This is a genomic window from Jatrophihabitans sp., assembly GCA_036399055.1.
Lineage (GTDB): Bacteria > Actinomycetota > Actinomycetes > Mycobacteriales > Jatrophihabitantaceae > Jatrophihabitans_A.
The window spans coordinates 1-57,240 of record DASWNX010000020.1; the positions used below are offsets into that span (position 1 = coordinate 1).

Consider the following 57,240-nt stretch of genomic DNA (forward strand, 5'->3'; position numbering starts at 1 on the left):
GGCTAGTTGGTCGGCCGTCATGCTGATGATCACCTGGGCAGGCGCCCCAGAGTCGACCAGCTCGGTGCGACGCACCGCCAGAGCGGCCAAGTCTTCCAGCGCGTCGTGCATCCGTTGGCCGTGGCTGCGCGGGTCCGGGCCGGCGTCGTCGGTGGGTCGCGGCGCTGATCGAGGAGTGAGCCAGGCGAGCAGTTGAGCGCCGCAGGTCGGGGTGAGCCGGCCGGTCGCGCGGTAGCTGCCATCGGCCTCGGGAATCAGCGCGAACGACCGGCGCCGAGCGTGTTCCTCATCGGAGGCGAGCACGCCGTCCGGATTCAAGTGGGCCAGGATTCGCTGCCCGACCACCCCGACCTGGCGGGGCCGCAGCTGGGTCGCCGCCTTGACCAGCTGTTGCTCGGCGGCAGCGACGTCGGCCGGATCGACCGAGCTGGGTAGCTCATCAAGGGTCGCGGCGATCACCCGAGCGTGCTCAGAAGACACCACCCCCGCAGCCTGGGCAGCCGCCACGTCGGGCAACAGCGTCTCGAGCTGCTCACCGGTCAGCCCCCACCGCGGCCCGCAGACCTGCGACGCGGCCACTCGCTGGCGCGCCTCGTGCGGCGACAGCCGCAATGCGGCCTGCAGCAGCGCCGACGTGGACCCCAGCACCAACCGACCGGCCAGCGCGCGCCGTCCTAGCTCGGCGACCAAGGCATGATCGACCACCGCGAGCCGGCGCCGCAGCACTTCGAACTCCCGCAACTCAGCCAGCACGTCGGCATCGGTCAGCTTGCCGAACAAGCCGGCCGAGACGTCGCCAAGGTAGGAGGACAGCTCATCGACAAGGCCGGCAAGGGGTGCCGAAGTGACGCCGTCGGTAAGTTTGTCCACGCATCAGACACTACGGGTGGGGTCTGACAAAACGCCGGCCGCAAGAGAACAGGCCAATAAAACAAGGGTAAACAGCCGGGAACCGAGCCGAACCGACCAGCCGAGCCGCACCCGCCCCCGCGGCGGGCTGAGTCAAGTCACGCCGAACCTCAGCGCTCCAGCAGGCCGAACCGCACCGCGTCGGCCAGCGCCAGCCAGGACGCCTCGACGATGTTGGGGTGCACCCCCACCGTCGTCCACTCCTCGGTCTTGTCCGAGGTCTCGATGAGCACCCGGGTGGTCGCGTCGGTGCCGTGCTTGCCCGGCAGGATACGGACCTTGTAGTCCGACAGCTCCAGGTCGGCCAGCTTGGGAAAGACCTCTTCCAGAGCCGAGCGAAGCGCCAGGTCCAATGCGTTGACCGGGCCGTTGCCCTCCGCGGTGGTGATCATCCGGCGATCACCTGCACGCACCTTCACCGTCGCCTCGGTCATCACGCTGCCGTCCTGCCTGCGGTCGATGATCACCCGGTAGGACTCCACGGTGAACTGGACGGGCGCGGTGCGCAGCTCCTCACGAACCAGCAACTCGAAGGAGGCGTCGGCGGCCTCGTAGGACCAACCGGCGGACTCACGTTCCTTGACCCGGTCCACCACCCTGCTGACCACGTCCGGGCGGCTGGTCACGTCCACACCCAGCTCCCTGGACTTCAACTCGACCGAAGCCCGGCCGGCCATCTCGGTGATCAGGATCCGCTGACGGTTACCGACCAGCCCCGGGTCCAGGTGGTTGTAGAGCTCCGGGCCGGATTTGATCGCCGAGGCGTGAAGCCCGGCCTTGTGCGCGAAGGCGGAACCGCCGACGTAGGGCGCGTGGGTGTCCGGCGCCAGGTTGGCGATCTCGGCGATCGCGTGCGACACCCGGACGCTCTCGGCGATCGTGCCGGGCGGCAGCACGTCCAAGCCCATCTTGAACACCAGGCCGCCGATCACCGAGAAGATGTCGGCGTTGCCGGCCCGCTCGCCGTAGCCGTTGGCTGTGCCCTGCACGTGGGTCACTCCGGCGGCCACCGCCGCGAGGGTGTTGGCGACCGCGCAGCCGGTGTCGTCCTGGGTGTGGATGCCCAGCCGGATGCCGGCGCGGGCCGACACCGCCGACACCACCTCAGCGATGCCCATCGGCAGCATGCCGCCGTTGGTGTCGCACAGCACTCCGACGTCGGCGCCCGCCCCCGCCGCCGCGTCGAGCACCCGCAACCCGTAGTCGCGGTCATGGCGGTAGCCGTCGAAGAAGTGCTCGCAGTCCACGAACACCCGGCGGCCGGCCGCCGTCAGGTAGCCGACGGTGTCTGACACCATCGCCAGGTTCTCGGCCCTGCTGGTGCGCAGGGCACGTTCGACGTGCCAGACGTCGGACTTGGCCACCAGCGTGATGACGGGGGCGCCGCTGTCGAGCAGCGCCCGCACCTGAGAGTCCTCGGCCACCGCGGCGCCGGCCTTGCGAGTGGCGCCGAAGGCGACCAGCGTCGCGTGCCGCAGCGCCAGCTCACCCCTGGTGGCCCGGGCGAAGAACTCGGTGTCCTTGGGAACCGCGCCTGGCCAGCCGCCTTCGAGGAAGCCCACTCCCAGCGAGTCCAGCAACCGGGCCACCGCCAGCTTGTCAGCCACCGAGTAGCTGATGCCCTCACGCTGGGCGCCGTCGCGCAGGGTGGTGTCGAAGACATGAAAGTCGTCATTGAGCATGGGAGGTCTCCGAACGGTGTGACGGCAGGTCAGTGGGCGGCAGCGGACGCGATCCGCTCGCCGATCTCGCCGGTGCTGCCCGGGCGGGCAGGATCACGTGTGCTCAGATCGGCGGCCACCGCCGCCTCGATCCTGGCCGCAGCCCCGTCGTGACCGAGGTGGCTGAGCAACATCGCGACCGACAGGATCGCCGCGGTCGGATCAGCCTTGGCCTGACCGGCGATGTCAGGGGCCGAGCCGTGCACCGGCTCGAACATCGACGGGGTGCTTCGGCTGGGATTGAGGTTTCCACTCGCAGCCAAACCGATTCCGCCTGCGATGGCCGCGGCCAGGTCGGTGAGGATGTCACCGAACAGGTTGTCGGTGACGATCACGTCGTACCGACCGGGGTCGGTGACCAGGTAGATCGTCGCCGCGTCCGCATGGTGATACGCCACGGTCACATCGGGATACTCCTCGGCTACCCGGTGAACCGTGCGAAGCCACAGGTCGCCGGCGTGCACGAGCACATTGCTCTTGTGCACCAGGGTCAGGTGCTTGCGTGGCCGCCGGGCCGCGCCGTCGAACGCCGCCCGGACGACGCGCTCCACACCGAAAGCGGTGTTCACACTCACCTCGGTGGCGATCTCGTGGGGGCTGTGCTTGCGCAGCGTGCCGCCGTTGCCGGCATAGGGCCCCTCGGTCCCTTCGCGGTAGATCACGAAGTCGATGTCGGGCCGGCCTGCCAACGGGGTGCTGACACCCGGATGCAGCTTGGCCGGGCGCAGGTTGACGTAGTGATCCAGTTCGAACCGCAACCGCAACAGCAACCCGCGCTCGAGCACCCCCGACGGCACGGACGGATCGCCGACCGCGCCGAGCAGGATGGCGTCGTGCTGGCGCAACTCGGCGAGCACCGAGTCCGGCAGCGTCTCGCCGGTGCGACGCCACCGTGCCGCGCCCAGGTCATACCCGGTCCTCTCGACACCGGGCAGCACCGAGTCCAGCACTGCCAACGCCTGCTCGACGACCTCGCCGCCGATCCCGTCACCGGGAATCACCGCCAACTTCATGGCTGATCAGTGCTCCTGTTCAACGGGAGGCGGTGCCCTCGTAGTAGTCGGCGTCGGCGTCGCTGTTCACCCAGCTCATCAGGCCGCGCAGTGTGCGTCCGGTCTCCTCGATCGGATGCTGCTCGCCCTTGGCACGCAACGCCTTGAACTCAGGAGCGCCGGCGTCCTGGTCGGCGATGAAACGGGCGGCGAAGGAGCCGTCCTGGATGTCTCTGAGCACCGCCCTCATGTTCTCCTTGACGTGCGGGTCGATGACCCGCGGGCCCGAGACGTAGTCGCCGTACTCGGCGGTGTCTGAGATCGACCAGCGCTGCTTGGCGATTCCGCCCTCATACATCAGGTCGACGATCAGCTTGAGCTCGTGCAGGCATTCGAAGTACGCGATCTCCGGCTCGTAGCCGGCCTCGGTGAGCACCTCGAAGCCGTACTGCACCAGCTGGGAGGCGCCCCCGCACAGCACCGCCTGCTCACCGAACAGATCCGTCTCGGTCTCCTCGGTGAAGGTGGTCCTGATCGCGCCGGCCCGGGTGCCGCCGATCGCCTTGGCGTAGGACAGCGCGAGCTCGAAGGCCTTGCCGGTGGCGTCCTGCTCCACGGCGACCAGCACCGGCACGCCCTTGCCGTCGACGAACTGCCGCCGTACCAGGTGCCCGGGGCCCTTCGGGGCCACCATCGCGACGTCGACGTTCAGCGGCGGCTTGATGTAGCCGAACCGGATGTTGAAGCCGTGGCCGAAGAAGACCGCGTCGCCGTCCTGAAGATGCGGCTCGACCGACTCGGTGTACAGCGCCCGCTGCTTGTGGTCCGGCGCCAGGATCATGATCAGATCGGCCTCGGCGGCGGCCTCGGCCGGCGTCAGAACCCGCAGCCCGGCGTCTTCGGCCTTGCCCCAGCTCTTGGAGCCCTCAGGCAGCCCCACCCGGACGTCGACCCCGGAATCGCGCAGGCTCAGCGCGTGGGCGTGGCCCTGGCTGCCGTATCCGAGCACGGCGACCGTGCGTCCCTGCACGATCGAAAGGTCGGCGGTGTCGTCGTAGTACATCTCCACGGCCATGGAATGGCGTCCCTCTCCTCGAGGCGAGCCGTCCCGGCGACGGCCGCTGTGGTGCTGCGTTCTTCGGTGCTCTGCTGTTCGGTGCTCTGCTGTTCGACCTCACGCTGTGTCCGACTGCGCTGATTGTCCTCGATGTCGCCGGTCACCCGGTCAACCGGCTCGCTCCACCGCACGTAGCGCCGTCTGCGTCATCGAACGCGGGCCACGGCCGATGGCCACCATGCCCGACTGGACCATCTCACGGATCCCGTAAGGCTCCATCATCTTCAACGTGGCCTCCAGCTTGGCCGGCGGGCCGATCACCTCCACCGTGAGCACCTCCGGGCTGACGTCGACGACCTTGGCGTTGAACAGCTCCACGATGTCGAGCACCGCGCCGCGGTTGCCCTCGTCCGCCCGCACCTTGACCAGCAGCAACTCGCGCTGCACCGCCTGTCCGGGTTCCAGTTCGACGATCTTCAACACGTTGATCAGCTTGTTGAGCTGCTTGGTGATCTGCTCCAGGGCGTTGCCCTCGGCCGACACCAGGATCGTCATCCTGGAGACCTCCGGATGCTCGGTGGGTCCGACCGCCAGCGACTCGATGTTGAAGCCGCGGCGGCTGAACAGCCCTGACACCCGGGCCAGCACGCCGGGCTTGTTCTCGACCAGCACCGACAGCGTGTGGACGCTCATGATCTCCGCCCGCTCTGCTCATTGATCATCGGCCCGCTCTTCGCGCGAGCGCTCATCGCAGCACTCGCTCCGCTCCGCGCTCGTGCCTCGCCGCGATGCTCACTCATCGTTGACCCGCTCTTCGCGCGAGCGCTCATCGCAGCACTCGCTCCGCTCCGCGCTCGTGCCTCGCCGCGATGCTCACTCATGGGTTCACACTCCGGAGTCGAAGTCGGGCCGGACGCCGCGGGCGGCGATGATCTCGTCATTGGATGTGCCGGCGGCGACCATCGGCCACACCATCGCGTCCTTGCCCACGGTGAAGTCCACCACCACCGGCTGGTCATCGATGGACATCGCCTTCTCGATCGTCGCGTCGACCTCGGAGGCCGTCTCACACCGCAGGCCGACGCAACCGAGCGCGTCTGCCAGCTTCACAAAATCCGGGATGCGCGTGCGCGACTCGGCGCCGTGCGCGGCCCGGTGCGTTCCCAGCTCGGTGTTGGAGTAGCGCTCGTCGTAGAACAGCGTCTGCCACTGCCGCACCATCCCCAGGTTGCCGTTGTTGATCACCGCGACCTTGATCGGGATGCCCTCGATCGCGCAGGTCGCAAGCTCCTGATTGGTCATCTGAAAGCAGCCGTCGCCGTCGATCGCCCAGACCATGGCGTCCGGGGCTCCGACCTTGGCGCCCATCGCGGCCGGCACCGAGTAGCCCATCGTTCCGGCGCCTCCGGAGTTCAACCAGGTGTAGGGGTTCTCATAGGAGATGAACTGCGCCGCCCACATCTGGTGCTGGCCCACCCCCGCGGTGAACACCGTGTCCGGACCGGCGATCTTTCCTAGCCGCTCGATCACGTACTGGGGCGCCAGGCTGCCGTCGGCGGGCTCGTCATAACCGAGGGGGTAGGTGCGCCGCCAGCCGTCGACCTCCTTCCACCAACCGGTCAGGTCGCAACGGTTGCCGGCGGCGTACTCCGAACGCACCGCGGCGACCAGGTCGCCGATCACCTCACGGGCGTCCCCCACGATCGGAACGTCGGCGACCCGGTTCTTGCCGATCTCGGCGGGATCGATGTCGGCGTGGATCACCGTCGCGTGCGGAGCGAACGAGTCGAGCCGGCCGGTCACCCGGTCATCGAAACGGGTGCCCAGCGCGATCAGCAGATCCGCCTTCTGCAGCGCCGTCACGGCGGCCACCGTGCCATGCATTCCGGGCATTCCCAGGTGCTGGCGGTGCGAGTCGGGAAACGCCCCGCGCGCCATCAGCGTCGTGACCACCGGAATCCCACTCAGCTCGGCCAGCTGCGCCAATTCGGCGGTGGCACGCGCCTTGAGCACGCCCCCACCGACATAGAGCACCGGGCGCCGGGCGCCGGCGATCAGCTTGGCTGCCTCGCGGATCTGCTTGCCATGCGGCTTGATCACCGATCGGTAGCCGGGCAGGTCCAGGGTCGGCGGCCAGTCGAACACCGTCTGGCTCTGCAGGACGTCCTTCGGGATGTCGACCAGCACCGGGCCAGGACGCCCTGTGTTAGCCAGGTGAAAAGCCTCCGCGATGGTCTGCGGGATCTGCTCGGCGTGCTGCACGAGGAAGTTGTGCTTGGTGATCGGCAACGTTATCCCGCAAATGTCGGCTTCCTGAAAGGCATCGGTGCCGATCGCGGGAAACGGCACTTGCCCGGTGATGGCGACGATCGGAACCGAATCGAGGAAGGCGTCCGCGATCGGAGTGACCAGGTTGGTGGCGCCCGGGCCGGAGGTCGCCATGCAGACGCCGACCTTCCCGGTGACCTGGGCGTAACCCTCTGCCGCGTGTCCAGCGCCCTGCTCGTGGCGAACGAGGATGTGGCGGACTCTTGTGGAGTCATACAGCGGGTCATAAGCAGGCAGGATCGCCCCACCGGGAATGCCGAAAACCACCTCGGCGCCCACCTCCTCCAGCGACCGGACCAGCGACTGCGCTCCGGTGACCTGTTCGTAGGCCGGCGTCGGTGTCATTGCTCGATTCCTTCCTGGCGGGCGGTTCTGCTTGCCCTGCTTGGCGATCCTGGGGTCAGGGACTGCTAGGACGTCCGACTTCCCGTTCCGGCAACAAAAAACCCCTCGTGCTGTTGCACGAAGGGTCTGCGCGTCTCCTTGCGGCTATGGCCGACGGGGACGCGCTAGTCAATGAGTACGAGGCGCTGCACAGCATCGACCCTACACCGGGTTTTTCCAGGGTTTCAAAATTTTCGGGACGGTCGTCTCGCCTAATGGGACACAGGCTTTGTGAACCCCGCTCGCACGGCTGTGCCGACGATTGGCCGCATTGGCGCGGCACGTAACGGTTTAACTCGATTCGTTGCCGCCTTTCGGCAGTTCGGCATGGCACTATGCCGGGCATGCCAGCGGTTCAGCCTCCAGCGCTGTGGCTGTCGATTGCCGCGACCGCGGTCAGCGTCGTCACCGTCGCCGCCATGGCAAGTTCGGGCGGCCCTCGCCGACCACTGACCTTCGCCGGCGCGGTGCTGCTGCCGGGCGACCAGCGCAGCGTCACCTCCCCCGCGGCCAGTGACACCACCCGGCCGAGCCGGCAGCTCAGCCTGCCCAGCCCAGCCCGAACCCGGACGCGGACCTCGGCCGCCCCTTCGGCCGCCGACAGCACCGCCGGATACGCGTCCTCGGCGCCGGTGATCGTTCCGATCCACAACGCCTCGAGCACCCCCGCGCCCGCCGCTGGCCCGTCATCACCGGCCGGAGCGCCAGCGGCGCCGGCCGCGAGACCCACCGCTCAGCCCCACGCGCCGCGCACCACAGCTCCGGACCCGCCGGACACCCGATCGAGCGAGGCCGCACTGGCGGCAGCGCTGTTCAGCGCCCTCAACCAGGCCCGCCGGCAGATCGGACTACCCGCCCTGAGCTGGAGCGACAGGCTGCAGCGCAGCGCCGCCGATCACAACCACCAGATGGCCGAGGCCGACGAGCTCGCGTCGCGAGTCGGCGACGAGCCGGCGCTGGGGGTCCGTCAGGCCAACCAGGGCGTGCTCGGCGATTACGCCGCCGAGAATGTCGCCAGCACGCAGGCACTCAGCCTGGCCGGCGCCCTGGCTGCCCAGCAGTCGATGCTTGCCGAGCCTCCCCTCGACGGCGCCCGCCGGCAGAACCTGCTTTCCCCTGCCTTGAACGCAGTCGGCATCGACGTGCTGCTCGACCCGGCGCAGGGCCGGATGTGGATCACGCAGGACTTCGCGCAGCTGCCTTGACTCCTGAACGGGATCTCAGGCGCCAGCGCAGGCGCACCGCGTCCAGACGCCAGGCCGTGATCAGCCGGCTTGATCAGCAGATGGCGCCCTGAGCCGCGGAGCCGACGAGCCGGGCGTACTTGCGCAACACGCCGGTGTCAAACCGCGGCGGCAGCGGCTGCCAGTCGGCCTGGCGCCGTCGCAGCTCTGCCTCATCCACGTGCAACTCGATGCTCCGGTCAGCGATGTCGACCACGATCCGGTCACCGTCGGCCACCAGGGCGATCGGGCCGCCGACCGCGGCCTCGGGTGCGACATGACCCACGCACAGCCCGGTCGTGCCGCCGGAGAACCGCCCATCGGTCAGCAGCAGCACGTCCTTGCCCAGGCCGGCGCCCTTGATCGCCCCGGTGATCGCCAGCATCTCGCGCATGCCCGGTCCGCCCTTGGGGCCTTCCCACCGGATCACCACGACGTCCCCGGCCTTCAGGCTGCCGGTCGCCACGGCCTCCATCGCAGCCTGCTCGCGGTCAAACACCCGGGCGACGCCGTCGAAGACGTCGGTGTCGAAGCCGGCGGTCTTGACCACCGCGCCCTCAGGAGCCAGCGAGCCGTGCAGGATCGTGATGCCGCCGGTGCGGTGGATCGGCCTGGACATCGACCGGATGACCTCGCCGTCGGGCGCCGGGGGCGCCAGCAGCTCCAGGTTCTCGGCCAGCGTTCGTCCCGTCACGGTAAGGGCATCACCGTGCAGCAGGCCGGCGTCGAGCAGCGCTCGCATGACGACCGGGACCCCGCCGATCCGGTCGACGTCGGTCATCACGAACCGGCCGAACGGCTTCATGTCGGCAAGGTGCGGCACCTTGTCGCCGATCCGGTTGAAGTCGGCGAGGCTCAGCTCGACCTCGGCCTCGCTGGCGATCGCCAGCAGGTGCAGCACCGCGTTGGTCGAGCCGCCAAGCGCCATCACGACCGTGATGGCGTTCTCGAAGGCCTGCTTGGTGAGGATCTGGCGCGCGGTGACGCCGGCGTCCACCAGCCGCACGACGGCTTCGCCCGAGCGCTCGGCGTAGGCGTCGCGCCGGGAGTCCGGCGCCGGCGGCGCTGCCGAGCCGGTCAATGACATGCCCAGGGCTTCGGCCGCCGAGGCCATCGTGTTGGCGGTGTACATCCCGCCGCAGGCGCCTTCGCCCGGGCAGATGGCCCGCTCGATCTCGTCCAGCTCGTCACGGGTGATCTTTCCGGCCAGACAGGCGCCAACCCCCTCGAAGGCGTCGATGATGGTCACGTCGTTGCCGTGCAGCTTGCCCGGCAACGTCGAGCCTGCGTAGAGGAACACCGCCGCGACATCGAGCCGGGCAGCGGCCATCAGCATGCCCGGCAGCGACTTGTCACAGCCGGCCAGCAACACCGCGCCATCCAGCCGCTCGGCGCGGAAGACCGTCTCGACCGAGTCCGCGATGACCTCACGCGAGACCAGCGAGTAGTGCATGCCCTCATGGCCCATCGAGATGCCGTCGGACACCGAGATGGTGCCGAATTCCAGCGGAAAGCCGTCAGCGCCCCGCACTCCGACCTTGGCCTGCTTGGCCAACCGGTTCAGCGACAGGTTGCAGGGGGTGATCTCGTTCCAGGACGAGGCGACCCCGATCTGCGGCTTGTCCCAGTCGTCGTCTCCCATGCCCACCGCGCGCAGCATGCCTCGCGAGGCGGCTCGCTCGATGCCGTCGGTGACCGCGCCGGAATGCGGTTTGCGGTGTCGTGGCTTACTGCTGGGCTGCTCCGTCGTCACGATCACGAGCCTACGACCTAGGCTGGTGAACCATGACGACAGCGATGCCGCGCACTGTGATCAAGCATTCGGCCCTGGCCTATCTGATCGTGGCATTCACCGCGCTGTGCTGCACGGCGGTGGTGCAATCCCCGCCACTGGCCCTGGTCTACCTGCTGCCGCTGGCGGGAGCGCTGTACATCGCCCGAACCGCCACCGTGGTCGATGACCAGGGCCTGCACGCCCGGGCCGTGCTGGGTTCTCAGACGGTCGGCTGGCACGAGCTGGCCGGATTGCGCCTGGACCGCTCCGGAGCGGTGTACGCGGTCGACTCGGGCGGCGGCCAGCTGAAGCTGCCGTGCGTGCGCAGCACCAGGCTCGACCCCCTGATAGCGGCCGGCGCCGGCCGGATCCCCGATCCGGCGGCGGCCACCGGCTGACCAGCCGCCTCAGTACTGGCCGCTCACCGTGTTCTGCAGCGGCTCCTGGCGCAGGTAGCGGTGCAACTGGCGCACCAGCAGCCCCGCGAACCGGTCGCCGAAACCGAGCACGGAGCCGGCGACGTGCGGAGTCAGCAGCAGGTTCGGCGCCGTCCACAGCGGATGGTCTGAAGGCAACGGCTCGGGGTCGACGACGTCGATGGCGGCCCGCAGCCGGCCTGAGGTCAACTCCGCCAGCAAAGCGGCGGTGTCCACGACCGGCCCGCGGGCGGCGTTGACCAGGATCGCGCCGTCGGGCATCGCGGCCAGGAACTCGGCGTCGACCATGCCGACCGTCTCGGTGGTCTTGGGCACGATCAGCACCACCGCGTCGGCCTCGGGCAGCAGATCGGGCAACTCGGCGACCGAGTGCACCCCCTCGCGCGCCGTCCGGGCGACGAACACCGGGCTTGCGTCGCAGGCGGTGATCCGGCGGGCAAGTTGCTGGCCGACATCGCCCGCGCCGATGATCAGCACCCGCTTGCCGGCCAGCTCGTCGGTCATCGAGTAGTCCCAGCGGCGTTGCTGGCGAGCCCGCTCGAACCGGGGGAATTCCCGCAACAGCGACAGCAACGCCGTCAGCGCCCATTCAGCGGTGGACGAACCGTGCACACCGCGGGCGTCACAGAGCTCGACGCCGTCGGGCACGACCTGCAGCAGGACATCGACCCCCGCCGTCTGAGCCTGGATCACCTGCAGCTCAGGCATCGCCTGCACAGCTGTCCGGTAGACAGCCGGGTCCCCCCTCAGGAAGTCCGGAACCCAGAATCGAACGCCGGACAGCTGCTCCGACGGCGTGCTGGCCGGGTCATGGATCACCGCGCCGGCGAGCATCTCGATCAGCTCAGGCTCGGGCTCTTCTTGCCGCCGGGCCAGAGCCATGGCGCGATCCCGGACAGCGGTGGAGGGCAAGCACATTCGTCTCACGCCACCAAACTAGCCTGCGTCCGCTCCGAGCTGAGCGCCCAATGCCCGCAGTCGCCGCCGGAGCAGGCAGACTGGACCGGTGTCGCCCACAGTCCCCACCCGTTCAGCGGTGCTGACCCGTTCAGCGGTCGCCGCCGCTGTTCTCGCGCTGACCCTCACCACCGGCTGCGGCCGCAGTGCGGCCAGCAGCGAACCGACGTGGGTGCCACAGCTGAATTACTCGGGCGGCAACGACCCGAGACCGCAATTGCCCGCGCCGCCCGCGCTGCCCGCCCCGTCGCAGTCCGACAGCCAATCCGGTCCCAGCCCAACGCCAGGGGCGCCACGGCCGTCGCCCTCGACCACTGCGCCGGCGACCGACCCCAGCGTGGTGGCGAGCAAGCTGAATCAGCCGACCGGCCTGGTGGTGCTGCCCGACGGCACCGCGCTGGTGGCCGAACGCACCACCGGGCGGATCTATCGGGTCCAGCCGGTGGCCGGCCGGCCGGTCACCCTGATCCAGCGGTTGGCCGGGGTGGACGGCAGCGGCGACGGCGGGCTGCTGGACCTGGCGATCTCGCCGACCTTTGAACAGGACGGCCTGATCTATGCCTACCTGAGCACCGCCACCGACAACCGGGTCGTGCACTTCTCCCCCGGATCGCAACCCTCGGTGATCCTGGCCGGCATCCCGAAGGGCCGGACCGGCAACGCCGGCCGGATCGCCTTCGACGCCACCGGCGCCCTGCTCACCGGAACAGGCGACGCAGGCCGGCCCGCGCTGGCGGCCTCGGCCACCAGCTTGGCCGGAAAGATCCTGCGCACCAGCGACATCGGCCGGCCGCTGCCCGACAACCCCGCACCCGGCTCGCCGATCTTCGCTCGGGGGCTGCGCAGCGTCGACGGCCTGTGCGTCGACCCGCGATCGGGCCTGCGGATCGCGATCTCGGCCGCGACGCCCGCCGCATCCGGCGCCGCGGCCTCACCTGACGAGGTGAACGTCATCAAGGCCGGCGCCGATTACGGCTGGCCTCGGAACGGGCCCGCCTCGGTGGCCCCGATCAAGACGCTGCCAGCGGCCAGCGCCGGTGGCGGCGGCTGCGCGCTGGCGGCCAACCGGCTGGTGGTGGCCACCTCGACCGGCAAGTCCCTCGCGATCAGCGAGGTGAGCCGGAGCGGCAGCGCGGGGGCCTTCAACAGCAGCCTGCGGGACAAGTACGGCCGGCTGGCCGGGGTGGTGGCCGGATCTGACGGGGCGCTGTGGCTGACCACCCGTAACCGAGACGGCCGCGGCAAGCCGATCGCCGAGGATGACCGGGTCATCCGGATCTCGCCGGCGGACGGCGAGGCCAGCCCGATCATCTGAGACTCAGTCGAGGCTGACACCAGGATGATCGGCGTCCAGGGTGCACGCCGAGACCGAGTCGGCGTGCCCGGCGATCAACTCAGCAAGCGACTGCTGGGCTGACTGCAGGACATCGTCAGGGACCGCCTCGGCCGAGATTCGCTCGATGACGAACACCACGTCGCTGGAAGCGTCATCGACCTTGGTCTGGTCGCAGTCACGATGATTCCAGTGCCGGGTGAGCACCTGCGAGCCCAAGGCGTAGACGACTTCTCCCGGCCGAGGCTCCTCCACCACCTCGGGCTCGCCCAGCGGTGTGAAGCTGTCGCCGGCGACGGCGGTCCGGATCATCACCTCGCCGCTCAGCCGGCTCAGGTCGAACGCGCCGGCCGGCGTCCCGAAGCGGGTGGAGACGTAGTTGTACGCGTCGACCGCGCCGTTGATCCGGGGCAGGACACCTGACTTGGCCATCCTGCGGCTGAGGGCGTCGACGCTGGAGCGGAACCGCCGTGGGTTCGTCCCGAACTTGCGATAGGCCTCATGCCAGGACAGGATCTGCTGATCCTGCTCGCCGAACGGCGACCACGTGCCAGCTGCCAGGTCGTGTTCCAGACCGCTCAACGCCGCCTCGGACTCGGGCCACACCTTCTCGTTGCGCAGCCCCCGCGCGGTCACCAGCCTGACCTGGGCCTCGGGAAAACTCGTGCTGACATCGCGGCTGAGAGTGAAGGTCACGGGCACCCGATCATGCTAGGTCATCGTCGAAGGCCTACGGCTTCGCCATCCCGCTCCTGGGCGTCTCCAGCAGACGCGTGCGATAGCGCAGGCGGCGCGCGTAGCCATCGGGGTCATGCTGGACCAACGCCTCGTGCAGCTTGCGCAACGCGTGGTGCGGAACGCCCGGCCACATGTGGTGAACAGTGTGGTAGCCGTCGTTGTGCGGGTGCACTATCAGCCGTTGCCAAGCGCCCAGGTTGGAGATGGTGGCGTCGAACACGGTGTCGGTTCCGGAATAGACGTGCTCGGAGGCCTCACCGATCAACCTGACCACCGGCAGGATCACGACGAAGCTCACCAGCCAGATCAATGACCCGACCAACGCCCCTGGCAGGCCGAAGACCAGCGCCGTGGGCGCCACCGCGACCACGGTCCACAGCAGCGGAAGCAGAAGGTAGGCAGGGCTGGTGCCGAGCGAGCGGATCCAGCCCTTCTGGTAGCTGGGCAGTCGCTTGAGCAGGTCCATGGCGATGACCCGCCGCGAGTGCACCCGCAGCTCTTCCAGGCCCAACTCGATGTAGCGCTGCCGGTCGGGGTCCAGAGCCGTGCCGAACCGGCCGTGGTGCAGAAGGTGGCTGGCGCGGTAGTCGCTGATCAGCGCTCCGGTGGGCATTCCGGCGAGGATGAAGGCCAGCACGTCGTTCCATCGCCGGTGTGAGCGGCTCCAGTTGAAATGCGAGCTCTCGTGCACAAGGCACTCCAGGGCGCGCAGCTGCCGCGCGATGGCGACCACCGCGACGGCTGAGGCGAGCACCCCGAGGATCATCGGGCCGTCCAACACCGCCCAGGTGGCCCCTGCGACCAGCAGCCACGCCACGACATGATCCACCGCCGCGAGCGCGAGGGTCAGCCCGCAGCGCGTCCGGTGCGCGTCGGCGATGATCGAGCGCATGTCCTTGGGAGGCGAGTAACCCCGGCGGTAGGCAAGAAAAGTCGTCTCCGGGCGGTCACGATCGACCACCTCGTCCTGCAACGGAAGCATGTCTCATTCCTTGTACTCGCGATAAATGGGGGATCCGGCTTGGAAGAGCCTTTGTGTATGAGAAAGATACAATCATATTAATTTACTGTCCAAGTAATAGACACAGAAAACGTCGCACATTAGGGCCTTTTATACGGCACCTTCCCTTTATGTCCGACTCGTCGGCCTGTCGACAGCCCGAGGGCGGACGTCTGGTGGACCAGTACCGCCGGTGAGGCCGCTGCGCCGACTGGCCGACTGGCCGACTGACGACTGGCCGACTGACGACTGGCCGACTGGCCGACTGGCCGACTGGCCGACTGGCCGAGGCTCGCGTGCTCATCGAACATGCGACGGCGCCGCTGATCGGCAGCGGCTCGCCGCTGGCCTCTTGTGACGCCTGCGGTGAGCCGCCACGGACCGGTGCGGCCCCGTCAGTCGAACGGGCGCAACTTGACGTTCAGCTCCGCCTCGCACTCCAGCGCGGTCTCAACGATCGCCGCGGGGTGAGTCGCCGGGTCGTAGCGACCGCGAACCGCGAGCAGGCCGATCGGCTCGAAGCCCAGCGGCGCGGCCCAGACGTGGTCACCGCGACCGTTGATCGCGTAGTACTCCCGGAAGTTGGGATGCCGCAAGGCGTAACCGGCCGAGTTCTCCTCGATGACACCGGTGCGATAGATGAATCGGATGCACGTCGCGACCCTGCCAGGATGCCGGGCGCCGGCCATCTCCATCGCTTCTTCGGTGTCACCGAACGCTGCGGTCAAGAAGATGGCCACCAGGTCGACCGCGTGGACGTCCCGGATGTTGCGGTAGACGTGACCGCCGCTGATCCGGGTGCTGAACTCGACGAACCGGAAGGCCCCGTCGGCGCCGCGGCGTAGTTCGGCGTTGACCAGCGCGGTCTGCAGATCCAGCGTCTGCACCAGCCTCTGCATGAGGCCGTCGACGTTGGCTTCTGCCTCAGCGTCACCGAAGGGCATGACGTAGAGGTCTTCCTCGAAACACGGAGGATTCGGAAAGCTCTTGGTGTTGATGCCGGCCAGCACGAACTTGCCGTCGATGACGGCGCCGTCCACGGTGATCTCGTCTCCGGGCAGGTACTCCTCGATCAGTGCCCAGGTCTCGGGGAAGCCGTTGTCGTAGAAGTGCTCGGCTCCGGTGTGGGCGATGCCGCGGATCTCATCGAGCAGTTCCCGGGCGCGCTTGGGATCATCGACCAGTTCGACGTTCGAGCTTCCCGCGCCGCGGGTCGGCTTGACCACGAAGGGCGTGCCGACCTGCGCCATCGCCGCGTCGATGTCGCTGTAGTCACCGATCCTGATGGACAACGGCGTCGGCAACCGGTGTGCCAGCAGGTGCGCTCGCTGCAGTGACTTGTCCCGTGCGATCCGGTCGGCTTCTGGCCTGCTCCAGGTGACACCGTGGCGAGCATTGGCCTGCCCCACCGACACGATGTCCATCTCATAGAACGTGACAGCGAACGGCGCCCCGGTCTTCTTCAGGGCGATCAGGATCTCTTCGGTCAGCTCGTCTGCCGACGCGCCCGGCGCCAGGATTCGCACCGAGGCGTAGCGCGGGTCGTCAAGGGTTGACTTCTCATCGGTCAGCAGGTGAATCGCCAAGCCGGCCTGGAACATCGCCTCGATGTGGTCATTGCGGATCAACAGGTAGTTGCGCAGGACCAGGACCACCGGGCGGTTGAGATAAGACTTCACTGCGAGATTCTCCATACTGCGTAGAGGCCGACTGCGAGGGCGCAGGTGAGGACGGATGTGCCCAACCAGAGGGCGTCGTGTGAGTGAGCGAAGACGCTCATGCCGATGGCCGGCCCGAGCGAGAAACCGAGGCTCTGCGCGGTGGCGAGCAGGCCTTGGTATCGGGCCTCGGTGCCAGGGGGAGACAGCTCGGCGACGGCGGCATTGGCCACGGGGGCAAAGGCCATCTCCCCGACTGTGAAGGCGATGAACGCCACGATGATGACGGCTGCCAGCGTCACCATGGCGGCCACCACCAGGCCCGCCGTCATCAACAGGACGCCGCCGAGGATAGGCAGCACCCACGGCAACCGCCGAGTCACCGAGCTGATCGGCAGCTCGAACACGATCACCAGGAGTCCGTTCAGGGCCAGCAGCGCGCCGTAGAAGGCCGTGGAGTGGCCGTGGCTGACCAGCTGAAGCGGCAGTGTGGACTGATACTGCGCGTACACCGCCGCGACTCCGAACAGCAGCAGGCACAGCGTCCACGGCGGCAAGTGCCTCGCCGAGGACGGCGCGGGCGGCAGCGTGGCCAGCGGCTCCTCGGTGGCGGCCTCCTGCTCGCCCGTCTCCTCCAGGGCAGCGGCCAGCTCTGACTCAGGTCGCGCATGCCGCAGGCCGAGGAAGATGAACAGGGCGCAAGCGGCGTACGCGATCGCTTCCACGATGAACAAGATGGTGTAGGACCGAGTCGCGATGACACCGGCGATGAGCGCTCCGAGAGCGGAGCCGACGTTGAGGGCAAGGCGGAAGAAGGCGAATGTAGGCACCCGGTCCGCTGGCTCGGTGTTGACGATGAGCAGGGCAGAGGCCGCCGGTGTGTAGGCCTGGGTGCACAAGGACACCGCGCACACGGCCACCACGATCAGCGCTCGGGTCGGTGAGACGACCAGCATCGCCACTGCGGCAGCCGATGCCAGCATCGACAGCACCAGGGTGGCGCGGTGGCCGATGTGATCGGCGAGCCAGCCGCCCGCGAGTGAACCCACCATGCCGGCGACGCCGATGGCGACCAGCACCGCTGGAAGCGTCTCGGTGGCGAATCCGCGGTCGGTGAGAAAGAGCGTGGCGAAGGTGGCGAAGAAGGAGCCCGTCCGGCTGATGAAGATGCCGAAGATGAGGATCCGCACCGGCCTGGGAGTGTGCAGCACCACCTGTAACACCGAGCGAGGTACTTGCTCGCTGCTCGTGACAGAGGTCATACGGGCGGCTCACTCTGCAGGGGGGTCGACTCGACGATGACCTCGTCAGTGGCCTTGTCCAACGCCTGCAGGCAGAGTTCGCGGGTGTCGCCATGGCACACCAGCGCGGCCATTCGAGACATGTACCCGCGTGGCGGCAGCAACAGCTCCTCGTCCGGCTCGCACAGCGGGAGGAAGCTGTCCAGGCCTGCGAGGTCGCTGATCGGGCTGCCCAGACTGATCGAGTGCAGCCGCAGGTCATGGGCGGGGTAGAGGAAACGGACCGCGGCGGCGCCCTTGTCGGCGCGGCTCACATCCGGGGCCAGGCCAAGGGCCAGATCAGCCGCGGCGCCGGCCAGGTCCACGCCGTGGGCGAGCAGTCCGAGATAGGGGATGAGGTCGCCACCGAGCCGCGCGTTCAGCTCGATGATCCGCGCGCCTCGAGAACTCAGCCGCAACTCCGTGTGGGTGACCACGTTGTTCAGCCCCGCGACGTCATGCGCGCGCTGGATGAGCTCGATGGCCTCAGCAGAAAGCTCCAGCTCCGACCGCGGCGGGACGATGTGGCCGATCTCCTCAAAATAAGGGTCTAGGCCAGTCTCCTTCTCGGCCACCACCAGCGGTGTCACGACACCGTCATAGGTCACCGAGTCCACGCTCAGTTCCGGTCCGTCGATGTACTCCTCGATCAGGACGCCGTCGTAGCGTGAGCGCACCGTGCCGACCCGGGCCGACACGGCGTTCTCGAAAGCGGATTCGACCTGGTCGTGGCTGGTCACCATCCGGACCCCGGCGCTGCCGCCCAGGGCACGCGGCTTGAAGACGACAGGCAGGCCGATCTCGGCGACGATGCCGCGGGCCTGCTCGACCGTGTCGGCGACACCGAACCCGATCGCGCCGACGTCGTTGCGCTGGAGCAGCGCGCGCAGCTCGCTCTTGTCCTTGACAGCCCGCACGGCCGCGACCGAGGGCCCGGGCACGTGGAGCAGCTCGGTCAACTGGGCCGACAGTTCGACGTAGCGCTCGTCGTAGGTGAGCACCCCGTCCACGGCGCTGGTCCCGAGCCGCTCGATGACGGCAGGAAAGTCGTCGAGGTCGACGACGACCGAGTCGACGCAGTACGGCGCCTCCCAGGTCGGCGCCGATTTGTTCACCAGCACGATGTCGGCCCTTTGCGACACCGAGCGCAGCGCGTATTCGCGAAAGGCCGCTTCTCCACTGCCGATGAGCAACAGCCGCTTACGGGAACTCATGCTCCGGGACGCTCCTCGGCGTCAAGGAACCTGGTCACCGCGGTGGCCCCGTCCTCCGGCGCGATGATGTAGCTGCATCCGTCCGGGCCAGCGGTCGAGCCGTGGACGGTGTCGGCGGGCAGCACGATCTTGGTCCGCGGGGGGCAGGTCTGCCGCCGGACGGCGCCGCTGTCCAGCCAGAAGATCTCCATGCTCCCGTCGACGACGAACAGGGTCTCGTTAAGGCTGTGCCGGTGCCAGTTGTGGGTCTTGCCCGGCTGGTCATGCTGGTACTCGAAACTTCCCTGCTGTGGCAGGAACTGAGAGATACGCTCGGCGAGTGCGACGTCGGGCTCAGTGGTGATGACAGGCGATCCCATGGCTGTTCTCCCGCCCGTCACGCGTGGGGGCTGTCGGCCAACGACCGCCGCGCGTGTGCCATCGGGCAGCCGCGCGAGGTGTCGATCGGCTGGTTCTCGTCATCGAGGAAGTACTGGGTCCACTCCATGTTCCCCGGCTCGCCGAAGCTGCCCAGCAACGGCGTCTGCTCGACCGCGTCGTACTCGCGCAGCCGGCGGCGGATGACATTGCGGGCGCGGTCCCCGGTCGGCGTGCCTGCCTTGAGGTCGTCGAAGACGAAGCGCGGCTGAAAGGTGACCGTGAAGTACTCCGAATACCGGCTGCGGCGCTGGTGATGGTGCGGGGTGTTGGCCACCACGAACATGGGTGTGGAGTTGAACGAGAACTCCCAGGTCGACTCTTGAGGGTCGTCAGAGATTCCCTCTGGCCACTCGCTGACGTCATTGGCCTGGACCTCGGCCAAGAGGCTCCAGAAGTGCTGGCGATACTCCTCGAGTGAGTCCACACCGGGCTCGAAATCGAAGAAGCACACCAGGGAAGTGCGGATGCCCAACGACTCGGCGATGGCGGTGAACTCCCGCAGAGCGCTGGCCAGCGTCGCGACCCGCTGCTCTCCCGCCGGGATGAAGCTGTAGCGAAGGGTGCCTCTGCGAACGGCGTCGACTCCGAAGATGCAGGGAAAGAGAGCGTCGTCGCTCAACATGCGCTCGCGGAAGAAGTCAACCGCGAGACGTTCCCAGGTTCCAGACGGGTCCTGGTGCGGGTGCATGAGCAGTGAGGCTTGCTCACGGTCTGGGACAGACGGAACAGCGCTGGTCGAGGACTTCATAGGTTCGGGACTCCACATCGGTTCGGTGCCGGCCGCCGGACACCAGGCGCATAAGTGCGCCGGTTAACTAATTGTCCGGATATGTGACAAATCGATCATTGATAAAGCCTCATCCGCCTACTGGCGGATGAGGCGAACTATTACGAAGAGGCCTTAGGTACGAAAGATGAAAGCACATTGCCCGTCATTTTGGCAATTTGTGATCCGAGCAACACTGTCTGCGCCCTATGCCTTTACTGGCTGCAGTGCGAGGAGCCCGAATTAGGGCTTTTGAATGCGAATTGGTCTTCTCATGCGGCAGCGCGCCCCGCCCGGCGCCCGACTCGTGCCTGGAGCCGGGCAGGCGGTGGCCTCACTCGCGGGGAAGGAGCGGGCTGCCCTCAGCGTGAGACCGCAACGGCCTCATCGGAGACGAGGATCACGCGGCGGCGGTCAGTCAGAGGGCGCGACGACGCCGAGCCGTTCGAACAGGATGGCCTTGACGGTGGCCGCGTCGGCCTGGCCCCGAGTCGCTTTCATGACCGAGCCGACCAGCACGCCGACCGCCGGCAGCTTGCCGCCGCGCACCTTCTCGGCGATGTCGGGGTTGGCCGCGATCGCGGCGTCGGCGGCCTCGGTGAGCGCGGTGGTGTCTGACACCACCGCCAGGCCGCGGTCAGCGATCACCTGCTCGACTTCGGTCCCGGTCTCCAGCACCGCGGCCACCACCTGCCGGCCCAGCGCCGTGGACAGCGTGCCGGCGCCGACCAACTCGATGACCTTGGCGACCTGCGCCGGCGTGATCGCCAGCGCCGACACCTCGACCTCGCGCGCGTTGGCCAGCTGAGAGAGATAGCCCAGCCACCAGTTGCGCGCCTCAGCGGCCGGCGCGCCGGCCGCGACGGTGTCGGCGAAGGCATCGACCGCTCCGGCGTTGACCAGTGACCGCAGCTCCTCAGCGCTCAGCCCGAGCTCGGCACGCAGCCGGGTCCGGCGGGCGGCGGGCAGCTCGGGAAGGCCGGCGCGAAGCTCGGCGACCCAGTCGGCGTCCGGCGCCACCGGAACGAGGTCGGGCTCGGGGAAGTAGCGGTAGTCGGTGGCCTCTTCTTTGCTGCGCCCGGACCGAGTCTGACCGGTGGTCTCCTGGAAGTGCCGGGTCTCCTGCTTGATCCGGCCACCGGCGTCGAGGATGCCGGCCTGCCGGATCATCTCCGAACGCATCGCCCGCTCGACGCTGCGCAGCGAGTTCACATTCTTGGTCTCGGTCCGGGTGCCCCACTCTGCCGAGCCGACCGGTGACAGCGAGGTGTTGACGTCACAGCGCAGGCTGCCCTGCTCCATCTTGACGTCGGAGACCCCGAGGGTGCGCAGGATGTCACGCAGCTCTGCCACGTAGGCCCGGGCGACCTCCGGCGCCATCGCACCGGCGCCCTCGACCGGCTTGGTGACGATCTCGACCAGCGGGATCCCGGCGCGGTTGAAGTCCACCAGCGAGTAGTCCGCGCCGTGGATGCGTCCGGTCGCGCCCCCCACGTGGGTGTTCTTGCCGGTGTCCTCCTCAAGGTGCACCCGCTCGATGCCGATTCGCACCAGCCGGCCGTCGACCTCGACGTCGAGGTGGCCCTCGCCGCAGATCGGCTCGTCGTACTGGGAGATCTGGTAATTCTTCGGCATGTCCGGGTAGAAGTAGTTCTTGCGCGAGAACCGGCACCACGAGGCGATCGTGCAGTTCAGCGCCAGGCCGATCTTGATCGCGTACTCGATGGCGGCGGCGTTCACCACCGGCAACGCCCCGGGCATGCCCAGGCACACCGGGCAGGTGTGGGTGTTGGGTTCTGCGCCGAAGACGGTGGAGCAACCGCAGAACATCTTCGAGGCGGTGCTCAGCTCGACGTGGGTCTCCAGGCCGAACACCGGCTGGTACCTGGTCAGGACGTCGTCGTAGGCGGGGTCCAGGGTCTGGGTCATCGCGCTGCTCCCTCCGCGCCGGCCCCGACCACGTCAAGCCGGGGAGCGCCCTTGAGGATCGGGCCGTTACTGGCGACGTAAGCCGCCTCGAAGGCGGCTCCCACCCGGTAGCAGCGGTCGTCGGCCATCGCCGGCGCCATGATCTGCAGGCCGACCGGCAAGGCCGGGCCGGTCTCGTCGGAGAGCCCGCACGGCACCGAGATCGCGGGAGTGCCGGCCAGCGAGGCAGGCAGCGTGCACAGGTCGTTGACATACATCGCCATCGGGTCCTCGACTCGCTCGCCGACACCGAAGGCCACGAACGGCGAGGTCGGCGAGACCAGCACGTCGACCTGGCCGAACGCGCGGGTGAAGTCCTCGGCGATCAGGGTGCGGACCTTCTGCGCCTGCCCGTAGTAGGCGTCGTAGTAACCGGAGGACAGCGCGTAGGTGCCGATCATGATGCGGCGCTTCACCTCTGCCCCGAAACCGCGTTCGCGGGTCAGCGACATCACCTCTTCGAGCGAGTGGTCGCCGTCATCGCCGACCCGCAGGCCATAGCGCACCGCGTCGAAGCGGGCCAGGTTTGAAGACGCCTCGCTGGGAGCGATCAGGTAGTAGGCGGCCAGCGCGTAGTCGAAGTGCGGGCAGGACACCTCGACGATCTCGGCGCCGAGGGACCGCAGGGTGAGCACCGCCTCGCGGAAGGCTGCCAGCACGCCTTCTTGATAGCCGCCGCCGAGGCCGGTCAACTCGCTCACGACGCCGATCCGGACGCCGGTCAGATCGCCCCGAGCGCCCTCGCGTGCCGCGGCCACCACGTCGGGGCCGGCCTGTGGGATCGAGGTCGAGTCCAAGGGGTCGTGACCGGACAGCACCTCGTGCAGCAGGGCGGTGTCCAGGACCGTCCGGCCGAACGGCCCGGCCTGGTCGAGTGAGGAGGAGAAGGCGATCAGGCCGTACCGGCTGACCGCGCCATAGGTGGGCTTGTGACCGACGATGCCGGTGACCGCGGCCGGTTGGCGGATCGAGCCGCCGGTGTCGGTGCCGATCGCCAATGGCGCCTGCAAGGCCGCCACCGCCGCCGAGGAGCCGCCGGACGAGCCGCCCGGCACCCGGGACAGGTCCCAGGGATTGCGCGTCACGTGATAGGCCGAGTTCTCGGTGGAGGACCCCATCGCGAACTCGTCCATGTTGGTCTTACCCAGCATCACGATGCCGGCGTCGAGGACCCGGCGGGTCACCGTCGCGTCATAGGGCGGGATCCAGCCCTGCAGGATTCTCGAGCCCGAGGTGGTCGGCAGCCCTTTGGTGACCACCACGTCCTTCATGGCCAGCGGGACGCCTGCCAGCGGACCCAGCGGCTGGCCTGCCCGACGCTGGTCATCGACCGCCTTGGCCGCGGCCAGAGCGCCTGCGGTGTCGACATGCAGGAAGGCCTTGACCTGGGAGTCCACGTCGGTGATCCGGTCCAGGTGGGCCTGAGCGACCTCGACCGCGCTGGCCTCCCCGGCGGCGATCGTCGCCGCGGTCTGGGCGGCGCTGAGTTCGATGAGCTCGGCCACTACTCCTCCTCGCCCAGGATCTGCGGAACGCGGAACCGGTCGTCCTCCACCGCGGGGGCGCCGGCGAGCACCGACTCGCGGGGCAACGAGGCGACCACGACGTCTGGACGTAGGACGTTGCGCAACGGCACCGCGTGCGAGGTCGGCTGGATGTCGGCGGCGGCGACATCGCCGATGCGGGCCACCGAGCCGAGAATGACATCGAGCTGGCCGGCGAACAGGTCCAGCTCGTCCTCGGTCACCGCCAGCCGGGCCAACCGGGCCAGGTGCGCGACTTCGTCGCGGGTCAGGGTCGATCGATCGTCGGACACGACTGCAGAGTCTAGAGCTCCACCGCCCGGACACCGACCTGCCCCGCCACCGGCTCCAGCGGCTGCCTCTGCGCAGCAGCGTTCGCACCTGATCGGCACGGCGCGGGTAACCCCCAGGACACCTGGGCACGGCACACTAGGCGGGTGTCCTACCTGATACGCGTGGTTCTGCCCGACCGCCCGGGCGCGCTCGGCGCGGTCGCCTCGGCGCTGGGCCATGCCGGCGGCGACATCCTCAGCGTCGACATCGTCGAGCGCTCGGGCGGTCAGGCGACCGATGACCTGGTGGTCGAGCTGCCTCCGGACAAGCTGGCCGACTCGCTGATCACCGCCGCGGCCAGCGTGCCAGGCGTGCGGGTCGAGTCGATCCGACCGTACGCCGGGGTGATCGACCCGTTCCGCGAGCTGGAGCTGTTGGAGAAGCTCGCCATCAGCGCCGAGGACGCCTCCGTCGTGCTGGCCGACGGGGTCTGCCGGCTGTTCCGCTCAGGCTGGGCCCTGGTGCTGCAGGCCCCGAGCCAGGACGGCGCCTCGGTGGTGCTCGCCCGCAGCGCGGCCGCCCCCGAGCTTGACACCCTGCCGACGCCCTGGTGGCCGCCAAGCCCCTCGCGCGCGCTGGACGCCGAAGAGGCCTGGGCCCCGCAGAGCTGGGCGAGCTTGGGCACCGAGTTGGCGGTGGCGCCGCTTGGCGGCAATGCGATCCTCGTTGGCCGGCCGGCGCTGCGCTGGCTGGCCAGTGAGATCATCCGGCTGTCGCACCTGGCCTCGATCGCGGCGACCGTGCTCGACCCGACTCCGTCCTGAGCATCGATTCCTGATCCTCGCTCAGCCGCCGATCCTCGCTCAGTCGCCGATCCTCGCTCAGTCGCCGATCCGGGCTCAGTCGCCGATCCTTGCTCAGTCGCCGATCCGGGCTCAGTCGCCGATCCGGGCGAGCGCGGTGGCGGCCTCGGGGCCCTGCTCGAGCAGCACCCTGAAGCCGTCCTCGTCCAGGATCGGCACCTTCAACTCGACGGCCTTGGCGTACTTGCTGCCGGGGGTGTCACCCACCACCACGAACGCGGTCTTCTTCGAGACCCCGCCTGCGGCCTTGCCGCCACGGCTGGCGATCGCGCCAGCGGCCTCATCGCGGCTGTAGTTCTCCAGCGATCCGGTCACCACGACAGCCAGGCCGGCCAACGGCTTCGGGCTGGTGTCGATCACCCGCTCCTCTTCGAGCCTGACCCCGGACTCGCCCCACTTCTTGACGATCTCCTGGTGCCAGTCGACGGCGAACCACTCGTGCACCGATTCGGCGATGGTCATGCCGACACCCTCGACGGCGGCCAGTTCCTCGGCAGAGGCGGCCTGGATCCGTTGGATCGACCCGAACTCGGCGGCCAGCGCCCGCGCGGCGGTCGGCCCGACGTGCCGGATGGACAGCGCCACCAGCACGCGCCACAGCGGCCGGGTCTTGGCCGCCTGGATGTTGTCGAGCAGCTTCTTGGCGTTGGCGGCGAGTTCGCCGTCCTTGCGGCGAAAGAAGTCCGAGCGCGCCAGGTCATCAGCCGTCAGCGAGAACAGGTCGCCCTCATCGGCCACCAGACCGGCCTTGAGCAGGGCCACGGCCGCCTCGTAGCCGAGCATCTCGATGTCGAAGGCGCCGCGGCCGGCGACATGGAATAGCCGCTCACGCAACTGGGCCGGGCAGGACCGCTGGTTGGGGCAGCGGATGTCGGCGTCGCCCTCTTTCTGCGGACGCAGCTCGGCGCCGCACTCGGGGCAATGGGTGGGCATCACGAAAGGCCGCTCAGAGCCGTCGCGCAGCGCCACCACCGGGCCGAGGATCTCCGGGATGACGTCACCGGCCTTGCGCAGCACCACCGTGTCACCGATCAGCACGCCCTTGCGCGCCACCTCGCTGGCGTTGTGCAGGGTGGCCATCTCGACGACCGAGCCGGCCACGGTCACCGGTTCCATCCGCCCGAACGGGGTGACCCGGCCGGTGCGCCCGACGTTGACCAGGATGTCGAGCAGCTTGGTGTTGACCTCTTCAGGCGGGTACTTGAAGGCGATCGCCCAACGAGGCGCCCGGCTGGTCGAGCCCAGCTGGCGCTGCATCGACAGCGAGTCGACCTTGACCACCACCCCGTCGATCTCGTGCTCGACATCGTGACGGTGCTCGCCGTAGTGCTCGATGTACTCAGAGACCTCGGCCAGCGAGGACACCACCTTGGCGCGCGCCGAGGTGGGCAGCCCCCACCGCCGCAGGTGCTCATACCACTGGGACTGGCGCTCGACCCTGGGGCCGCCCTGGACGTGGCCCACCCCGTGCACCACCATCTCCAGCTTGCGGCTGGCGGTGATCCGCGGGTCCTTCTGACGCAGCGAGCCCGAGGCGGTGTTGCGCGGGTTGGCGTAGGGCGCCTTGCCCTCGGCCACCAGCCGGGCGTTCAGGCTCGCGAACTCCGTCAGCGGAAAGTAGACCTCGCCGCGCACCTCGATGACGTCGGGGACGTCGGCGCCGGTCAGCCGGTCCGGGATCGCGGCGATCGTCCGGACGTTGCCGGTCACGTCCTCGCCGGTCCGGCCGTCGCCCCGGGTGGCGCCCCGCGTCAGCCGGCCGCGCTCGTAAACCAGGTTGATCGCCAGGCCGTCGACCTTGAGCTCGCACAGGAACTCGGGTGTGGTGATCTCACGTTCCACCCGCACCAGCCAGGCAGCCAGCTCGTCGGCCGTGAAGGCGTTGTCCAGCGACAGCATCCGCTCCAGGTGATCGACCGCGGCGAACTGCGAGGAGTAGTCACCGGCGACCCGTTGGCTCGGAGAATCCGGTGTGCGCAGCTCGGGAAAGCGGTCCTCGATAGCCTGCAGCTCACGCATCCGCGAGTCGTAGTCGGCGTCGGACAGGGTCGGCGCGTTGGCGATGTAGTACCGGTAGGCGGCGTCGGACAATTGCTCGGACAGCTCGGCATGGCGTTGCCGAGCGGCCGTCAGCTCGGGGCTGTCCGGTGAGTGGTCATCGGCTGTCGTCACGGCTTCAAGTTACCGTCCGGCGCCGACAGCCGTGCTCGGCTGGCAGGCTGGAAACGGCGAGGGCCGAAGGTGCGGCCGATGAGCGCTCGCGCGAAGAGCCAGGAGGCCAGATGAGGGAGCATCGCAGGCGCGACAGCGCCGAGGAGCGGACCTCATCGACCGATGAGCGCTCGCGCGAAGAGCCAGGAGACTGAGATGACCGAGCACCCGCAGAGCCGGCCCGAGCGGGTACGGCCCAGCCGGATGGCCGACCGGGTCAGCGCCGATCAGGCGGTGCTGCGCCAGTTGCTCGCCGACGTCCCGGTCGGGCACGTCGGCTTCGTCACCGAGGACGGCCAGCCGTTCGTGCTGCCGACCGCGGTCGGCCTCGACGGCTCCGACGTTCTGCTGCACGGCTCGACCGGGTCGCGATGGCTGCGGCTGCTTGCGACCGGCATCCCGGTGTCGTTGGCGGTGACCGCGGTCGATGGCTTGCTGGTGGCCAGGTCGGCCTTCGAGTCCTCGATGCACTATCGCAGCGCGGTGTTGTTCGGCCGCTGCGTCGCGCTGGAGGGCGAGGCGAAGCTGACCGCTCTGGACGCCATCACCGAGGCGTTGATCCCCGGCCGAGTCGCCGAGGTGCGCCGGCCGAGCGCGAAGGAGCTGGCCGCCACCCTGGTGCTGCGGATGAACGTCGAGGACTGGAGCGTCAAGGTCGCCGGCGGCCAGCCGGCCGACCCGGCCGAGGACGTGGCGGGACCGGCCTGGGCCGGTGTCCTGCCCTTGGTCAGCCGTTACACCGCAGCGCTGGACGCGCCGGACCTGCGGCCGGGAATCGAGGCGCCGCCCTCGGTGCGGCGGCTACTGCAACCAGACAGCTGAGCCACTGCGCGCCGCTGCCTGAGGTCAGGCCGAGGACCGGGTGCGGCGTTCCAGGGCCGCCTCGAACGGCTCTCCGATCGCCCAGATCGCTTCGAAGGCGCACTGCAGGCTGCTGGTCAACGCCGTGTGCTCGACCAGGATGTTGGTCGAGGTCAGGGCTCCCGCGATCGGGTCGGTCAGCGAGAACAGCGCCCGGTGCCCGTCGGCCAGGCACAGCTTCATCGGCACCTCTTCGGCCACCCGCGCGCCCTCACCTGCCTTGATGAACTCCAGGATCTCGGCGACCACCTCGGGGTCGTCGAGGATGCTCGGCTCGTAGATGCAGCGGACGTCGCCGCCGGCCTGCACGATCCGGCGGGTCGCTTCCAGGCCCAGCGGGTTGTTAGGCATCGCGTACGGGGACTTGGAGAAGGTCAGCAGCGACCGCTCGGCCTCCCGTTGCAGGTCCCGGAACCGGGCGCCGACCATGCCTGGATCGCGCAGCACCTCGACGTAGTCCAGCGGCGCGGTCTCCTGCCGGCCGGCGGACCAGGTGTCGCGCAGTTGGGACGCCAGATCGGTGGAGTGCGACTCCAGGCCGGCCAGGGCCTGACGCTGCACTGCCAGCAGCCGCTCGACAGCCGCCTCGGGATCGGTTGCCGCGTACCTGGTCACCGGTCCCGGCCAGTCGCGGGCCAACCCGCGCGAGACCAGGCTGTTGAGCACGTCGTAGATGCGTTGTCGCGGGATGCCGGCTTCGTTGGCCAGCTCGGACGCGGCGTAGCTCTCTCGCTGGATCAGCGTCAGGTACGCCTTCGCCTCATAGCGCGTCATCCCGAGCTGCACCAGGCCGTGCACCTGCGTGTTCGGATCTGCCATCCCCGAACCGTACCTAGCCGCACGCGGGTTCGCGGACATCAGCGCGGGGTAATCACGTGCGAGCCGGGGATTCTCGGCCGATCAGGCCAGCGCCGCGAGCTGGCCGCAGGCGCCGTCGATCTCCTGGCCGCGGGTGTCGCGGACAGTCACCGGGACGCCGTGGTCGGTCAATCGGGCCACGAACTCCTGCTCGACCGGCTTGGGCGAGGCGTCCCATTTCGAGCCCGGGGTGGGGTTGAGCGGTATGAGGTTCACGTGCGCCAGCCGGCCCGACAGCAGGGTGCCGAGCAGGTCGGCTCGCCACGGCTGGTCGTTGATGTCGCGGATCATCGCGTACTCGATCGAGTACCGGCGCCCGGTGCGCGCGGCGTAGGCGTCGGCCGCCTCGAGCACTTCGCGAACCTTCCACCGGGTGTTCACCGGCACCAGGGTGTCGCGCAGCTCGTCGTCCGGAGCGTGCAGCGAGACCGCGAGGGTGACGTTGAGCCCCTCGTCGGCGAGCTTGCCCATGGCCGGCACCAGGCCGACGGTGGAGACCGTGACCGACCGCTGGGACAGGCCCAGACCGGCCGGGGCGGGGTCGATGAGCCGGTGCAGGGCCGCCACGACCCGCTGGTAGTTGGCCAGCGGCTCCCCCATCCCCATGAACACCACGTTGGACAACCGCACCGGCCCGCCGGGCAGCTCACCCGCGGCTGCCACCCGGGCGGCGGCCACCGCTTGCTCGACGATCTCGGCGGTGGACAGGTTCCGGCTCAGGCCGCCCTGGCCGGTGGCGCAGAACGGGCAGGCCATGCCGCAGCCGGCCTGGCTGGAGATGCAGACCGTGAGCCGGTCGCGGTAACGCATCAGGACGCTCTCGACCAGGGTGCCGTCGTGCAGCCGCCACAGCGTCTTGCGGGTGGTTCCCTGGTCGGTCTCGACGTGACGCACCTCGGTCAGCAACGGCGGGAGCAACGCCGAGCTCAGCCGGTCCCGGACCGCCGCGGGCAGGTCGGTCATGGCCGCCGGGTCGTTCTCCAGCCTGCCGAAGTAGTGCCGAGACAGCTGGTCGGCGCGAAACGCCTTCTCGCCGAGCTCGGTCACCGCGCTGCGGCGCTCGGCCGGCGAGAGGTCGGCGAGATGGCGCGGCGGCATCGCCTTGCGCGGGGTGTCGAAGATCAGTGGAAGCGAGGTCATCAGGTGTTCCATCATCCCATGGCCGCGGGGTCCTGGCGCACGAGTGCGGTGGCGACCCACGCCGGTGAGCGCGATCGCCGAGAGCAGGCCTCAGCCGGGCAGGAACGCGGCCAGCAGCAAGTAGGCCACCGGGGCGCACGGCAGCAGCGAGTCCAGCCGGTCCATGACGCCGCCGTGACCGGGCAGCAGCTTGCCCATGTCCTTGAGCCCGAGATCGCGCTTGATCATCGACTCGCCCAGATCACCCAGGGTCGCGGTGGCCACGATCGCAACGCCGAACAGCGCTCCCTGCCACCACTGCTGGTGGAAGCAGAACACCATCATCAGGACGCCGGCGGCGCTGCCGGCCAGCACAGAGCCCCCGAAACCCTCCCAGGACTTCTTCGGTGACACGGTGGGCGCCATCGGGTGCTTGCCGAACAGCACGCCGACCGCGTAGCCACCGGTGTCCGAGCACACCACCGTGAGGATGAACAGGATGACCCGGGCGGCGCCGTCGTCGGCGTGGGCCATCAGGGTGGCGAAGCCGGCCAGGAACGGGATGTAGAGCGCGACCAGGTTGCCGGTCGCCACGTCTCGCAGGTAGCCGGCCGCCCCGTCGGCGAGCCGCCAGATCGTCAAGCCCAGCACGGTCAGCAGCAACGCCCCGACCAAGCCGTCCGGGCCGCGGAACCAGGCTGCCGCCTCCATCGCCAGCACCCCGGCCAGCAGCGGCACCAGCGGCGGACGCGCCTCGACGGTGCCGACCGCGGCCACCATCTCATACACCCCGACAGCCACCGCGATGCTGAGCAGCACCACGAAGCTGGGACGGTAGAGAGCCAGCGTTCCGATGACTAGCAGGGCCAGGGCCGCTCCGACACCGATAGCGGCGGGCAGGTCGCGTCCGGACCGGGACTTGCGCGGCGGCTTGGCTATCTCCGGAGTGCTGAACGGGGGCGTGTCGAGGGCGATCACGGCGACCGGATGCCGGCCCTGGGGGCTTGGGGAGGCGCCTGCCTCAGCCGCGCCGGGCGCCGGCGTGCCCACCGGATGGTCTGCGCTGTGGGGGTCCACCAGCGCGAGGCCACCGCGGGCGGGCTTGCCCGAGCCGCCGGAGCGCAGGGCCTCCACGACGCGCAGGGGTCGGTCCGCGGAGGCCGCTGGTGCGGCCGGGCTCGCGGAGGCGGCCGGTGCGGCCGGGCTCGCGGAGGCCGCTGGTGCGGCCGGGCTCGCGGGTGCGACTGAGTCGGCGGTCGGCGGGCCGTCCTGCGGCGCGGGCGGGTCGTCCCGGCTGGCACGGCGGGCCGAACGTGGCGTCCGCTGACCGTCCACCGGAGCGGATGCCCGCGAGCGGGCGATCAGCTCCGCGGCGGAGACTCCGGAGCCTCCCCCGTGCCGACCGGCCGAGGCGGGCTGCGCCGGCTCGGCGGCCGGCGGTTCGTCGCGGTCGGTCATCAGACCTCGAGGAGCTCGGCTTCTTTGTGCTTGACCAGGTCGTCCACGGCCGCCACGTACTTGTCGGTCAGCTTCTGCAGCTCGACCTCGGCACGGCGCGCCTCATCCTCACCGACCTCGCTGTCCTTGACCAGCTTGGCGAAGGTGTCATTGGCGTGCCGGCGCACCGCCCGGATCGAGACCTTGCCGTCCTCGCCCTTGCTCTTGGCGACCTTGACCAGCTCGCGGCGGCGCTCCTCGGTGAGCTGCGGGAACAGCACCCGGATCAGGTTGCCGTCATTGCCCGGGTTGACGCCGAGGTCGCTGTCTCGGATGGCCTTCTCGATCGCCTGCAGCAGGCTGGCGTCGTAGGGCTTGATGACGGCCATCCGGGCTTCCGGGGTGCTGACCGATGCCAGCTGAGGCAGCGGGGTCATGGCGCCGTAGTACTCGACGTTGATGCGGGCGAAGCTGCTCGCCGCCGCCCGGCCGGTGCGGAGGCTGGTGAGGTCGTCGCGCAGGACGGTGACCGCCTTCTCCATCTTCTCCTCGGCCTCGAAGAGCGTCTCGTCGATCACGTCAATCTCCTGGTTCTGGCGTCACGGCGGGGGGCGGGGCGGAGCTGTCAGTCCTCTGGCCCGACCAGCGTGCCGATCTTCTCGCCGCGGACCACCCTTGCGATGTTGCCATCGGCGAGATCGAAGACCACGATCGGCATCCCATTGTCGCGGCACAGGCTGAACGCGGTCGCGTCGGCGACCTGCAGCCCCCGGCTGAGCACCTCGTCGTAACTGATGGTGTCGAACTTGACCGCGTGAGGGCTGGTCCTCGGGTCGGCGTCATACACGCCGTCCACGCCGCTCTTGCCCATCAGCAGCACGTTGCAGCCGATCTCCAGAGCGCGCTGGGCCGCGGCGGTGTCGGTGGAGAAGTACGGCATGCCGGCGCCGGCGCCAAAGATCACGACTCGGCCCTTCTCCAGGTGCCGTTCGGCGCGACGGGGGACGTAGGGCTCGGCGACCTGCCCCATCGTGATCGCGGTCTGCACCCTGGTGGGCACACCGGCCTTCTCCAGGAAGTCCTGCAGCGCCAGGCAGTTCATCACGGTGCCCAGCATGCCCATGTAGTCGGCCCGGTCACGGTCCATGCCACGCTGGCTGAGCTCGGCGCCACGGAAGAAGTTGCCACCGCCCACCACCACCGCGACCTGGGTGCCGGACTCGTTCACCTCGGAGATCTGCCGCGCGATCGAGGACACCACGTCCGGGTCCACGCCGACCGAGCCACCGCCGAACACCTGGCCCGACAGCTTCAACATCACCCGCCGGTAGGCGTTTCGCTCAGGACCGCGGCCGGCTTCGCCCGGTGCGTGGCGCGGGTGCGCAGACGACAGAAGGGCCGCCTGTCCGGTCTCGGTCATGACGGCCCCTCTCGTCGTAAAGAACGTTCCTTAATCCTGCCTCATCACTGCCCGGATCGCGGACAACGGCTCGGCCCGATCACAGGCTGCCTCAGGCTGCGCCGACCTCGAACCGGGCGAAAGCGGTGAGCTTGACGCCGGCCTCGTCCATCATGGCCTTGACCGTCTTCTTGTTGTCCTGAACCGCTGACTGCTCCAGAAGCACGCCGCCCTCGGACTTGAAGAATCCGTTCAGACGACCTTCGACGATCTTGGGCAGCGCCGCCTCGGGCTTGCCCTCCTCGCGGGCGGTGGCCTCGGCGATCCGCTTCTCGTTCTCGATCGTCTCGCTCGGCACGTCCTCGCGGGTCAGGAACTGGGCCTTGAGGGCCGCCACCTGCATCGCCGCGCCGCGGGCGGCGCTGACGTCATCGCCTTCGAAGGCGACCAGCACGCCGACCTGCGGCGGCAGGTCGCTGGACTTGCGGTGCAGGTAGGTCGCGACCTTGCCTTCGAGCTTGACCGCCCGGCGCAGCTCGATCTTCTCGCCGATGACGGCGTTGAGAGCCTCGATGTTCTCGGTCACGGTCTTGCCGTCGGCCAGCGTCTCGGCCAGCAGCGACGCGACGTCGGTGGCCGAGGAGCTGACGAAGTGGGCCACGATGTCACCGGCCAGCGACTGGAACTGCTCGTTCTTGGCGACGAAGTCGGTCTCGCAGGCGAGCTCGATCATGGCGTTCTCAGCGGCGGCGACCAGGCCGTTGCTGGTCTGGCGCTCGGCGCCGCGCTTGGCGGCCTTGCCCGCGCCCTTGATCCGCAGCTCTTCCACAGCCTTGTCGAAGTCGCCGTCAGCGCCTTCGAGGGCCTTCTTCGCGTCCATCATCCCGGCGCCGGTGGCGTCCCGGAGCTTCTTCACGTCGGCGGCACTGATTGCCATCGTTAGGTGTCCCGTCTCTCGTCTGTCTTAAGTGAGTCTGAAGTGGGACCACCCGGCAGGCGTGCCCATGGCGAGGGCGTCCGGTCTCATCGAGACGGACGCCCTCGGCGGCGGTTGCCTGCTCAGGCGGTCAGTGCGTCAGGAAGCGGTCGTGGGGTCCGCGGCCTCGGCCGGTGCGGCTGCGGGTTCGGCAGCCTGGGCCGGAGCCGCTGCGGCCTCGGCCGGAGCCGCCGCGGGCTCGCTCGCCTCGGCGGGAGCCGCCGCGGGAGTGGTGTCGGGCGTCTGAGTCGGCTTGAGCAGCTCGGTCTCCCAGTCGGCCAGCGGCTCGTCGGCTGCCAGCACACCGGGCTCGGGCTTCTCGTCCCGACCAGCGCTGGCGGCCAGGCCGGCACGCTGCATCAGGCCTTCGGCGACCGCGTCGGCGATCACCCGGGTCAGCAGTCCGGCGCTGCGGATCGCGTCGTCGTTGCCCGGGATCTTGTAGTCGACCTCGTCCGGGTCGCAGTTGGTGTCCAGGATCGCGATGACCGGGATGTTGAGCGTGTGCGCCTCGGCGCCTGCGCGGTGCTCCTTCTTGGTGTCGACGATCCAGACCGCGCTGGGCGTCTTGGTCATCTCGCGGATACCGCCGAGGGTGCGCTCGAGCTTGACCTTCTCGCGGGTCAGGATGAGCTGCTCCTTCTTGGTGGCGGTGCCCTCCCAGCCGTTCTCCTCCATCGCCTCGAGTTCCTTCAGGCGCTGCAGCCGCTTGTAGACGGTCGAGAAGTTGGTGAGCATGCCACCGAGCCAGCGCTGGTTGACGTAGGGCATGCCGACCCGGGTCGACTGCTCTGCGATCGCTTCCTGCGCCTGCTTCTTGGTGCCGATGAACAGGACGGTGCCGCCGTGGGCGACCGTCTCCTTGACGAACTCGTAGGCCCGGTCGATGTAACCGATCGTCTGCTGCAAATCGATGATGTAGATGCCGTTGCGCTCGGTGAAGATGAACCGCTTCATCTTCGGGTTCCAGCGCCGGGTCTGATGTCCGAAGTGCACTCCGGAGTCGAGCAGGTTCTTCATAGTGACGACGGCCATCGGGCACGTCCTCCTTGCGTTCGTGCGCAGGCGCCCTGACGGGCTGCTACGCGGCCTCGGTTGTCGCGATCGACCGGATGGTCGATCACCCTGGTGCCGTGTGCGCGGCCAGCGCCGGCTGGTGAGAGCCGGACCGAAGTCGACCGCTACCTGCTGAGGATCGGCAGGCGGGCACGCGAAGTCACCCGGCTTTCACCGGGCGCTGGTGGAAGTCTAGCGCCCGGGTCGCCGACGAACACAATCGCGGTCGCGGGCGGGGCTGCGAGCAGTGAGCGGGTGGGTGGCGGCTCCAAGACCGGCTTGGGTGGACCGGCTTCTGTGACCGGCTTCTGTGACCGGCTTCTTGTGGACAGTGCGTGACCTCGCCGGCGCAGTGTCCACAAGCTGGTGTCAGACCGCTGTCGAGGCGATTCTCCCGCGCAGGCTTGAACCCGTGCACCTGATGAGCGCCATGATCGCGGCGATGACCCTGACGATGACCCTCCCTGCCAGCGGGGGCGCGCTGGCGGCTTCTGACGCCCAGCCCGGGCGGGTGGGGGTGGCCCGAGCAACCGGGGCGCCGGGGCTGGCTGCCGCGGGCGGGGTCGGCGATCGGCCCTATCGCGCGCCGCTGGCCGGCGGGCTGCGGGTGCGGGCGCCGTTCGCTCCACCGGCCGAGCGGTACGGCCGCGGTCATCTGGGCGTCGACCTGGATACCCCGGCCGGAATTCCGGTGCTGGCCGCCGGCGCCGGCACGGTGCGCTTCGCCGGGCCGGTGGCCGGCCGCGGGGTGGTGGTGCTGGCGCACCCGGACGGCGTCAGCACCGAGTACGAGCCGGTGACCGCCACCGTGCGGGCCGGTCAGCGGGTGCTGGCCGGCCAGCGGATCGGCCTCGTGCGCGGCGTCCACCGCGGTTGCGCGCCGGAGCCCTGCCTGCACTGGGGCGCCCGCCGCGGCGGCGCCTACCTTGACCCGATGTCGTTGCTCGGGCCGCTCGGCGTGGTCAGGCTGCTGCCCTGGAGCTGAGGACGTCCTCGGGTCCGCTTCAGGCTCGCGGATGGGCTTGCTGGTAACTGGTGCGCAGCCGGTCGACCGAGACGTGGGTGTAGATCTGGGTGGTCGCCAGGCTGGCGTGCCCGAGCAGTTCCTGGACGGCCCGCAGGTCGGCGCCGCCGTCGAGCAGGTGGGTGGCCGCGCTGTGCCGAAGCCCGTGCGGTGACAGGCCTGAGCCGCCGGCCAGGTCGGCGGTGACCGCGTTGACCACCCGGCGGGCCGCTCGCTGGTCAAGCCGGCCGCCGCGGCGTCCGAGCAGCAGCGCCTGGCCGGAGGCAGCGGTGGCCCACTTTGGGCGGCCCTCCTCCAACCAGCGCTGCAGTGCGGCGTCGGCCGGGACTCCGTAGGGCACGGCGCGCTGCTTGTCGCCCTTGCCGACCACCCGCAGCACCCGGCGGTTGCGGTCCAGATCGCCCACGTCCAGGCCGACCAGCTCGGCGACCCGGATGCCGGCGCCGTAGAGCAGTTCCATGATCAGCCGATCCCGCAGCTGCTCGGGCTCGTCGCCGTCGAGTGAGTCGATCGCCTGGCTCGCCTGGCCGGCCGAGAGCACCGTGGGGATCGAGCGGTGCGGTCGCGGGCTGACCAGCAGTTCGGCGACGTCGGCGGCGATCAGCTGGTTCTTGAACGCCCAGGTGCTGAAGGTGCGGGCGGCGGCCGCCCGCCTGGCCAGCGTGGTGCGCGAGGCCCCGGCCTGGTGCTGGCTGGCCAGCCAGCCGCGCAGCTGCCGCAGGTCCAGCGCCCGCAGCTCGGTCTCACCGGTGGAGCGCACATGGTGCAGCAACTGGGTGACGTCGCCCAGGTAGGCCGCGACGGTGTGAGCGGAGCGGTTGCGCTCCAGGCGCAGGTGCCGCTCGAAGGCGTCAAGCGTCTTGAGCAGGTCCGGACCCAGCTCCTGGCGCATCGCGGTCACGTCGACGCGCCGGGCGCCGGAGCGGCCAGCGCGGCTCGACGATGCCAGCCGGGCGGTCGGCCGTTGGAGCTCGGCGTGTTTCTTGGGCTGGGCGCCGGTCCCGGCCGACGCTGACGCAGCCAGAGCGGCCACGTCGCTGCAAGGCCCGGTCATGCCGCTGACAGTGCGCGCGAGCCGGCCGAGGGTCAACTCGCCACGCTGGCCAGCCGGTAGCCCTCCCGGGCGACGGTGATCAGGCCCAGGCTCTGCAGCACCGGCAACGCCGCGATCACCTGGCTGATCGGCTGCCCGCTGAGCCGGGACAGCTCTGCTTCGGTGACGCTGCCACGCCGGCCGGGAAATCCGTCGAGCACCGAGCGGTCCACCGCGTCGAGGCTGTCGTAGGCCCGCTGCCAGGATGCCTGGCCGCTGGCGCCCGACGCGCGGTCGGCCTCAGCCTCCGGTTCTGCCGACAGCTCCGTCGACAGCTCTGCCGAGCCGCAGTAGGCCAGCACCTCGGCGACGCTGGTGACCAACCGAGCCGGCTCCTCGTCCCGTTGGATCAGCCGGTGGCAACCGGCCGACATCGCCGAGGTGACCGGCCCGGGCACCGCCAGCACCGGGCGGCCAAGGTCACGCGCGTGACCGGCGCTGTTGAGCGCGCCGGACCGGTGGGCCGCCTCGACGACCAGGGTCGCGGCGCCGAACGCCGCGATCAGCCGGTTGCGGCTGAGAAACCGTTGCCGGTGCGGAGCGCTGCCGGGTGGGCGCTCGCTCACCAGCAGCCCCTGCTCAGCGGTCCGGTCATACAGGTGGCGATGGCCGCTGGGATAGGGCCGGTCCAGGCCGCCGGCCGACACCAGCACCGAGCAGCCACCGGCGGCCAAGGCCCCGCGATGCGCCGCGGCGTCGATGCCGTAGGCGCCGCCGGAGACGATCACCACGTCGCGTTGGGCCAGGCCGTAGCTGAACTCCGACGCGATGTGCTCGCCGTAGGCGGTGGCCGCCCGCGAGCCGACCACCGCGACCGAGTGAAAGCCGACGGCGCCGAGGTCGCCCGCGCCCCGCACCCACAGCGCCAGCGGCGGGATCGGCTCGCCCCGCTCGGGCCGGGCACGCACCCCGGCCTGCCATTGCGCCACCCGCCGTTGCGCGGTGGCCTGCAACGCGGCGAAGGCGAAGTGAGGCCAGTCCTCATCGGCCGGGGTCAGCAGCCTGATGCCGTTGCGCTGGGCCGCCTGCAGATCGACCTCCGGGTCGGCGGCGGTTCGGCGCGCCTCGGTGCAGGAGGCGACCTCCGCGGGCGCCTCTCCGGCCCGGACCGCCGCGGCGGCGGCCAGATAGCCGTGCCGCTGCACGAACATCCACAACGGCAGGGACGCCGGCTCGGCGACCCGGCTCAGATAGGCGCCGGCCAGCTGCAGCTGCTCCCGCTCGGCCGCGGTGGGCGAGGCGTGTGCGGCGCTCATACCGACGTCACCGCCGCCCGGCCGGTCCGCAGCCAGATCGCCTCGGACACCTCGGCCGAGCCTGGGCGGGCCATGCCTGCCAGGTCGGCCAGCGTCCAGGACAACTTCAGCACCCGGTCACACCCCCTGGCGCTCAGCCCGCCACGCTCGATCTCGGAGTCCAGCTGGGCCAGCGCCTGGCGAGGCGGCCGCCAGCTCCGCGAGCGAAGCACCGGCCCGGGCACCTCGGCGTTGGTGTTCCAGCCGAACGGCGCCCACCGCTGGCGCGCCGCTGCCCTGGCCCCGGCCACCCGGGCAGCCACCACCGCACTCGGCTCACGGGCGTCGCTGTCCTGCATCAGCTCGGTCCGCGACACCGGGTCGATGGGGATCTGCAGATCGATCCGATCCAGCAGCGGGCCGGACAACCGGCGCCGGTACCGGCGCCGGGCGTCGGGGGTGCAGGAGCAGTCAGTGTCCTTGCCAGCTCCGCACGGACACGGGTTGGTGGCCATCACCAGCTGGAACCGGGCGGGGTAGCTGACCGCGCCGCCGGTGCGGTGCAGCGTGATCAGGCCAGATTCCAGCGGCTGGCGCAGCGAGTCGAGCACGGTCGGCTTGAACTCCGCCGCCTCGTCGAGCACCAGCACGCCACGGTGGGCCAGCGAGGCCGCGCCCGGCCGGCCCAGGCCGGCGCCGCCACCGACCAGGGCCGCCATCGAGGAGGTGTGGTGCGGCGCCTGCAACGGCGGCCGGCGGAGCAGGCCGGCGCCGCCGGGCAGCACGCCGGCCACGGAGTGGATCGCGGTCACCTCCAGCGCCTGGGCCGGATCGAGCTCGGGCAGGATCGAGGGCAGCCGCTCGGCCAGCATGGTCTTGCCGGCGCCCGGCGCTCCTTCGAGCAGCAGATGGTGCGCCCCCGCAGCGGCGATCTCCAAGGCCCGGCGGGCCACCGGTTGGCCCACCACGTCTGCCAGGTCAGGCAGCGGGGCCGGCGGGTCGCTCCGCCCGGCCGGAGCGCTGCCCAGCGCCGTGCCGCCTCGCAGCGCCAGCACGATCTCGGCCAGCGAGGCCGCCACCAGCACGTTCAGACCAGTCACCAGCGCTGCCTCGGCGCAGTTGCCCGGTGACACCACCACGGTGCGCACCCCGGCCTCGCGGGCCGCCAGGACCGCCGGCAGCGCGCCACGGACCGGTCGCAACCGGCCGTCCAGGCCCAACTCGGCCAACCACACCACGCCTGCCACCGACTCGGCCGGGACGGCGCCGGCCGCTGCCAGCACCGACATCGCCAGCGCCACGTCGAAGACCGAGCCGTACTTGCGGACGTCGGCCGGCAGCAGCGCCACCGTGATCCGCTTGTTGGGCCAGTCGAGCCCGGAGTTGAGCACCGCCGCCCTGATCCGGTCCCGAGACTCCAGCACCGAGACGTCCGGCAGCCCCGTGAACGTCAAGCCCGGCAGCCCGGCTGAGAGATCTGCCTCGACTTCGATGAGCCGCCCGGATACCCCGGACAGCGCGATCGACAGGGTGCCCGCCAGCGCCATCAGAACGCCGCCCGCAAGTGGCGCACCTGCGCCGGGCCACGCTCGCGGCGCAGAACCGACACCACGTCGAAGCGGATCGACTCCCAGTCGCCGGGATGCTCGGCCAGCCACTGGCCGGCCAGCAGCCGCAACCGCTGGGACTTGACCACGCCGACCGCCTCGGCGGGCTCGCCGAAGGCCAGCGAGGACCGGGTCTTGACCTCGCAGATGACCAGCGTGCGGCCCTCGGCGGCGATGATGTCGATCTCACCGCGGCCGCAGCGCCAGTTGACCTCGATCACCCGGTGACCGCTGTCAGTCAGGCAGCGGGCGGCGATCGCCTCGCCATAGCGCCCGAGGGCGTTCTTGAAGTGCGCATCCCTGGGATGCGGGTGCTGAAGCTGCATACGCTCGACCCTGCCCGAACTAGAGCGCTCAGGCCCGGCGGCTAGCCAAGATGTGGATGACAAGGCATGGCTGTGGACGACAACGAGACGGGGGCGTCCACCAGCGCCCGCAACAGGCCGGACAAGCGACAAGATCGTCATGGGCAGGCTAGGGATCGGGCAGGCTAGGCCAGTGGAAGGAATGCGCGCTCTTCTAATGAATGCCGGATGCGGACAGCAGCGCATAACACGCTTGCAACAACGCCTGCGGATCCCGGAACTCCCGGAACGCTTGCAAGGCAGGCGGCTCGACTACGAGCCGTCCCAAACCGCCCGCGGGCCTATCGGGCACTAACCACACACCGCGCCCGTCCCGCTCTACCACGACAAGCTCAGTCCCGACCACCACCGGCCAGCCCGCCCCGACCACCCAGAACTCAGACGTCTGCACCTGCCGGCGCCGCAACAGTCCCACTTGCCGCACGGTCGTCCTCACCCGCACACACTCGGCCTTCGGCACCGCATACCGGTTGAGCATGCCGATCACGTACTGCACGGCTGACGTCACCGAGTCCGAGCGATCATCGTCACCGGCCGCACTGATCGCGACGGCCTTACCCACCGCCCTGCTCAGGTCCGTTGCCTGGGCCAGCGACGCCGCCCGATCCGCGCGCACCGCAAATTCGAGCCGATCCCAGCGGCAGGCGACACATCCCGATCCCGCGAGCGCGGCGCGGGCGTTGTCCAGCTCATTCTCATGCAAGCTGCCCCCATCCACTTGTGGCAGAGGCACCCGTTCGGTACGACCGGCGGCGAACGCGACGACCAGCTTCAGGCGGCTGGACGACCGCGGCACCGCGATGACTGCTCCGCGCGGCTGCGGATACGTCGTGACTCCGTAAGGGCCCTGCCACAACCGCTCTACCCACTCCTCCTGCACGCGTTCGATCGTCACCGTCACCGGGCGGTGCGCCCTGCAATACCACCGCCGGCACCGACCACACCGCATGACCGCACGGGCCCGTGGAAGATCTGCCGGGGGCATACCGTCGGACGGTGGCGGGCCACACGCCAGGCACCTGGACCCAACACCGGGAAGAGTTGTCATAGCCGCCTATCCGCCCTCCCTGTGAGCCCTAGTCACATCACACAGGAAGCCGATCATGACAGGTGAAAACCGTCGGGGTCGGGCAATCACGCGCCGACAACGCGACGCGAGTGAGGACAGCGAGCTGGTCTGGGGCAGCCAGAGGACCTGGCAGCCGTCAGGCGCCGAACGGCCCCTTGCCGCTCAGGTCCAGGTCCGGCTTCTCCAGCTCCTCGACGTTGACGTCCTTGAAGGTCAGCACCCGGACGTTTTTTACGAACCTGGCCGGGCGGTACATGTCCCACACCCAGGCGTCGCGCATGGTCACCTCGAAGTACACCTCGCCGTCGGCGTTGCGCGGCACCAGTTGGACGTCGTTGGTGAGGTAGAACCGGCGCTCGGTCTCGACCACATAGCTGAACTGGCCGACGATGTCCTTGTACTCGCGATAGAGCTGCAGCTCCATCTCGGTCTCGTACTTCTCAAGGTCTTCGGCGCTCATCGGGCGATCCCTGCGGACATCATCTGCTCATCATCACCCATCGCGTGGTTCGTGGTCAGGTCCTCCGGCGAGTCCGAAGTCACGCCAGCAGTCACGCCAGCGGCCGGCGGGCGTCGTCGCGGCACTTCCAGCAGCTCGGGCAGCTCCTCCAAGTCGGTCGCCGCCGCCAGCCGGGCTCGCTCGGTCAGGCCGGCCCACCCGGCCCAGGCCGACCAGCCGGCCCGGCCAGGGAGGTTCCAGGAGCACCGGTGGATCTCTGAGGGCCCGTGCTCGAGCAGCGCGGCGTGGTGCTGGGGCGAGGAGTAGGCCTTGTTCTCCTCGAAGCCGTACTGCGGGTACTTCTGGGCGAGTGAGATCATGATGTTGTCGCGTTCGGTCTTGGCCAGCACCGACGCCGCGGCGATCGAGGAGCACTTCAGGTCGCCCTTGATCAGGGTCCGGACCGGCACCCGGCAGCGCCACCGGTCCGGCTCGCCACAGGCCCCGCCGAGGGCTGCGTCGAAGGCAGCGTCGAACAGGCCGTCCTCCCCCACGCTGAGGTAGTCGTGGTTGCCGTCCAACAGCACCCAGTCCGGCTTGACGCTCAGCTGGGTGACGGCCCGCTCCGCGGCCAGCCTGAGCGCGGCGATGATGCCGATCCGGTCGATCTCAGCGGCCGAGGCGTGCCCCACCGCGCAGTCCAGCGCCCAGCGCCGGATCCGGGGCGCCAGCCGCTGCCGGGCCTGCGGGGTGAGCAGCTTCGAGTCGGCCACCCCCAGCGGCGCGGGCTTGGCGTCAGCCGACAGCAGCACCACTCCGACCGAGACCGGTCCCGCCAACGCGCCGCGGCCGACCTCGTCGATCGCTGCCAGCAGGCCCGCGCCAGCTCGCCACGCCTCGCGCTCGAAACGCAGCGTCGGCGCTCTGCGAGCTGTCGAGGCCCTACGAGCTGTCGAGGCCCTACGAGCTGTCGCCATCTATCTCACCGCCAGTGCTCGTTCGATCAACTCGACCATAGTTTCGGGCTCCCGGTCCACGTCCGAGGCTGCCAGCTCGGCCAGCGGCCACCAGCGGTGGCCGAGCACGACCAGCCGCTCGATGTCGGTGTGCCCGGTCGGACGCACCGGCAGTCCGCTGGGGACCTGGACCAGGAAGTAGTGATTGGTCTGGTCGATGTTCCGGCCGGTGAAGTTGAAGCGCACTCGCTCCTGGTACATCGGCTGGGCCGCCGAGTCCAGCTCAAGCCGGAGACCGGTCTCCTCGTACACCTCGCGCATCGCGGCCTGGGCCAGGCTCTCGCCGGCTTCCACGCCGCCGCCGGGAGTGATCCAGTGCGACCGGTCGGATCCGATGTCACGCCGCTCGTGCATGAGCAGCACCCGCTGCTGGTCGTCGAGCACGAAGATCCGGCCTGCCTGGCGGACCACCGGCTGGTCGAGGGCGGCCATCACCGGCGGCGACGCCTGCGCCGCCAGCCGCCGATCCCCGCCGTGAGCAGCATGGCAGCGGCGGCGGGCTCGGCCGGTGACCCGCCCCAGCTCGGGACGCCGAGTGAGGTGAAGGTCGCCGGAGTGCCCAGGGTCCGCCAGCGCGAGGGCGGCCACGCGATCACGACGGCCTTGCCGATCACGTCGTCATTGCCCACAGTGCTGTTCATCGGATCGCAGGCTTTGCCGCCGCTGGTGTCACCGCAGTGGTAGCGCGAGTCGGCGGAGTCGCTGCGGTGATCGCCCATCACCCACAGCCTGCCCGCGGGGACGGTCACCGGACCGAAGCTGCGGGTGTCATCGGCGCCACGCGCGCCGGGTGACTTGGGCTTGCTCCAAGAGCTGTTCTCGAAGATGTAGGGCTCGTTGAGGCTGCGCCACGGGCCCTCGGCGCCGTTGTCGGAGATCTCGACGTTGCCGTTGCTGTCACAGCAGCGCACGGTCTGCCCACCGATGGCGATGACCCGCTTGACGAGGTCCTTCTCGCTCGGCGGCACCACTCCCACCAGCTGACCGAACCACTGGACGCTGCGCATCACCGGGTTGGCCGACAGCTCGACACCGGCGAGGGCGTCCCAGTCCTGCGGCGCCCGGAACACCACCACGTCACCGGGATGCGGGTCGCGGACCTGGTACACCGGCTTGAACACCAGGATCCGGTCCCCGGTGCAGCCCGGGCAGCCGTGCAGGGTCTGCTCCATGGACTGCGACGGGATGTAGAACGGCTGCACCACGAAGGTCTTGAGCACGATCGCGATCGCGATGGCGATGGCGATCAACAGCGGCAGCTCGAACCTGGCCAACCGGCGGCGCCGACGCTCGCTCTTCCTGTTGGCGGCGGTGTCAGCGACCGCTGGCGAACCGGCGCCCTGGGCGGCAGCGCCGTCCTGAGCAGGCACGGCGTCCCTAGCAGGCACGGCGTCCCTAGCAGGCACGGTGTCCCTGGCAGGCACGGCGTCCTGGGCGGACGCGGCGGCTGGCCGGGGAACAGCGGAGATCGAAGGGTCGGAGCTGTCGGCGGCGTCGTAGCCCATATTCGAGTTCGACACCTCGTGAGTCAGAAGGATCTGCGACTAGCGGGTGATCGCGTCCCGCTTTTCCTTGATCTTGGCGGCCTTGCCGCGCAGGTCACGCAGGTAGTAGAGCTTGGCGCGCCGGACATCGCCGCGGGTGACCACCTCGATCTTCTCGATGACCGGGGTGTGCACCGGGAAGGTGCGCTCCACGCCGACGCCGAAGCTGATCTTGCGGACCGTGAAGGTCTCCTGCAGGCCACCGCCCTGACGGCGGATCGTGACGCCCTGGAAGATCTGCACCCGGGACCGTGAGCCCTCGATGACCCGCACGTGCACCTTCAGGGTGTCACCAGCCCGGAAATCCGGGATGTCGCTGCGCAGCGATTCGGCATCCAGCGTCTGCAAGGTGTTCATGGTGGGCTCTGCTTCCTTCGGTGGCGAGCCGGACGCGCGGGAAAAGCGCGTACGGGTCTCGGTCGAGATCGTGAACGGGTCTGTCTGGGCTGTGTGCGCGCCGCAGCCGACCGCGATGGCAGTCGCCGGGCAACCCCTCAAGGGTGCCATAACGACCTGGAGATTGAGAAACCGGGGCTCGGAGGTCAGTCGCCGAGCAGATCCGGCCGGCGGCTTCGGGTCCGTTCCACCGAGCGCTCCCGACGCCACCGTTCGATCATGCCGTGGTGGCCCGAGAGCAGCACCTCCGGGACCGGCAGCCCGCGCCAGAGCGCTGGCTTGGTGTAGGCGGGGGCCTCCAGCAACCCGTCCACGGCCGGACTGAACGAGTCCTGGTGCGCTGAGAGCGCGTTGCCCAGCACGCCCGGGATCAGCCTGGCGACCGCCTCCATGATGACCAGGACGGCCACCTCACCGCCGCACAGCACGTAGTCGCCGAGGCTGATCTCGTCCACGACCATCCGCTGACCGGCGTATTCCAGCACCCGGGCGTCGATTCCCTCGTAGCGACCGCAGGCGAACAGCAGCCAGGGCTGGCCCGCCAGCTCCTGGGCGACCGCCTGGCTGAACGGCCGGCCGGCCGGGCCGGGGACCACCAGCCGAGGCTGGCTGGCGCCGTCGGCCGGTGCGATCTCATCCAGGGCCCGAGCCCACGGCTCGGCCATCATCACCATGCCGGGGCCGCCGCCGTACGGGGTGTCATCGACGCTGCGGTGCGGGTCGGAAGTCCAGGTGCGCAGGTCGTGCACGTCCACCCGGACCTGACCCCGCTCGATGGCCTTGCCCAGCAGCGACTCGCGTAGCGGGGCGAGGTACTCGGGGAAGATGGTGACCACGTCGACCGCCAGGTCCGGCGCGGCCACAGCGTCACCGGCGGGCTCGCCGCTCACAGCTCCAGCAGCCCGTCCGGCGGGTCCACCTCGGCGATGCCGGCGGCCAGGTCCACCGTCGGCACGAACTCGGCGCGAAACGGCACCAACACCTCACGGCCGGCGACGTCGATGGCCAGCAGGCTGCCGGCCGGCGAATGCAGGACGTCGGTGACCGGGCCCCACGCCTGGCCGGTCACGGTGCGCACGTTCAGGCCGATCAGATCGGTGTCGTAGAACTCGTCCGGGTCCTCGATGGGCGGCCGGGCCGAGGCCGGCACCAGCAGCACGGTGCCCCGCAGCGACTCGACGGCATTGCGATCGTCCACGCCGACGAAGTGCACGACCAGCTTGCCTGAGTGCTGGCGCGCGGACTCGACCGTGAGCGGCCCACGGTCGGCCGGCTGGGTGCTGAGCCGCACGCCGACGCTGAACCGCTCGTCGGGGGCGTCGGTCCACGGCTCGACGAAGGCGTCTCCGCGGATGCCGTGTGCCTTGCCCACCCGGCCGACAGCGACGACCTGCCCCTCAAGGCTGTCGTCGCTGGCGGCCGATCCGTTCACGGTGGACTCTGGCTCGGTGGTCAGCGGCCTTCGTCCGTGTCGACCACGTCGACCCGGATGCCCTTGCCGCCTACTCCGTTGACGACCTGGCGCAACGCCTTGGCGGTGCGGCCGTTGCGACCGATCACCCGTCCGAGGTCATCGGGGTGCACCCTGACCTCCAGCCGGCGGCCTCGCCGGTTGTCGACCAGGTCGACGACGACATCGTCAGGATGATCGACGATGCCGCGAACCAGGTGCTCGAGCGCTTCTTCGAGCACTTAGTTACCCGCCTCGGCGGGAGCCTCGGTCGCGGCAGGCGCGGCGTCAGCGGCAGGCGCGGCGTCAGCGGCAGGCGCGGCGTCGGCGGCGGTCTCGGACTGCTCCCGACGCGGGGCGGCCTTCTTGCGCGGGGTGGTGGCCTCGACGGCAGGCTCGCCCTCGGAGTCCTTCAGCGCCGCGTCGAACAGGGCCCGCTTGTCGGGCTTGGGCGCGGCCATCAGCATCGGCTCGGGAGCCGGCAGCCCCTTGAACTTCTGCCAGTCACCGGTCACCTTCAGGATCGCGGTCACCGCCTCGGTGGGCTGGGCGCCGACGCCGAGCCAGTAGGCGGCGCGGTCGGCGTCGATGCGGATGATCGACGGGTCGTTCTTCGGGTGGTACTCGCCGATGGTCTCGATGGACCGGCCGTCGCGCTTGGTGCGGGCATCGGCCACGACGACGCGGTAATGCGGCTCGCGCATCTTGCCGACGCGGGTGAGCTTGATCTTGGTTGCCACGGGTGTCGTTCACTCCAGTATGTGCAGGGACGGGCCAGAGCGCCGGTGGGTGGGGAACACCGCGGCGGGTAGTCCTGATGGACTGACCGGCGATCGGCTAGAGGGTCCGAAAGCTGGCCGGTACTCAGCCAGTCATTCTGCCAGACGATCCCCCGGCCGCTGACGCCTACCTAGGCCGGGGGCCCGGTGAAGTAACCGTAGGCGTCTTCGAGGACGTTGGACGCGCCGAACCGGTTCACCGTGCTGAATCCCGGAGGCGCCGTGCCGGTTCGCGCCGACAGCGTGGCGATCGCGGCGTTGGGCACGACCCGGCCGGTGGTGAAGTCCAGGTTCGAGGCGTGCGGGGCGGCCGCGCCCCGGGGATAGATGGACAGGTAGCCGTTGCCGGCCGCGATCGCGGTGAGCCCGATCCACAGGCCGGTGACGTTGTAGGGCACGCCGTAGAGACCGCCTGCGTCGAGGGTGAACGTCGCGTTGGCCGTCATGGGCCCGTGGTGGCCGCCGTTGCCCGTGCGGGTGTCGGCGATCCGGGTCGGGTTCGGCAGCGTGACGAACCGGCCGCTGGCAGTCGGGCTGAAGTAGCCGACGATGTCGATCATCGCGTCGGTGCTGGCGTAGCGGTTCTGCACCGTGAACTTGCGGTTCACCAGCGGCACCGCGACCAGGTTGGACCGTGAGTACTGGCGGTAGTCGACCGAGGCGACCGCTGGCGAGGCGCTGGGGTAGGCGGTCAGGTAACCGCCGGCGGTCTGGTTCAGAGCGGTCATGTTGACCACCGCCACCGTCGCGTCGGCGGGCACGCCGCCGGGAGCGGCGTCGACCGTCGCCGCCTGGTTGGGCGCCAGCTTGGCCACCTTGGCGATGCCGGTCGGGACCCGGGTGTCCAGCAGCCGCCGCGAGGGCAACGCCACGTAGCCCAGGCCTGCGGTGGCTGTGGGCGCTCCGAAGTAGCCCAGCACGGTGATCAGCGCGTGGGTCGGCGCGGCGGCGTTGCGCAGCAGGAACCCGTGGCTGGAGTTGAGCTTGACGACCGCGGTGACGGTGGCGTTGGCGTCCTTGCTGTTGAGGTTGAGGGTGGAGTTGCCGCCGAAGACCTTGCTGTAGACCGACAGGTAGGTGCCGCCCTGGGCGCCGGTGCCGGACAGGCTGATGACCACCGAGGTGGCGCCCGCGGGCACCGGGTTGGCGCCGGAGCTGGGAACGGGCACGGCCAGGGCGGTCCCAGCGCTCATCAGGCCCGCGCGCACGCCGAGCCCGGTCCGGGTGTCGACAATCCGGTTCGGCGCGGCGAACGGGAAGTACTGCGAGCCCGGCATCGCCTGGATCCCGCTGGGCGACGGGTCGCCCAGCTGCAGCAGCCCGTGGCCGGCGGCGTTGGTGGGCGGGTTGCCCTGCGGGTTGGCACGCCGCTGGAGGAAGGCCTCGATGTCGGAGGCGTCCATCGACGGGTTGGCCGCCGCGACTAGCGCCGCCGCTCCGGCGACATGCGGCGCCGCGGCGGAGGTGCCGTAGAAGCCGGTGGTGCCGGCCACGACGTTGCCCTGGTCGTCGAACTGCGAGGACTCGACCTCGTCGACGTCGGAGGAGACGCCGTCGAAGCCGATCAGGTCGGGCTTGACCCTGCCGTCGATGGTCGGCCCGCGGGAGGAGAACGCCTCAAGGGCGTTGTCGCCCCGGTAGGCCGCGCCCACCGCCAGCGCCCACGGCGAGCTGGCCGGCTCCAGCACGCTGCCGCTGGCGGCCCGGGCCGGGTCCTGACTGCTCAGGTAGGAGGCAGTGACGTCGCCTCCGTAGTACAGGTGGTAGCGCACTGCCGGGGCGGCTTTGCCGATCAGCACCACCACGTCGTAGTAGCGGATGCCGTTCGGTCCTCCGGTGTAGTCGGCGTCGTCGGGCGTGTTGCTGATCTGCATCTCCAGCACCGGCGGCTCACCGGGCACGTGGTCGAGGTACTCGGTCTGGCCGAGCTGGGTGTTGCTGTCGTCGTACTTGCTCATCGCCAGCGTCACCGGAAGCGAGGACGCCGGCCACTGGTCCCAGCTCATCACGATGTTGCCGGTGGCGCCCGGTTCCAGGGCGACCTCGTCGGCCTGGCTCACCGGGCTCTGCAGGTCGACCAACTGATCGGAGTTGGTGTCGGCGAAGGCGCCCGACCAGTGGTCCTGGGCGCCGTTGCCGCTGGACTGGATCCACAGCACCCCGGCCTCCCGGGCGGCCTTGACCGCCCTCTCGGAGGAGGTCAGGGGTCCGTAGCCGTCGCCCCGGGTCTCGGCGGTGAAGACCAGCGAGCTGTTGACGATCTTGATGTCACCGGCGGCGACGATCTGGTTGGCCGCTGCCGAGAAGCCGACGTTGTCGTCGATGCAGTACAGGTAGAGGGTGGCCTGGGGGGCCATCTGGTGCACGATCTCGCTCACCGCGGTGCCGTGGGCGGTGGCGCTGTCGTCCAGGCACTGGTTGTGGGAGGGCGGGTAGACCACGTTGACCGGCACGCCGGTCACCGGGTGGTTGAAGTGGCCGGCCGCGATGGCGGCCTGCAGGTCCTTGAAGCCGACGTCGACGACGCCGACCTTGACTCCGGCGCCGCCCTTGCCGACGTCGCCGTTGTCGGCCCAGTTCTGCGCGCCGGATGCGGCCACTCCCTCGCTGGTGCTCTGCGGCGCGGCCCGGACGGCCGGGGCGACCCTGCTGACGCCCGGCTGGCCGGCCAGGCTGCGCAGCTTGGCCGGGGCCAGGACCACGGTGCTCGAGCCGCCGAAGCTGGCCAGCACCTGGGCGCCCACCGCTTTGGCCGCCGCCAGCGCGGCCGGACCCGTCACGGTGACCTGGACCCTGCCGTCGCGCTCGAGCCGGACGCTGGAGCCGGTGTCGGGCGAGGTCGCCACGCCCGCGAGGCGGTTGAGCTGCGGCGCGAGGTGGGCGATCACCGGCTGGGCCGGGTTGGCTTGGCGCTGGCGCAACCGGGCGACCTGCGGCGAGCCCGCCGACCAGCGGCCCGCCGGGATGCTGGCCGGTGAGTGCTTGAGCCGCGCCTGGACCGACGGCGTGGCCGGGCCTGGCGCGCCGCCGGGTTGGGCGGCCGCGACCGTTGTCAGCGAGCCGATGCTCAGTGAGCCGACGACAGCGGTGATGAGAACCAGCCGCGAACGCTTCATGCAGTGCCCTTTGTAAGAAATTTGTGAGTTAACCAAACTTGCGCAGCCTACCTGGACGGTCACCGGCTGTCGACGCGAAAGCGCCGCCCCCGTCTGGCGGCGCCGGTCCGTGCCAAACTGCCCTGGTGAGCGCGTCGACTCCCGCAGGACGGAACCCGCCCACCCTCGAAGAGGTGGCGGCCCGGGCCGGGGTGTCGCGCGCCACCGCCAGCCGGGTGCTGCGCGGCGCCAGCAACGTCAGCGACCAGGCCCGAACCGCCGTGCTCAGCGCCGCCGAGGACATCTCCTACGCCCCCAACCGGGCTGCCCGGTCACTGGTCACCGGCCGCAGCGACTCGGTGGCGTTCCTGGTCGCCGAGTCCGAGGACCGGCTGTTCTCCGACCCGTTCTTCCTCGGCATGCTGAGGGCCGCCCAGACGGTCATCGCCGAGGCCGGCCTGCAGCTGGTGTTCACGGTCGCTTCCAGCCCGGCGGAGCACCGTCGGTTCCTGCACTACGCCGCGGGCGGCCACGTCGACGGCGTGCTCGTGCTCTCGCTGCACGGCCGCGACCAGCTGCCCCAGGAGCTGGAGTCCCACGCGGTGCCCACGGTGCTCAGCGGCCGACCGCTGAGCGGGGGCCCGCTGCACTTCGTCGACTCCGACAACGCCGGTGGAGCCAGGATGGCCACCGAGCACCTGCTGGATACCGGCCGGCGAGCCATCGCCACCATCACCGGCCCGTTGGACATGTGCGCCGGCCAGGACCGGCTGGCCGGTTATCGCACGGCGCTGGCGGCGGCCGGCCGGCCCTACGACGCAGGCCTGGTCGCCCACGGCCAGTTCAGCATCGTCAGCGGCCAGCAGGCGATGGCCGAGCTGCTGGCCTCCCGGCCCGAGCTCGACGCGGTGTTCGCCGCCTCGGACCTGACCGCTATCGGGGCGATGCGGGCGATCGAGGCCGCCGGTCGACGGGTCTTCGACGACGTCGCGGTGGTCGGCTTCGATGACATCGGCGACGCCGAGCTCGCCCATCCCGCGCTGACCACGATCAGGCAGCCGATCACCGAGATGGGCCGGACGATGGCTATCCGGTTGCTGCAGCGGATCGCCGGCGAGCCGGCCCCGTTAGGCACCGTCCTGCCGGTCGAGCTGGTCCGCCGGCTCACCGCCTAGCGGTCATCGGCGCCTTCTCCGCGGCGCGCTCAGACCGATTTCGCCTCGCGAACAACAAACCAGGCCCCAATCTCGGCCGGGTTCTTGACAGCACCGGCCGGGGCACTCATTCTCAGTGGTGAGAGCGCTCTCACAGGTGCTGGGCAGGCATCCCTTTCCTGCTCCAGGCACCCCGACGGCCCTCCCGAAACCGGCCCGTCCCACCAGGAGGATTCATGCCCAGGTTGTCCCGCACCTCCACTCGCCTCGCCGGCGCGGTGGCGGTCGCCGTTCTCGGTGTGGCCGGCGTGGCAGGCTGCTCGTCCGACAAGAAGTCCGACACCGCCGCCGCCGACCCCGACGCCAAGATGACGCTGACCGTCGGCCTGTTCGGCACCTTCGGCTTCAAGGAGGCCGGTCTCTACGACGCCTACACCAAGCTGCACCCGAACATCACCATCAAGGAAGACACCGTGCAGCAGTCCAGTGATTACTGGACCCGGCTCAAGACCCGACTGGCCTCGGGCAGCGGGCTGGCCGACGTGCAGGGCATCGAGATCGGCTTCGTCTCCGACGTGGTGCGCAACCACGCCGACCGGTTCGTCGACTTCGGCTCGTTGCCCCAGAGCGGCGCCCTGAAGTCCTCGTTCTACGACTGGAAGTGGGCTCAGGCCACCAGCTCCGACAACAAGACCGTGGGCCTGGGCACCGACGCCGGCCCGGAGGCGATCTGCTACCGGCCGGACCTGCTCAAGGCCGCCGGGCTGCCCTCGGCAGGCGCGGAGCTGGCGAGCGAGTGGTCCACCTGGCAGGACTACATCGACTTCGGCAAGCGGTATGAGTCCTCGGCCACCAAGCCCGCCGGCAGCAAGTTCGTCGACAGCGCCGCCAGCATCTTCAGCACCGCCGTCTACCAGGGCGCCACGGCCTACAACGACACCGAGGGCAACCCCGACCCGGACAACAGCGACGGCGTGCGCAACGCCTGGAAGCACGCCACCGACGCGGCCCAGGCCAAGATCACCGCCGGGTTGTCGCAGTTCTCACCGCCATGGAACAAGGCCTTCTCCAGCGGCGCGTTCGCCACCATCGCCTGCCCGACCTGGATGATGGGCTACATCCAGGGCCAGGCCGGCGCGGCCGGCGCCGGCAAGTGGAGCGTGGCGCCCGTGCTGCCCGGTGGCGCGACGAACTGGGGAGGCTCCTGGCTCGGCGTTCCCAAGGCTTCCAAGCACCAGAAAGAGGCCATCGCGCTCGTCGAGTGGCTGACCAGCAAGCAGCAGCAGATCACCATGTGGACCGAAGGCGGTCATTGGCCTTCCAACAGCGACGCGGCTGAGGACCCGGCGGTCAAGGGCGCCAAAGCCGCGTACTTCAGCAACGCGCCGGTCGGGCAGATCTTCGGCGACATCTCCGAGAAGATGAAGATCCCGCCGATCGGCCTCTACGACACCCAGATGCAGACGGCGTTCACCCAGCAGCTGACCAACGTCGAGACCAAGGGCGCCGACCCGGGCAGCGCCTTCAGCGACGCGTTGAAGGCCATCGAGCAGGTCACCGGCTGAGCGCGCGGCCGGTCCGAACCCGACAGCTGACCCCTCCGGCCACAGCAGAAGGTGAGCCATGTCCGCCAGCAGTGAGACAGCCGCCGCGTCGGCGACCGCAGACCGGCGACCGCGGGCCGGCGACTCCAGGCGATCTGCCCGGCGTTCGACCCGGCCGGGCAGCAAGGCCGCCTACGCCTACATCGCGCCCTTCTTCCTGGTGTTCGCCGCGTTCAGCCTCTACCCGTGGCTGGACACCGCCTGGGTGTCGCTGCACAACGTCCGGCTGACCAGCTATGACAAGCAGACGTGGGTCGGGCTGGAGAACTACCGCAACCTGTTCTCCCACACCTTCTTCTGGAACGCGCTGCGCAACACCGTCAGCATCGGGGTGATCTCCACCGTTCCGCAGCTGTGCATGGCGCTGGGCATCGCCCACCTGCTCAACTACCGGCTGCGCGGCCGGACCTTCTTCCGGGTCGCGGTGCTGATGCCCTACGCCACCAGCCTGGCCGCGGCGACCGTGATCTTCCTGGAGCTGTTCGACTCCAAGCTCGGCATCGTCAACTGGGGTTTAGGACTGCTGCACCTGCCCCAACCGGACTGGCAGGGCTCGAAGTGGCCGAGCCAGGTGGCGATCTCGGCGATCGTCATCTGGCGCTGGACCGGTTACAACGCGCTGATCTACCTGGCCGGCATGCAGGCGATCGACTCGGCCCTGTACGAGGCGGCCGCCATCGACGGCGCCTCCCGGTGGCAGCAGTTCCGCCACGTCACGCTGCCCGGCCTGCGTCCCACCATCCTGTTCACCATCGTGGTGTCCACCATCGGAGCCGCCCAGCTGTTCGGCGAGCCGTTGCTCTACCACAACGGCATTCCCAACGGCGGAACGTCCGGGCAGTACCAGACGCTCGGCCTGCTGATGTACCAACAGGGGTGGACCAACGACCGGCTGGGCCTGGCCGCGGCGACCGCCTGGACGATGTTCGCCATCATCGTGCTGGCCGTGGTTGTCAACGTGCTGCTGGCCCGGCGGCGTGAGGGCAGGATCGGCGCGATGGCGCCGCTGGCGGCGCCCGCCGGGCCGCTGGAGGTCACTCGATGACCAACGCCGTACGCCAGCCCGCCGCCGCCCAGCCGGCGGTCCCGTCGCCGGCCGCCTCGACCCCCTCGCGCCGCGGAGTGCGGCGAGGCCGTGCTCTCAGCGACGGCGCGCCCAAGAGCGGGGCGCTCAGGCGCAGGGCAAGCAGGGCAAAGCCTATGCAGGCAGGCCCGCTCACCTACCTGAGCCTGACCGTGATCACCCTGGTATCGGTGTTCCCGCTGTACTACACGATCGTGATGGCCTCGCACACCAATGCCGAGATGGCCGCCGGCACTCCCCCGATGCTGCCCAGCGGCTCGCTGGTCTCCAACATCGGCAAGGCCCTGGAACTGGCGCCGCTGAACAAGGGCCTGATCAACTCGCTGATCGTCGCGAGCTGCGTCACGCTGGGCACCGTCGCGTTCTGCACGCTGGCCGGTTTCGCCTTTGCCAAGCTGAGGTTCCGAGGCGCCAACCTGCTGCTCGGGCTGTGCATCGTCACCATGATGGTGCCGATGCAGATGGGCATCATCCCGCTCTACATGCTGATGGCCAAGCTCGGCCTGGCCAATCACCTGCACGCGGTCATCCTGCCGACCCTGGTCACCGCGTTCGGCGTGTTCTTCATGCGCCAGTACCTGGCCAGCGCGGTGCCGGACGAGCTGATCGAAGCCGGCTACGTCGACGGCGCCGGCACCTTCCGGATCTTCCGTTCGATCGTGCTGCCAGCCGCGCGCCCGGCGATGTCGGTGCTGGCGATGCTCACCTTCTTGACCACCTGGAACGACTTCTTCTGGCCGCTGATCGCGCTCAGCTCGCAGAACCCCACCGTGCAGGTCGCGTTCGGAAGCCTGGCGACCGGCTACGCCCCCGAGCAGTCCATCATCATGGCCGGCACGGTCTACGGCACCATCCCAGTGCTGATCGTCTTCGCCCTGTTGGGCAGGCAGATCGTCGGCGGAATCATGCAAGGAGCAGTCAAAGGATGACCGAGCAGCGCATGACCGACCGCCTGCACTTTCCGCAGGGCTTCGTCTGGGGATCGGCCACCGCGGCCTACCAGATCGAGGGCGCGGCCCGCGTCGACGGCCGGCTGCCGAGCATCTGGGACGTCTTCTGCCAGGCGCCGGGCAAGGTTCACGACGGCGAGACCGGTGACGTGGCGTGCGACCACTACCACCGGATGCCCGAAGACCTCGACCTGATGGCCGCCCTGGGGCTGCCCTCCTACCGATTCTCGGTGTCCTGGCCACGGGTGATCCCCGGCGGCGCCGGGCCGGTGAACACCGCCGGCCTGGACTTCTACCAGCGGTTGGTGGACGGCCTGCTCGAGCGCGCCATCACGCCACTGCTGACGCTGTACCACTGGGACCTGCCGCAGGCGCTGCAGTTGCAGGGCGGTTGGGCCAACCGCGACACGGTAGGCCGGTTCGCCGACTACGCCGAGGTGATCGGCCGAGCGCTCGGTGACCGGGTGCCGACCATCACAACCCTGAACGAGCCGTGGTGCACAGCGTTTCTCGGGCACTCCTCAGGAGTGCACGCGCCCGGAGTCACCGACAACGCCACCGCGCTCACGGTGGCCCACCACCTGAACCTGGCCCATGGCCGAGCCGTGTCGGTCCTGCGAGGGGTGACTCCGGCCTCCACCCGGCTGTCGGTCACGCTGAACCTGGCGCAGGTCCTTCCGGCCTCCGACAGCCCCGAGGACCTGGCCGCCGCAGAGCACGTCGACGCCATCGCCAACCGGGTGTTCCTGGACCCGATGCTGCGCGGCAGCTATCCGCCGGCGCTGCTGCGCGACACCAGCCACATCACCGACTGGTCGTTCGTGGCCGACGGCGACCTGGCCGAGATCAACGCCGGAATCGACGTGCTGGGCGTCAACTTCTACGCGCCGAGCAAGGTGGCCGCGCCCTCGGCCCAGATCAGGGCCGAGGTGACCGGCCGCTGGGTGAACGATCCGCACCAGTCCGAGGCTGGCCCCTCGCCGTGGCCGGGCACCGACCTGGCGTACTCGGTCCCCCAGCCCGGGCCCTACACCGCGATGGGCTGGCCGATCGTGCCCGAGGCCTTCACCGACCTGCTGCTGAGGGTGCACCGCGACTATCCCGAGACGCCGATGGCAGTCACCGAGAACGGGGCGGCCTTCGACGACGTCCTGACCGGCGACGGGCAGGTGCACGACCTCGATCGGATCGACTACGTCCGCCGGCACCTGGCCGCCGTGCACGCGGCCATCGAGGGCGGCGCCGACGTCCGCGGCTACTACCTGTGGTCCTTCCTGGACAACTTCGAGTGGGCGTGGGGTTACTCCAAGCGCTTCGGCATGGTGCACGTGGACTACGACAGCCAGGCGCGCACGCCCAAGGACTCGGCCCTGTGGTTCAGCGACGTCATCAAGAACAACGCGGTCCAGCCGCTCTAGCCGGCGCAGTGCGTGATCAGCCGACCCGATAGGGGTTGCTGACCACGCCACGGCCGTCGGCGTAGCGGTAGACGTCCTGACCCGAGACGAAGACCCGCTCGGCTCGCTGCAGGACGTCCAGCGGGTCGCCTGACCAGATCGCCACGTCGCCGTCCTTGCCCCTGGTCAGCGAGCCCACCCGGTCGGCGAAGCCGAGAATGCTGGCGGGGTTGATGGTGATCGCGCGCAACGCGTCCTCACGCGACATGCCTTCGCGGACCGCGAAGGTCGCCTGGTGCACCAGAAAGTCGATCGCCACCACCGGGTGGTCGGTGGTCAGCGCCACGGTGACCCCGGCGTTGGCCAGCTTGCCGGCCGTCGCCATGCTGCGGTTGCGCACCTCGACCTTGCTCCTGGTGTGAAACAACGGGCCGACGATGCAGGCGATCCCGCGCTCGGCGATCACGTCGGCCAGCAGGTAGGCCTCAGTGGCGTGGTTGATGATCAGCCGGTACCCGAACTCCTCGGACAGCCTGATCGCGGTGGAGATGTCGTCGGCGCGGTGGGTGTGCTGGCACCACGGCAGCTCGCCCTCCAGCACCTTGACCAGCACCTCGGCGGACAGGTCGCGCTCGAAAGGCTCCTTCTTCTTCAGCGCGGCGTCCCGCCTGACCCGGTAGTCCTGGGCGTGGGTCAGCGCGCTGCGGATCACCGCGGCGACCCCCAGCCTGGTCGAGGGGAGCTTGCGCTGGTCGCCGTAGACCCGCTTGGGGTTCTCACCGAGCGCGCTCTTGACGCTCGCCGGGGACTTGATCACCATCTCGTCGACGATGCGGCCCCAGGTCTTGATGGCCACCGTCTGACCGCCGATCGGGTTCCCGCTGCCCGGCTTGACCACGCACGAGGTCACCCCGCCGGCCAGAGCGTCGGAGAACCCTTCGTCGGCAGGGTTGATCGCGTCCAGGGCGCGCAGCCGGGCCCCGTTCGGATCGGTCATCTCATTGACGTCGTCACCGGCCCAGCCCTCGCCCTCCTCATAGACCCCCAGGTGGGCGTGAGCGTCGACGAAGCCGGGCAGCACCCACTTGCCGGTCGCGTCCACCACCGGCATACCTCTGGGGACCCGGGCCTTCGCCCCGACCGCGGTGATCTTGCCGTCGGTGATCACGACCGTGCCGTTCGGAACGGGTTCTCCCTCGATCGG

53 protein-coding genes (1 of these 53 only partly in view) are annotated in these 57,240 nt (G+C 69.7%); 11 read left to right on the forward strand and 42 right to left on the reverse strand.

The window, feature by feature from the left end; translation table 11 throughout:
- From VGB75_07620 to VGB75_07645, 6 genes are all read right to left on the reverse strand, one after another.
- The coding region (locus VGB75_07620) for a DUF222 domain-containing protein (GenBank protein ID HEY0166893.1) at positions 1-870 on the reverse strand (870 nt) is incomplete at its 3' end.
- A 149-nt stretch (positions 871-1,019) separates the two neighbouring features.
- Positions 1,020-2,591 carry a citramalate synthase gene (cimA, locus tag VGB75_07625; protein ID HEY0166894.1) on the reverse strand — a complete coding sequence of 524 codons (1,572 nt, stop codon included), beginning with the start codon at positions 2,589-2,591 and terminating at the stop codon, positions 1,020-1,022.
- A 29-nt stretch (positions 2,592-2,620) separates the two neighbouring features.
- Positions 2,621-3,643 (reverse strand): 3-isopropylmalate dehydrogenase, encoded by a 1,023-nt coding sequence (locus tag VGB75_07630; GenBank protein ID HEY0166895.1) that lies wholly within the window; start codon positions 3,641-3,643, stop codon positions 2,621-2,623.
- Between the two features lie 19 nt (positions 3,644-3,662).
- A complete protein-coding gene (ilvC, locus tag VGB75_07635) occupies positions 3,663-4,697 on the reverse strand; it encodes a ketol-acid reductoisomerase (protein ID HEY0166896.1) in 1,035 nt (344 codons plus the stop codon).
- 150 nt (positions 4,698-4,847) lie between these two features.
- Positions 4,848-5,372 (reverse strand): acetolactate synthase small subunit, encoded by a 525-nt coding sequence (gene ilvN, locus VGB75_07640; protein ID HEY0166897.1) that lies wholly within the window; start codon positions 5,370-5,372, stop codon positions 4,848-4,850.
- A gap of 192 nt (positions 5,373-5,564) precedes the next feature.
- Positions 5,565-7,400 carry an acetolactate synthase large subunit gene (locus VGB75_07645; GenBank protein ID HEY0166898.1) on the reverse strand — a complete coding sequence of 612 codons (1,836 nt, stop codon included), beginning with the start codon at positions 7,398-7,400 and terminating at the stop codon, positions 5,565-5,567.
- Between the two features lie 335 nt (positions 7,401-7,735).
- On the opposite strand from VGB75_07645, the gene VGB75_07650 reads away from it, so the two are divergent.
- The gene (locus VGB75_07650) at positions 7,736-8,596 is read left to right on the forward strand and encodes a CAP domain-containing protein (protein ID HEY0166899.1); all 861 of its coding nucleotides are present in this window, start codon (positions 7,736-7,738) and stop codon (positions 8,594-8,596) included.
- A gap of 73 nt (positions 8,597-8,669) precedes the next feature.
- Here VGB75_07650 and ilvD read toward each other — a convergent pair whose 3' ends face one another.
- A complete protein-coding gene (gene ilvD / locus VGB75_07655) occupies positions 8,670-10,367 on the reverse strand; it encodes a dihydroxy-acid dehydratase (protein HEY0166900.1) in 1,698 nt (565 codons plus the stop codon).
- 32 nt (positions 10,368-10,399) lie between these two features.
- Here ilvD and VGB75_07660 point away from each other — a divergent pair, with 32 nt between their 5' ends.
- Entirely contained in the window at positions 10,400-10,786 is a 387-nt protein-coding gene (locus tag VGB75_07660) for a PH domain-containing protein (GenBank protein HEY0166901.1), read from the forward strand.
- A 9-nt stretch (positions 10,787-10,795) separates the two neighbouring features.
- On the opposite strand, the gene VGB75_07665 is transcribed toward VGB75_07660, so the two are convergent.
- Entirely contained in the window at positions 10,796-11,707 is a 912-nt protein-coding gene (locus VGB75_07665) for a 2-hydroxyacid dehydrogenase (protein ID HEY0166902.1), read from the reverse strand.
- Between the two features lie 124 nt (positions 11,708-11,831).
- Here VGB75_07665 and VGB75_07670 point away from each other — a divergent pair, with 124 nt between their 5' ends.
- Positions 11,832-13,097: a PQQ-dependent sugar dehydrogenase gene (locus VGB75_07670; GenBank protein ID HEY0166903.1), complete on the forward strand. Its 1,266-nt coding sequence runs from the start codon at positions 11,832-11,834 to the stop codon at positions 13,095-13,097.
- 3 nt (positions 13,098-13,100) lie between these two features.
- On the opposite strand, the gene VGB75_07675 is transcribed toward VGB75_07670, so the two are convergent.
- The 10 genes from VGB75_07675 to gatC all read right to left on the reverse strand — a co-directional run bounded on the left by VGB75_07675 (position 13,101) and on the right by gatC (position 23,954).
- Complete coding sequence (locus tag VGB75_07675; GenBank protein ID HEY0166904.1) at positions 13,101-13,817, reverse strand: phenylalanine--tRNA ligase beta subunit-related protein; 717 nt, start codon at positions 13,815-13,817, stop codon at positions 13,101-13,103.
- A gap of 28 nt (positions 13,818-13,845) precedes the next feature.
- Positions 13,846-14,835 carry a fatty acid desaturase gene (locus tag VGB75_07680; GenBank protein ID HEY0166905.1) on the reverse strand — a complete coding sequence of 330 codons (990 nt, stop codon included), beginning with the start codon at positions 14,833-14,835 and terminating at the stop codon, positions 13,846-13,848.
- A gap of 413 nt (positions 14,836-15,248) precedes the next feature.
- Positions 15,249-16,532, reverse strand: a complete 1,284-nt coding sequence (locus VGB75_07685; GenBank protein ID HEY0166906.1) for an ATP-grasp domain-containing protein — start codon at positions 16,530-16,532, stop codon at positions 15,249-15,251.
- On the reverse strand, positions 16,529-17,773 hold the full coding sequence (locus VGB75_07690) for an MFS transporter (GenBank protein ID HEY0166907.1): 1,245 nt from the start codon (positions 17,771-17,773) through the stop codon (positions 16,529-16,531). The genes VGB75_07685 and VGB75_07690 overlap by 4 nt, the downstream gene beginning before the upstream one ends.
- The gene (locus VGB75_07695; protein ID HEY0166908.1) at positions 17,770-19,005 is read right to left on the reverse strand and encodes an ATP-grasp domain-containing protein; all 1,236 of its coding nucleotides are present in this window, start codon (positions 19,003-19,005) and stop codon (positions 17,770-17,772) included. Before VGB75_07695 ends, VGB75_07690 begins: the two co-directional genes overlap by 4 nt.
- The gene (locus VGB75_07700; protein HEY0166909.1) at positions 19,002-19,364 is read right to left on the reverse strand and encodes a hypothetical protein; all 363 of its coding nucleotides are present in this window, start codon (positions 19,362-19,364) and stop codon (positions 19,002-19,004) included. The genes VGB75_07695 and VGB75_07700 overlap by 4 nt, the downstream gene beginning before the upstream one ends.
- A gap of 17 nt (positions 19,365-19,381) precedes the next feature.
- The gene (locus VGB75_07705; GenBank protein HEY0166910.1) at positions 19,382-20,113 is read right to left on the reverse strand and encodes a YqcI/YcgG family protein; all 732 of its coding nucleotides are present in this window, start codon (positions 20,111-20,113) and stop codon (positions 19,382-19,384) included.
- Positions 20,114-20,605: 492 nt separating this feature from the next.
- Positions 20,606-22,120: an Asp-tRNA(Asn)/Glu-tRNA(Gln) amidotransferase subunit GatB gene (gene gatB, locus VGB75_07710; GenBank protein ID HEY0166911.1), complete on the reverse strand. Its 1,515-nt coding sequence runs from the start codon at positions 22,118-22,120 to the stop codon at positions 20,606-20,608.
- Positions 22,117-23,664 (reverse strand): Asp-tRNA(Asn)/Glu-tRNA(Gln) amidotransferase subunit GatA, encoded by a 1,548-nt coding sequence (gene gatA, locus VGB75_07715; GenBank protein HEY0166912.1) that lies wholly within the window; start codon positions 23,662-23,664, stop codon positions 22,117-22,119. The genes gatB and gatA overlap by 4 nt, the downstream gene beginning before the upstream one ends.
- Complete coding sequence (gatC, locus tag VGB75_07720) at positions 23,664-23,954, reverse strand: Asp-tRNA(Asn)/Glu-tRNA(Gln) amidotransferase subunit GatC (GenBank protein HEY0166913.1); 291 nt, start codon at positions 23,952-23,954, stop codon at positions 23,664-23,666. Before gatC ends, gatA begins: the two co-directional genes overlap by 1 nt.
- Positions 23,955-24,119: 165 nt before the next feature.
- Between gatC and VGB75_07725 the strand changes: the two genes are divergently transcribed.
- Complete coding sequence (locus VGB75_07725; GenBank protein ID HEY0166914.1) at positions 24,120-24,779, forward strand: ACT domain-containing protein; 660 nt, start codon at positions 24,120-24,122, stop codon at positions 24,777-24,779.
- Positions 24,780-24,890: 111 nt separating this feature from the next.
- On the opposite strand, the gene ligA is transcribed toward VGB75_07725, so the two are convergent.
- Positions 24,891-26,990, reverse strand: a complete 2,100-nt coding sequence (gene ligA / locus VGB75_07730) for an NAD-dependent DNA ligase LigA (protein HEY0166915.1) — start codon at positions 26,988-26,990, stop codon at positions 24,891-24,893.
- A 195-nt stretch (positions 26,991-27,185) separates the two neighbouring features.
- On the opposite strand from ligA, the gene VGB75_07735 reads away from it, so the two are divergent.
- Positions 27,186-27,851 (forward strand): pyridoxamine 5'-phosphate oxidase family protein, encoded by a 666-nt coding sequence (locus VGB75_07735; GenBank protein HEY0166916.1) that lies wholly within the window; start codon positions 27,186-27,188, stop codon positions 27,849-27,851.
- 24 nt (positions 27,852-27,875) lie between these two features.
- On the opposite strand, the gene VGB75_07740 is transcribed toward VGB75_07735, so the two are convergent.
- The 7 genes from VGB75_07740 to rpsB form a co-directional block, all read right to left on the reverse strand.
- Positions 27,876-28,709 (reverse strand): helix-turn-helix domain-containing protein, encoded by an 834-nt coding sequence (locus tag VGB75_07740; GenBank protein HEY0166917.1) that lies wholly within the window; start codon positions 28,707-28,709, stop codon positions 27,876-27,878.
- Between the two features lie 81 nt (positions 28,710-28,790).
- Positions 28,791-29,888 carry a 23S rRNA (adenine(2503)-C(2))-methyltransferase RlmN gene (gene rlmN, locus VGB75_07745; GenBank protein ID HEY0166918.1) on the reverse strand — a complete coding sequence of 366 codons (1,098 nt, stop codon included), beginning with the start codon at positions 29,886-29,888 and terminating at the stop codon, positions 28,791-28,793.
- A gap of 90 nt (positions 29,889-29,978) precedes the next feature.
- Positions 29,979-31,325, reverse strand: a complete 1,347-nt coding sequence (locus VGB75_07750; GenBank protein HEY0166919.1) for a phosphatidate cytidylyltransferase — start codon at positions 31,323-31,325, stop codon at positions 29,979-29,981.
- Positions 31,325-31,882, reverse strand: a complete 558-nt coding sequence (gene frr / locus VGB75_07755; protein HEY0166920.1) for a ribosome recycling factor — start codon at positions 31,880-31,882, stop codon at positions 31,325-31,327. Before frr ends, VGB75_07750 begins: the two co-directional genes overlap by 1 nt.
- Positions 31,883-31,929: 47 nt before the next feature.
- On the reverse strand, positions 31,930-32,622 hold the full coding sequence (gene pyrH / locus VGB75_07760; protein ID HEY0166921.1) for a UMP kinase: 693 nt from the start codon (positions 32,620-32,622) through the stop codon (positions 31,930-31,932).
- A 193-nt stretch (positions 32,623-32,815) separates the two neighbouring features.
- Positions 32,816-33,640, reverse strand: coding sequence for a translation elongation factor Ts (gene tsf / locus VGB75_07765; protein HEY0166922.1), 825 nt, complete (start codon positions 33,638-33,640; stop codon positions 32,816-32,818).
- 138 nt (positions 33,641-33,778) lie between these two features.
- Entirely contained in the window at positions 33,779-34,714 is a 936-nt protein-coding gene (gene rpsB, locus VGB75_07770) for a 30S ribosomal protein S2 (protein ID HEY0166923.1), read from the reverse strand.
- 442 nt (positions 34,715-35,156) lie between these two features.
- Here rpsB and VGB75_07775 point away from each other — a divergent pair, with 442 nt between their 5' ends.
- A complete protein-coding gene (locus VGB75_07775; GenBank protein ID HEY0166924.1) occupies positions 35,157-35,720 on the forward strand; it encodes a M23 family metallopeptidase in 564 nt (187 codons plus the stop codon).
- A gap of 19 nt (positions 35,721-35,739) precedes the next feature.
- Here VGB75_07775 and VGB75_07780 read toward each other — a convergent pair whose 3' ends face one another.
- From VGB75_07780 to VGB75_07850, 15 genes are all read right to left on the reverse strand, one after another.
- Positions 35,740-36,813, reverse strand: coding sequence for a tyrosine recombinase XerC (locus VGB75_07780; GenBank protein HEY0166925.1), 1,074 nt, complete (start codon positions 36,811-36,813; stop codon positions 35,740-35,742).
- A gap of 32 nt (positions 36,814-36,845) precedes the next feature.
- Positions 36,846-38,108 carry a DNA-processing protein DprA gene (gene dprA / locus VGB75_07785; GenBank protein HEY0166926.1) on the reverse strand — a complete coding sequence of 421 codons (1,263 nt, stop codon included), beginning with the start codon at positions 38,106-38,108 and terminating at the stop codon, positions 36,846-36,848.
- The gene (locus VGB75_07790; GenBank protein ID HEY0166927.1) at positions 38,105-39,634 is read right to left on the reverse strand and encodes a YifB family Mg chelatase-like AAA ATPase; all 1,530 of its coding nucleotides are present in this window, start codon (positions 39,632-39,634) and stop codon (positions 38,105-38,107) included. The genes dprA and VGB75_07790 overlap by 4 nt, the downstream gene beginning before the upstream one ends.
- Positions 39,634-40,020 (reverse strand): YraN family protein, encoded by a 387-nt coding sequence (locus VGB75_07795; protein HEY0166928.1) that lies wholly within the window; start codon positions 40,018-40,020, stop codon positions 39,634-39,636. Before VGB75_07795 ends, VGB75_07790 begins: the two co-directional genes overlap by 1 nt.
- Before the next feature lie 193 nt (positions 40,021-40,213).
- Positions 40,214-40,960: a hypothetical protein gene (locus VGB75_07800; protein ID HEY0166929.1), complete on the reverse strand. Its 747-nt coding sequence runs from the start codon at positions 40,958-40,960 to the stop codon at positions 40,214-40,216.
- 304 nt (positions 40,961-41,264) lie between these two features.
- Positions 41,265-41,588, reverse strand: coding sequence for a DUF2469 domain-containing protein (locus VGB75_07805; GenBank protein ID HEY0166930.1), 324 nt, complete (start codon positions 41,586-41,588; stop codon positions 41,265-41,267).
- Positions 41,585-42,544, reverse strand: coding sequence for a ribonuclease HII (locus VGB75_07810; GenBank protein ID HEY0166931.1), 960 nt, complete (start codon positions 42,542-42,544; stop codon positions 41,585-41,587). The genes VGB75_07805 and VGB75_07810 overlap by 4 nt, the downstream gene beginning before the upstream one ends.
- Positions 42,545-43,015, reverse strand: a complete 471-nt coding sequence (locus tag VGB75_07815) for an NUDIX domain-containing protein (GenBank protein ID HEY0166932.1) — start codon at positions 43,013-43,015, stop codon at positions 42,545-42,547.
- Complete coding sequence (gene lepB, locus VGB75_07820; protein HEY0166933.1) at positions 43,015-44,103, reverse strand: signal peptidase I; 1,089 nt, start codon at positions 44,101-44,103, stop codon at positions 43,015-43,017. The genes VGB75_07815 and lepB overlap by 1 nt, the downstream gene beginning before the upstream one ends.
- Before the next feature lie 24 nt (positions 44,104-44,127).
- Positions 44,128-44,484, reverse strand: coding sequence for a 50S ribosomal protein L19 (gene rplS, locus VGB75_07825; GenBank protein HEY0166934.1), 357 nt, complete (start codon positions 44,482-44,484; stop codon positions 44,128-44,130).
- A 185-nt stretch (positions 44,485-44,669) separates the two neighbouring features.
- Positions 44,670-45,413, reverse strand: a complete 744-nt coding sequence (gene trmD / locus VGB75_07830; protein ID HEY0166935.1) for a tRNA (guanosine(37)-N1)-methyltransferase TrmD — start codon at positions 45,411-45,413, stop codon at positions 44,670-44,672.
- Positions 45,410-45,955, reverse strand: a complete 546-nt coding sequence (rimM, locus tag VGB75_07835; GenBank protein ID HEY0166936.1) for a ribosome maturation factor RimM — start codon at positions 45,953-45,955, stop codon at positions 45,410-45,412. The genes trmD and rimM overlap by 4 nt, the downstream gene beginning before the upstream one ends.
- A gap of 20 nt (positions 45,956-45,975) precedes the next feature.
- On the reverse strand, positions 45,976-46,215 hold the full coding sequence (locus VGB75_07840) for an RNA-binding protein (GenBank protein ID HEY0166937.1): 240 nt from the start codon (positions 46,213-46,215) through the stop codon (positions 45,976-45,978).
- Positions 46,216-46,713: a 30S ribosomal protein S16 gene (rpsP, locus tag VGB75_07845; protein ID HEY0166938.1), complete on the reverse strand. Its 498-nt coding sequence runs from the start codon at positions 46,711-46,713 to the stop codon at positions 46,216-46,218.
- A 170-nt stretch (positions 46,714-46,883) separates the two neighbouring features.
- On the reverse strand, positions 46,884-49,868 hold the full coding sequence (locus VGB75_07850) for a S8 family serine peptidase (protein HEY0166939.1): 2,985 nt from the start codon (positions 49,866-49,868) through the stop codon (positions 46,884-46,886).
- Between the two features lie 125 nt (positions 49,869-49,993).
- Here VGB75_07850 and VGB75_07855 point away from each other — a divergent pair, with 125 nt between their 5' ends.
- The 5 genes from VGB75_07855 (at position 49,994) to VGB75_07875 (ending at position 56,057) form a co-directional block, all read left to right on the forward strand.
- On the forward strand, positions 49,994-51,022 hold the full coding sequence (locus tag VGB75_07855; protein HEY0166940.1) for a LacI family DNA-binding transcriptional regulator: 1,029 nt from the start codon (positions 49,994-49,996) through the stop codon (positions 51,020-51,022).
- 215 nt (positions 51,023-51,237) lie between these two features.
- Positions 51,238-52,566: an extracellular solute-binding protein gene (locus VGB75_07860; GenBank protein ID HEY0166941.1), complete on the forward strand. Its 1,329-nt coding sequence runs from the start codon at positions 51,238-51,240 to the stop codon at positions 52,564-52,566.
- Between the two features lie 58 nt (positions 52,567-52,624).
- On the forward strand, positions 52,625-53,650 hold the full coding sequence (locus VGB75_07865) for a sugar ABC transporter permease (GenBank protein HEY0166942.1): 1,026 nt from the start codon (positions 52,625-52,627) through the stop codon (positions 53,648-53,650).
- Entirely contained in the window at positions 53,647-54,618 is a 972-nt protein-coding gene (locus VGB75_07870) for a carbohydrate ABC transporter permease (protein HEY0166943.1), read from the forward strand. The genes VGB75_07865 and VGB75_07870 overlap by 4 nt, the downstream gene beginning before the upstream one ends.
- Positions 54,615-56,057 (forward strand): beta-glucosidase, encoded by a 1,443-nt coding sequence (locus tag VGB75_07875; GenBank protein ID HEY0166944.1) that lies wholly within the window; start codon positions 54,615-54,617, stop codon positions 56,055-56,057. The genes VGB75_07870 and VGB75_07875 overlap by 4 nt, the downstream gene beginning before the upstream one ends.
- A 16-nt stretch (positions 56,058-56,073) precedes the next feature.
- On the opposite strand, the gene VGB75_07880 is transcribed toward VGB75_07875, so the two are convergent.
- Positions 56,074-57,240, reverse strand: the 3' portion of a protein-coding gene (locus VGB75_07880; protein HEY0166945.1) for an amidohydrolase. Its footprint extends 48 nt past the window's final position; the window shows 1,167 of its 1,215 coding nt (coding positions 49-1,215); its start codon lies beyond the right edge, outside the window; the stop codon is at positions 56,074-56,076.

What these genes read in the sequence shown, in the direction of transcription:
- VGB75_07810 (HEY0166931.1), bottom strand. Translation starts at nt 42,544, where the DNA reads ATGGCGACAGCTCGTAGGGCCTCGACAGCTCGTAGGGCCTCGACAGCT.
- dprA (HEY0166926.1), bottom strand. Translation starts at nt 38,108, where the DNA reads ATGAGCGCCGCACACGCCTCGCCCACCGCGGCCGAGCGGGAGCAGCTG.
- cimA (HEY0166894.1), bottom strand. Translation starts at nt 2,591, where the DNA reads ATGCTCAATGACGACTTTCATGTCTTCGACACCACCCTGCGCGACGGC.
- VGB75_07695 (HEY0166908.1), bottom strand. Translation starts at nt 19,005, where the DNA reads ATGAGTTCCCGTAAGCGGCTGTTGCTCATCGGCAGTGGAGAAGCGGCC.
- VGB75_07660 (HEY0166901.1), top strand. Translation starts at nt 10,400, where the DNA reads ATGACGACAGCGATGCCGCGCACTGTGATCAAGCATTCGGCCCTGGCC.
- VGB75_07875 (HEY0166944.1), top strand. Translation starts at nt 54,615, where the DNA reads ATGACCGAGCAGCGCATGACCGACCGCCTGCACTTTCCGCAGGGCTTC.
- VGB75_07860 (HEY0166941.1), top strand. Translation starts at nt 51,238, where the DNA reads ATGCCCAGGTTGTCCCGCACCTCCACTCGCCTCGCCGGCGCGGTGGCG.
- VGB75_07815 (HEY0166932.1), bottom strand. Translation starts at nt 43,015, where the DNA reads ATGGCCGCCCTCGACCAGCCGGTGGTCCGCCAGGCAGGCCGGATCTTC.
- VGB75_07750 (HEY0166919.1), bottom strand. Translation starts at nt 31,325, where the DNA reads ATGACCGACCGCGACGAACCGCCGGCCGCCGAGCCGGCGCAGCCCGCC.
- pyrH (HEY0166921.1), bottom strand. Translation starts at nt 32,622, where the DNA reads ATGTTGAAGCTGTCGGGCCAGGTGTTCGGCGGTGGCTCGGTCGGCGTG.
- VGB75_07650 (HEY0166899.1), top strand. Translation starts at nt 7,736, where the DNA reads ATGCCAGCGGTTCAGCCTCCAGCGCTGTGGCTGTCGATTGCCGCGACC.
- rpsB (HEY0166923.1), bottom strand. Translation starts at nt 34,714, where the DNA reads ATGGCCGTCGTCACTATGAAGAACCTGCTCGACTCCGGAGTGCACTTC.
- VGB75_07665 (HEY0166902.1), bottom strand. Translation starts at nt 11,707, where the DNA reads ATGGCTCTGGCCCGGCGGCAAGAAGAGCCCGAGCCTGAGCTGATCGAG.
- VGB75_07780 (HEY0166925.1), bottom strand. Translation starts at nt 36,813, where the DNA reads ATGACCGGGCCTTGCAGCGACGTGGCCGCTCTGGCTGCGTCAGCGTCG.
- VGB75_07850 (HEY0166939.1), bottom strand. Translation starts at nt 49,868, where the DNA reads ATGAAGCGTTCGCGGCTGGTTCTCATCACCGCTGTCGTCGGCTCACTG.
- rlmN (HEY0166918.1), bottom strand. Translation starts at nt 29,888, where the DNA reads ATGACCTCGCTTCCACTGATCTTCGACACCCCGCGCAAGGCGATGCCG.
- VGB75_07735 (HEY0166916.1), top strand. Translation starts at nt 27,186, where the DNA reads ATGACCGAGCACCCGCAGAGCCGGCCCGAGCGGGTACGGCCCAGCCGG.
- VGB75_07870 (HEY0166943.1), top strand. Translation starts at nt 53,647, where the DNA reads ATGACCAACGCCGTACGCCAGCCCGCCGCCGCCCAGCCGGCGGTCCCG.
- VGB75_07705 (HEY0166910.1), bottom strand. Translation starts at nt 20,113, where the DNA reads ATGCACCCGCACCAGGACCCGTCTGGAACCTGGGAACGTCTCGCGGTT.
- gatB (HEY0166911.1), bottom strand. Translation starts at nt 22,120, where the DNA reads ATGACCCAGACCCTGGACCCCGCCTACGACGACGTCCTGACCAGGTAC.
- VGB75_07865 (HEY0166942.1), top strand. Translation starts at nt 52,625, where the DNA reads ATGTCCGCCAGCAGTGAGACAGCCGCCGCGTCGGCGACCGCAGACCGG.
- tsf (HEY0166922.1), bottom strand. Translation starts at nt 33,640, where the DNA reads ATGGCAATCAGTGCCGCCGACGTGAAGAAGCTCCGGGACGCCACCGGC.
- VGB75_07795 (HEY0166928.1), bottom strand. Translation starts at nt 40,020, where the DNA reads ATGCAGCTTCAGCACCCGCATCCCAGGGATGCGCACTTCAAGAACGCC.
- VGB75_07690 (HEY0166907.1), bottom strand. Translation starts at nt 17,773, where the DNA reads ATGACCTCTGTCACGAGCAGCGAGCAAGTACCTCGCTCGGTGTTACAG.
- VGB75_07775 (HEY0166924.1), top strand. Translation starts at nt 35,157, where the DNA reads ATGAGCGCCATGATCGCGGCGATGACCCTGACGATGACCCTCCCTGCC.
- rplS (HEY0166934.1), bottom strand. Translation starts at nt 44,484, where the DNA reads ATGAACACCTTGCAGACGCTGGATGCCGAATCGCTGCGCAGCGACATC.
- VGB75_07680 (HEY0166905.1), bottom strand. Translation starts at nt 14,835, where the DNA reads ATGCTTCCGTTGCAGGACGAGGTGGTCGATCGTGACCGCCCGGAGACG.
- VGB75_07700 (HEY0166909.1), bottom strand. Translation starts at nt 19,364, where the DNA reads ATGGGATCGCCTGTCATCACCACTGAGCCCGACGTCGCACTCGCCGAG.
- ilvC (HEY0166896.1), bottom strand. Translation starts at nt 4,697, where the DNA reads ATGGCCGTGGAGATGTACTACGACGACACCGCCGACCTTTCGATCGTG.
- VGB75_07630 (HEY0166895.1), bottom strand. Translation starts at nt 3,643, where the DNA reads ATGAAGTTGGCGGTGATTCCCGGTGACGGGATCGGCGGCGAGGTCGTC.
- VGB75_07805 (HEY0166930.1), bottom strand. Translation starts at nt 41,588, where the DNA reads ATGAGCGCCGAAGACCTTGAGAAGTACGAGACCGAGATGGAGCTGCAG.
- ilvN (HEY0166897.1), bottom strand. Translation starts at nt 5,372, where the DNA reads ATGAGCGTCCACACGCTGTCGGTGCTGGTCGAGAACAAGCCCGGCGTG.
- VGB75_07790 (HEY0166927.1), bottom strand. Translation starts at nt 39,634, where the DNA reads ATGGCGCTGGCGGGCACCCTGTCGATCGCGCTGTCCGGGGTATCCGGG.
- VGB75_07740 (HEY0166917.1), bottom strand. Translation starts at nt 28,709, where the DNA reads ATGGCAGATCCGAACACGCAGGTGCACGGCCTGGTGCAGCTCGGGATG.